Below are 57,671 nucleotides of genomic sequence, written 5' to 3'. Positions count from 1 at the left end.
GACAATGCAGGATATTACGAAACTTGAAAAACGGCTGTGGGAGGCGGCGGACCAGCTTCGCGCCAATTCCAAACTCACACAGACGGAATATTCCATGCCCGTCCTGGGGCTTATCTTCCTCCGGTACGCGTACAACCGTTTCCTGACGGCGCAGGAAGAAATAAAGAAGAACCTCCCGTCACGGGGAGGCAAGACGAGGGCTATTACAAAGGAAGATTATAAAGGAAAGGCGGCCCTCTATCTTCCCGAAAAATCACGTTACGACTACCTTCTCAATCTTCCGCAGGGTGATGATCCTTCTGCGGCCGTCAATGAGGCAATGGAAGCGATCGAAGCGGTGGACGAACAGCTCATGGGCATCCTGCCGAAAGACTACCAGATATTCGACAACGATTTATTAAACCGCCTTTTAAAGATATTCAACGATGAAGCGCTACGGAAGGCGTCCGGCGATGTGTTCGGGCGAATCTATGAATATTTTCTCATGAACTTCGCCATGGCGGGGGCAGGAGAGAAAGGCGAGTTTTTTACTCCCGTTTCACTGGTACAGACGATCGTCAATGTCATCGAACCGAACCACGGCATCGTCTTCGATCCCGCATGCGGTTCCGGGGGAATGTTCGTGCAGACCGGCCATTTTATGCACGTACGGGGAAAGAACCCGCAGCGGGTCCTCACCTTTTACGGGCAGGAAAAGACCGCGACAACGATACGCCTGGCGCGGATGAATCTCGCCGTGCACGGGCTGGAAGGGAAGATCGCCGAGGCAAATACCTTTTATCAGGACGAACACAACCTGTTAAAAAAGGCCGATTTCGTCATGGCGAACCCGCCGTTCAATGTCGACGGGGTTGACGCGGAAAAGGTGAAAGCGGACCCCAGGCTGCCGTTCGGGCTTCCGGGGGTGAACAAGAAAAAGCAGGTGTCGAACGGCAACTACCTCTGGATTTCATACTTTTACAGTTACATGAACGAAACGGGCCGCGCCGGATTCGTCATGTCGAGCCAGGCATCGAGCGCGGGCGGCGGCGAACGGGAAGTACGAAGAAAACTGATCGAGACCGGCGCGGTCGACGCGATGATCGCCATACGGTCAAATTTCTTCTATACCCTTTCCGTTCCCTGCGAACTCTGGTTTCTGAACAATGACAAGCCGGAAGCACGGAGGGACAGCGTGCTCATGATCGACGCACGAAACACATACCGGATGGTAAGCCGGAGGGTCTACGACTTTTCACCCGAACAGCTCAACAACATAACATCCATCGTATGGCTGTACAGGGGCGACACAAAAAAATACCTTTCGCTTATCGAAGCATACTTTAACAGCATGACGTCACACGCACAAGAAACAGAAACAGCTATTAAACAATATCACGATATCATCCGGGAAAAAGAAAATGAAACGGTACAGCGGCTGAAAAAAGAAACGGATGGATGCGCGAATGATATAAGGGCTTTTATTAAAAAAGCGGGGAAGCTCACAACACATGAAGAACAGAAAAAGGCTTATACCGGTTTTTTGCCGGTTACCGAAAGGCTTGCCGAAGCGAGGAAACTGCTCGAAGTATCATTCAAGGCTGCGATCGAAGGACCCGATCAAACCCGCAACAGTAAAAAGCGGAAGGCGGAACTCGAAGAAGCACACGGGAAGGCGCTCGACGCGATCAAGCAGACCCTGTATTTCCACAAGCAGACCGGCTGGCATATAAAGCGTTTTCCGGACGCATCGCTTGCCGATGTTCCGGGGCTTGTGAAGCTTGTGGATACAAAGGAAATAGCGGAAAACGATTACAGCCTGACGCCGGGGCGTTATGTGGGGGTGGCGCCCGAAGAAGAGGACGAGGACTTTGACTTCCACGAGACCATACAGGAGATTCACCGGGAACTGGAACAATTGAACGACGATGCGGTAACATTAGCGGAGATAATCCGGAGCAACTTCGAGGAGCTGGGGATTTAGCCATGACAAAGGAAGAACTTGAGTTTAAATGGATGTCGCCGGAAGAGTTCGGTAAAGTGAGCAAATCCAGAAATCCGATTATCGCATCGCTTTTGGCCAGAACCATTTATGTGGAGAAAATGGGAACGGGGATAAAGCGGATGAGGGACGCGATGAAAGAAGAAGGATTACCGGAACCGGTTTTTGATCAAAGCCCGCATTCATTTTATATTACGTTCAAGGATGATTTTTTTTCCGATATGTCGGAGAAAACGTCGGAGAAAACGTCGGAGAAAATAATTATTCTGTTAAAAGAGACACCATCATTAACAATAGAAGAATTATCATCGAGAATCGGCGTAACCACCCGTTCTATTGAAAGAAACGTAAAGAAATTGCAGGAAAAAGGGCTTCTTAAAAGAATCGGACCGGATAAGGGGGGGTATTGGGAAGTATTATGAAAGCAAAAAAAAAGTCCCCTCAGAGGCTATGTAACACACGGTCACTCAAGGCACGCGGCCTGCTTTCGCTCTCCCGGGACTTGTTGGTATAGTTATATGGCTTGTTTTTAAAAAAGGCAAGCTGTTTTATTGAATTAACAAAAGGAAAAGTAAGGAATTTTAGATGTGAATTGGGAAGAAGTTGAATTGGGAAATATTGCAGAAATTATTCTTGGAGGAACACCTTCAACACAAAATAAAGCATATTGGAATGGCTTAATTCCATGGATTTCCGTTACAGATTTTAAAGATAATAAGCATATAATATCAACTGAAAAAACTATTACAGATATTGGACTTAACAATTCTAACACAAAAATAGTGCCTTCAGGGAGTATTATAATATCTGCAAGAGGTACCGTCGGTAAAATTGTTGTTTGTAAAAAACAAATGGCATTTAATCAATCTTGCTATGCAATATTAAGTAAAAATAATTTATATTGCAGCCAAGATTTTTTATACTATATTTTAAAATCAGCTTCAAATAGACTTAAACAAAATACTCATGGAGCAGTTTTCGATACAATTATTAAAGTAAATCTTGAAAATTTAAAATTGAATCTCCCCACTCTCCCCATCCAGAAAAAAATCGCTTCAATCCTTTCCGCTTACGACGACCTTATCGAGAACAACATTCGGCGTATCGAACTTCTGGAAAAAGCGGCACGGGAGCTCTATAAGGAATGGTTTGTCCGGTTCAGGTTTCCGGGACACGAGAAGGCGAGGTTCAAGGACGGCCTGCCCGAGATGTGGGAGAGGAAGAAGCTGGGGGAGGTTGCTTCTATTATAATGGGACAAAGCCCGAAGTCAATGTATTACAATACAGAAGGTAAAGGGTTGCCATTCCACCAGGGAGTTACCAATTTTGGCAACCGATATGTAAAACATGAAAAATATTCAACTTCCGGAAATAGAATTACATATGATGGAGATATACTTTGTAGTGTAAGAGCACCTGTTGGCAGATTGAATATTGCTCCATCAAAATTAATATTAGGGAGAGGATTGGCAGGGATAAAAAGTAAAAAGAATAATCAATCGTTTTTATATTATCAATTACAGTCATATTTTTTTAAAGAAAATATTATAGGAACAGGAGCTATATTCGCAGCAGTTACGAAAGAACAGATGCATTTCATTGAGATAATTATGCCTACTGAATCTATTATCTCTGCATTTGAAAAGATAACAAATCCAATTGATAAACAGATAAGATACTTAACTGAACAAAACAAGCTGCTAAAACAATCACGCGATCTGTTGCTTCCACGGCTTATGAAGGGGGAGATTGAGGTATGATAAAAAAGTCTGAAAGCGATCACGGTTTTTCTATTTTGTGATAGCTATTTTATCAATTTTGGTTTATAAATATAGTGGAAAGCGGGTAAGCTTATGGCCACGGCAGAGCAATTGAAATCACTCATACAGTCTCATTTCGAACATGATATCGAGCGGTTTAACACTATTGCCCTGCAGGTCGCCGCACACGAGGCAAAGGTCGGGCACACGAATCTCGCTTTTGAAATACGCAATCTGGTCGACAAGTCACGGGAAGAAAAGGCAAGGGTTATCCCGTTCCAGGGAGAACTCAATGATCTGGTCATAGCCGGGACAACCCAGTTTCGCATACCGGATTTAATCATTACCGAAGCACTGAAAAACAGAATCAAAAGAGTGCTGACCGAATACAAAAAACAGGAAAAGCTAAAAAAACACGGCCTTTCACACAGGAGGAAAATACTTCTCTGCGGCCCGCCGGGCACGGGGAAAACCATGACCGCAAAGGTCATCGCCGGAGAACTGCAACTTACTGTTTTTATCATTCTCATGGATAAGCTTGTGACAAAATACATGGGCGAAACGAGCGCAAAATTACGGCAGGTTTTCAAATTTATCGAAAACAGAAAGGGCGTCTATATTTTCGATGAATTCGACGCGATCGGGGCTGAACGGGGAAGGGACAACGATGTCGGGGAGATGAGGCGTGTCCTCAACTCATTTCTGCAATTTATCGAACAGGACAATTCCGACAGCATCATCGTGGCCGCGACGAACAATGTCACGATTCTTGATAATGCATTGTTCAGAAGATTCGACGATGTCCTTCATTACGAATTACCGGGTGACAATGAAATAAAAGACCTTATTACGAACAGGTTGGGTAATTTTATTCTCAGCAATAAAAAAATTGAAAAAGCGGTACAGAGTGCACGTTCATTAAGCCATGCGGAAATATGCGGGGCATGTGACGATGCGATAAAAGAAGCAATTTTAAACGATAAAAATGATGTGAGTGAAAAAAACCTTATCTCTATGATTGAAGAGAGGAAAGATGCTTACGGGAAACGGAGTTAATACCGTCAAATGGCAAAAGAAAAATACCCTCATATATTTTTAACAAATAAAGGACAAACGATTGAGTATGTCTCACCTAAAACAGTCATACCAAAATTAAGAATACCTGTTAGAGATAGAATAATACATGCACAAAGAATCAAAGAAAAGCTCGATAAAGTTTGGAATTATTTCGATAAAAAAAAGGAACAGAGAAAAGCCATATCAATGCCTGATGTAAAGAGCGGCTGTTATATCGATGTTCTCGGTGCTACTGGTGCCGATTTGATTTATAAAAGCCTTGAGAATATAAAATACGGAATAAAACTGTGTAATGTAAAAGAAGAGAATATTGAACAAAACCAACCTGTAAGAGCGACAGTATTCATACCTGAAAATATGAGAGGTTATTTTCTTAAAAAAGTAAAGGAATATGCAGAAAAAACAACTAACAAAGGGAACCCAAAAAACAAAAATCTTGTTGAAAGTATCGAGGACATCAAATTAGCCGTTATCGAATCATTCTGGCAGCCTATCGAAGATATTTCATCTATTCCTTTTGACAGTAAAAAATGGTGTGAAATATGGCTTTCGAGTGACAGGGAAGAAGTATATAATCAATTTAAAATGTTTTGTGATGCAAATGATATAAAATACCAGGATGAAAGAATTGTATTTCCTGAAAAAACAGTATGTATTGCCTTTACAGATAACGCGATACTTAACCTGATTATTGAATCATTTCCCTATCTTGCAGAAATAAGAGCGGCAAAAGAAACGGCGGCATTCTGGATGGAACTTCCAAACATAGAACAGGCTGGATGGGTGGAGAATTTATTAAAAAGGTTAGCGATAGCTGAAAAATCAAAAACATCCATATGCATTCTGGATTCAGGAATAAATAAGGGACATAAACTCATAGAGCCTTTGCTGGATGAGAATGATATGGATTCATGGGATATAACATGGGGCAAAAATGATGATTCAGGCCATGGAACTCTTTTGGCCGGAATTTCGATTTACGGCAGTCTCGAGGAATGCTTGCAAACGAATATTCCTGTTACTATACATCATTCGATTGAAAGCGTAAAAGTGCTTCCGCCAAAAGGAAAGAATCCGAAACATCTCTATGGCGCAATCATAATCCAATCGATAAGTAAAGCAGAAATCAATAATCCAAATCGAAACAGAGTAACCTGTCTTGCTGTTACCGATAAATCAAATATCGATAGAGGGCGTCCGTCCTCATGGTCAGGCGCTATAGATAAACTATCATCAGGAGCAGATGATAATATAAAAAGGCTGATTATATTATGCGCAGGCAATGCTATGACAGAACAGAATATAGACTTTACATATAAATATCCAGATTCGAATATGACAGATTCGATCCATGACCCGGGCCAGTCATGGAATGCGATTACCGTTGGAGCCCATACAGAGAAAGTAAGGATAACGGATCCGGAATTAGAAGAATATACGCCAATTGCTAAAGAGGGAGAATTATCTCCATATAGTACAACTTCAGCTGTCTGGGATAAAAAATGGCCTGTAAAGCCGGATATTGTCATGGAAGGCGGTAATCTGGCACAGGGTAAAGACGGATTTATTTCCAGTTGTGATGATTTAAGTTGTCTTTCCACTTATTTTAAACCGATAGAAAGGCAATTCGGTATTATGAACCAGACAAGCTGTGCGGCCGCAAAGGCATCATGGTTTGCGGCTCAAATAATATCGAGATATCCTGAAGCATGGCCCGAAACAATACGGGCACTCATAGTTCACTCTGCAAACTGGTCGGATGCGATGAAAAAGCAATTTCTATCAAATGAAAATAAAACGGAATATACAAGGCTATTGAAAACGTGCGGGTACGGAATACCTTCTTTTGAGAAAGCAATTGAGTGTACAAGCAATTCACTCACAATGATAGTTCAAAACGAACTACAACCATTCGATAAAAAGAATAACAGCTACAAAACAAAAGATATGCATATCTATGAACTTCCATGGCCCAAAGAAGAATTAATAAGCCTGAAAGAAATCGAAGTGGAATTACGGATGACGTTATCCTATTTTATTGAACCGGGACCGGGTGAAATCGGATGGAAAGACAGGTACAGGTATGCTTCTCACGGACTACGATTCCGCTTGAATAAATCAACAGAAAAATTGAATGATTTTATTAAAAGGATTAATAAGCTTGCCAGAGAAGAAGATGAAGAAAATAAATATTCATCCTCCGATAAATGGTTATTTGGTGCAACAAACAGGGAAAAAGGTTCTATTCATTCGGATATATGGAAGGGAACTGCAATGGATTTGGCATCGTGTAATCTTATAGGGATTTATCCGGTTATCGGATGGTGGCGTGAAAGACAGTATTTACAAAAATGGAACAAAAAGGCGAGATATTCACTTGTCGTATCAATATATTCTCCGAAAGTGGACGTCGATATTTATACACCGGTTAAAATAAAGGTTGAGACACCAGTGGAAATAAAAATACCGAGGTAACCCATGCCCCACGAGTTCTCCGAAGACAGATTAGTCCAGAAAACAACGGCCGATTTTTTCAAGGATAACCTTTATTGGGATTCGATCTACGCGTACAACGATGAAGTTCTAGGAGAAAAAGGAACCCTGGGAAGGATGTCTGAAAAGGAAGTCATCCTCAAACGGTACGTGAAGCAGGCGCTTTCGAAAATAAATCCCGGCTTTCTGGATACCGTCTATGAGAGCGCGGTAAAGGAACTTTCCGAAATAAGCTATACACGATCCGTTATAATCCAGAACAGGGAAAAGTATGACCTCTGCATCAATGGAATTCTGGTAAATTATAAAAACGAAAAAAACGAAACAAAAAGCGTGAGGCTGAAACTATTCGATTTCGACAATCCGGAAAACAATAATTTCCTGGCGGTACGCGAGTTGTGGATACAGGGCCCCCTGTACAGGCGGAGGGCGGATATCGTCGGATTCGTGAACGGCATCCCGCTTCTTTTTATGGAATTGAAGGCGGCCCATAAAAACGTCAGGCGGGCGTATGACGAAAACCTCAGGGATTACATGGACACGATTCCCCATATATTTTACTACAACGCGATGATCATCCTGAGTAACGGGGATGAAGCAAAAACGGGAATCATATTAAGCAGCTATGAACAATATACGGACTGGAAGCGGTTGAAGGAAGAAGAACAGGGAAGCCTCGACTTCGAAATCATGCTTCAGGGTATGTGCAGCAAGGGGCGCTTCATGGACATTGTCGAAAACTTCATTCTCTTTGACGAAACGAGGGGACACTGCGTGAAGATACTCGCGAGAAATCACCAGTACCTTGGCGTAAACAGGGCGGTCGAAGCAATAAGGAAAAGGAAAACACTCGGCGGTAAACTGGGTGTGTTCTGGCACACACAGGGAAGCGGAAAATCGTATTCGATGGTTTTTCTCTGTAAAAAGACCCGTCGAAAGATGACGGGTAATTTCACCTTTCTCATCGTCACCGACAGGGAGGACCTTGAACGACAGATTTACCGGACATTCACGGGGGTGGGCCTTGTAAGAGAAGAAGGGTGCAGGGCTTCAAGCGGCGAGCATTTGAAGGAATTGTTCCGGGAAGACCACACGTTCCTCTTTACCATGATTCACAAATTCAACCGTGAGGTGCCGAAGAACGATCCGTATTCGGAACGAAGCGACATCATCGTTCTTTCCGATGAAAATCACAGGACACAGTACGGGACGTTCGCGCTGAACATGCGGAACGCGATTCCGAACGCCTCGTTTATCGGGTTTACCGGCACCCCCCTCTTCAAAGACGATGAAATAACCAAACGGGTATTCGGCGACTATGTTTCAACCTACGATTTCAAGCGGGCGGTCGACGACGGGGCGACGGTCCCCCTCTATTACGAAAGCAGGGGGGAAAAGCTCAAACTGTCAACGGAACGCATAAACGAAAAAATGGCGGAAGCGCTTGAAGGCGAAATACTCGATGTCGACCGGCAGGCATTGCTCGAAAAAGAACTGGCGCGGGAATACCATATCATGACGGCCGGGAAACGACTCGATGCGATCGCGAAGGATATTGTCGATCATTATACGGACCGGTGGGAAACCGGGAAGGCGATGGTGATTTGTCTCGATAAAATCACCACGGTGAGAATGTACCTGCTTGTCGGGAATTACTGGGAAAGGAAAATCGACGAAACATCCCGATTAATCGATACGGAAAAAGATCCGCAGGAAGTGCCTGCCCTTATAAGAAAAAAGGAATGGATGACGGAAACACAGATGGCGGTGATTCTGAGTGAAGAACAGGGTGAGGTGGACAAGTTCAGAAAATGGAATATCGATATAGAACCACACAGAAGGCTCATAAAAAACGGATTCGATACAACGGACGGTAAACGCATCGATGTCGAAACGGCTTTCAAGAAAGAAGATCACCCCTTCCGTATCGCCTTTGTATGCGCCATGTGGATGACCGGATTTGACGTCAAAAGCCTTTCGACCCTTTATCTGGACAAACCGCTGAAAGCACATACATTAATGCAGGCGATCGCACGGGCGAACAGGGTCAATGAAGGAAAAGAGAACGGACTTATCGTCGATTACTGCGGAATCCTCAAAAACTTGAGGAAAGCCCTTGCCGTCTACGGAAGCGGCAACGAAGCAAAACCTGGAGAAAGTCCGGCGAAACCTGACGGGGAACTGGTTTTATTACTCGCAAAGACGATTGAGGAAACGGTGTCATATCTTAAACGGTTCGGATTCAACCTCAACGATATGCTGACTTCGGACGGATTCGAAAAAATAAAAGCGATACGGGAGGCAAAGGAAGCCATTAATATCAACAATAAAACGAGAAAAGGATTCGAAGTACGGGCACGGGAGGTATTCAAAAAATTCAAGGCGGCAATACACCTGCGGAATGAAATCAAAAAGTACATACGGAAATACAAGGCAATCAACGTAATTTACAGGAAACTGCAGGAGGACCGTGAAAAAGCGGATATTTCATCGATTATAAGGAAGCTTCATGAAGTCGTGGAAAGGAATATCGAACCCCAAAATGCCTCGGAACAGCCCGACAGGATATTCGATATAAGCAAAATAAACTTCGAGCTGTTGAAACAGGAGTTCAAGCAATACCCTTCAAAACACACAATGGCACAGGAACTCATGGCGGCGATAGAGAAAAAAGTACATGCGATGATATGCCGGAATCCCCTGCGCATCAATTTCCAGGAACGTTATGCGGAAATTATTTATGAATACAACCGGGAAAAAGAAAGACAGACCATCGAACAGACATTCGAAGCATTAATCGGTTTTGTCAATGATCTTGATAACGAAGAAAAACGGACAATACGAGAGGGGCTTGACGAAGAGAACCTCGCCCTATTCGATCTATTAATAAAGCCCGGCCTTTCAAAAAAGACGATCGATAAACTCAAAGCGATTGCACAGTCATTGCTGGAAGCTTTGAAAGAGGAGAAATTAAAGATCGACCACTGGAGGGAGAAGGAATCGACGCGCGATGAAGTAAAGGTGTTTATAAAGGATTTTCTCTATGCGGAGGAAACGGGGCTTCCCGTCGATGATTATGAAGAGAAAGAGGTTTACCGTATCGCGGATAATGTTTATGAACATGTGTTCAGGCAGTATGCGTCAGCGACGGAGAGTGTGTACGGTGTAGCGTAATATACAGGAGGTTGAAATGGAGGATATTAAAATACCGGATCATGTAGAAAAAATATTCAAGGAAGAACCATTCATCTTGCATCTATATCCCGGTACAAAAACCAAAACATTCAAATCATTCCGTTCTTTTTACAGATTTTTGCAAAATGAATTGGGGTTTTGGATGAAATATAGAGGCGGAAGAATAAACAAGATAAAGAATAATTTTCAAGCACGTATACACGACTTAGAAAATATCGTCAACACAGAAAATAGAGAACATATTTTACAAATAATTAAAAATAAAATTTTCGAAATGAATAACGAAAATCCCGAACCGGCTTATGTATATTCCGAAACAGAATTCGGAAGTTTTATTATTGAAGTATGTGAGAGTAGAACAAACATAGATTTTATCTGGGAATATCTGTTTCAAAAACAGAAGCAATTCGACTCAAAATTCAATCAACAGCCATCAGCCGGATTTATGCATTACGCGATTCGGGGTTTTCAAATACTCAATAATGAAGCTGTCACGCATACTGATAATACAACAAGAGAATATGAACTAATAATCAAAGAAAATGAAAACAACAGAGATATACTTTCAAATGCAATAGTTGATATAAGAAACAAAAAGGAAGAAATTATTGGAGAATTCTCAACTAAAAGTAAAAATTTGTTAGCAAATGAAGAAAAAAGGTTCAATGAACAATACAAAACAGAAAAAGATAATTTTAAAGAATTGACAAAACAATATCAAGAAAAACTGAGAATAGACGGCCCGGCTTCCTATTGGGAAAAATTCAAAACAAGATATCGATGGGGCGGTGTTATATGGATCGGATTGAGTGTCTGTATGGTTATAGCTATTATCTTTATATCTTTTCATCTATTGGAGAATTTACCCGACCAGCTTTTTACCGGAACAAATATAACAAATTCCAATACGACATTGAGTGAAGAACAGGTTTCAAAAAGCATTTCAATTGAAAATATAATAAGATGGACGATCCTGCTTGCTTTGATTTTTTCCGCATTAATCTTTTTATTGAGATTATTTGTAAAATTAGCATTAAGCGCCTTCCATTTATCACGTGATGCAAATGAACGGCTGCAATTAACCCACCAGTATCTGGCTTTATTGAAAGAAGGTGTTCTTGAAGAAAAGCACAGGGAAATTATATTGCAGTCGCTATTCAGCAGGGCGGAGACCGGTTTATTGAAAGGAGACTCGTCGCCTTCGTTTCCTTCCGGGATTTTAAATCAAATTCTCGATTCAATCGGCGGCAAGCATTAGGTAATACAATAAAAAAACCGGCCCGAAGGCCGGCATCACGACAGCTGGTTAACAAACCGTTTCCATTCAAGGCTGTACGTATTGAAATTGATGAGATAACCGACGGGAAGCCCCGAAAGTTTCAAATAACTGAGAATTTGTGCTTCCATAACCTTCGAAAGCTGCGAAACTGCTTTAAGTTCGAGGATAATTGTATTGTCGACGACAAGGTCCGCGATATAAGCACCGACGTATTCATTTTTGTAGTTCAGCGAATAGATTTTCTGACGTTCGAACGGAACAGCGGCACGTGAAAGCTCGACACAGAACGCGCTTTCATAGACGGATTCCAGCAGACCAGGGCCAAAATGCGAGTGTATGGCGAAAGCCATTCGAATAATTAGATCCGATAGTTCTTTATAGATGAGTTTTGTCATAAGAGACGCCTCCTTAATGCTTTTTCGAGACCAATCAATCTAATTCCGGCCGCCTGTCAAGGTTTGCGGAGCAACACGGAGTGCCCGACCTTGACAGGCGGCCGGAATTAGATTACCATCGTGAGAAAGCATTAAGGAGGCGGCACGTATGGCAAATTTTAAAGCGTTATGGATGTCTTTTTCTACGGAGTACGCGGTAAAAAGCGGATTTCACGGATGAGAAATCAATATTCAGCGATATTCATATATAGTTAGTTTATATTACTTTTTATATTATATTAAAATATATATTTGATGTATAATGTATATTATGTCTACTGTTTTCATAATACTTATAACGTTTTACACTGTTACTATAAACGGAAATAGTTATAAGCACAATTGAACATATATGGGAAAAGCGATTACCGTAAAAACAACAATAAGCCAGCTTATCGATATTATAAAAAAAGAAATCGACAACAGCAAACAGCGTATGTTCAACACCTTTGAAAACGAAAGAACAATAACCTACTGGAATATCGGCAGACACATAAATCAGCACATGCTCAATTATACCGACAGGGCGGACTACGGAGAATACGTGTTTACCAGACTTGCTGAAGAAATCGATATGGGACGCAGCACATTGTATAAAATACTTCAGTTTTATGAAACATATCCGGAAATTGTCTCCGCGCGGAGACAATTGACATGGACCCATTACAGGATACTCCTTACGGTGAGGGATGAAAAAAAAAGAAAAGAATACGAGCGGAGAGTTCTTGAAGAAAAACTGAGTACAAGGGAACTGGAAGACCTCGTCAAAGAAGGAAAAGAGGAAAAAAACAGTAAAAACGGTAACATAGCGGAAAAACGAGGAATACCGTTTCTATACAGGTTAAAAAAAATAAACGATACATTATCCCTTGATCTGGGATTCAGAATATATAAAACGCATACCATGAACGGGTTCAACGAAGACGATATAATCGAAGTAAAAAAGGAAAATAACGTATACCGGTTTTATAAAAAGGAAAATATTAATCCCGGTATATTATTTACCTATCGGGGCAGCATCGAAGAAATAGTCGACGGCGACACCCTCTGGGTGAATATCGATTTGGGATTCGAAATAAGGACAAAACAAAAGCTAAGATTAAGAGGAATAAACGCGGCCGATGTAACGACAGGTGAAGGTAAAAAAGCACAACAATACATAATAAACCAACTTTACGAATGTACATATGTCATTGTAAAAACATACTATCGGGATAAATACAACAGATACCTCGCAGACATTTATTATATAAAGGAGGAAACCGATATCGATGAAATCGCAGAAAAAGGAAATTTCCTGAACAACGAATTATTAACAAAAGGATTGGCAAAAAAATATAAATCATAAAAAATATTTTATAAACCGTTAAGCTTTTAACGGCTTCACTAGCGTCGCCGCGCAATCCGCTCTTCCCCGCGAAATCCGTGGTTACATTATTTAAGAGCTGCCGTTACTTAATAATGACCGTTTATTCTAGATATCTTCGCATTCACTCCCCACGCTCCCCCCTCTCTTCCTTCCGTTCGAGCAGCGTCAGCCTGGGGTAAAACCCGAACTTCCGGTAAAAGGGAAGAACGCTTTCATGCCCGTATGCGACCATTATCCTTTTTCGTACGGCACCGCACGCATCCAGCCACGCGAGGGCGGACGAAACAAGCCGGGCACCGATGCCGCGGCCGCGCCACGGCTCTTTCAGAAACAGCGAATCGATTTCTCCAGCCCCGTCTTCGGAGGCGGTCGCCACACAATACCCCACGTCCTCACCTCCCGCGCTGACGATTTCGATCCGCAGCTCCGAAGGCTTACGCTTATAAAACGCCTCGCACCGGTCCCGAAAGGTACGTGTTCGAAAATAACCGCCGAAATAGACCGATTCCCCGGCATGGAGCCGGTTCAATTCCTTCCATAACGGCTCGATCCTTTTTATCTCATCGATGCCGATGATTTGAGAGGTAATCTCCTTACCGTTCATCGCAACACCCTTTCCCTATAACGGGCGCACCAACAAAAAAGGGAACCCTTGCCGGGTTCCCTCGATTATCCATAATTCGGTTCATCACTGCCGGCCGCACTTAGTACGGGGGCATGCCGCCGCCCATTCCCGGTGCGCCGCCCGGCGCATGGGGCGGTTCCTTTTCGGGAAGATCGGTGATGGTACATTCGGTCGTGAGAAGGAGTCCCGCTATCGATGCCGCATTCTGAAGTGCGCTTCTCGTGACCTTTACCGGATCGATGATGCCGGCCTTGATAAGGTCCGTCCATTCCATTTTCTGTGCGTCGAAACCGATTCCCTGTTTTTCCGTCTTCGCTTTCTCGGCGATGATCGAACCGTCAAGCCCGGCGTTGGTGGCGATCTGCCGGATCGGTTCTTCCAGAGCCCGTGTCACGATCTTGAAACCGACCTTTTCGTCTTCCGTCAGATCGCCGATATTTGCCTTTTCGAGGGCCTGGACCGCTTCGACAAGGGAAAGACCCCCGCCTGAAATAATCCCTTCCTCGACCGCGGCTCGAGTCGCCGAAAGAGCGTCTTCGACACGGTGCTTCTTTTCCTTGAGTTCGACTTCCGTTGCGGCGCCGACATTGATAACGGCAACCCCGCCGGCCAGCTTGGCGAGCCGTTCCTGAAGCTTTTCCTTGTCGTAGTCCGATGTCGTTTCCTCGATCTGCATCTTGATCTGGCCGATCCGCGCCTTGATGTCCTTTTCCGTGCCGCCGCCTTCGATAATCGTCGTGTTCTCCTTGTCGACCTTTATGGTCTTGGCGCGGCCGAGCTGCTTTATTTCCGTATTTTCGAGCTTGAGACCCAGTTCTTCGGAAATGACTTCACCGCCCGTAAGGATCGCGATATCTTCGAGCATCGCCTTTCTTCTGTCGCCGAATCCGGGGGCTTTCACGCCGCACGCATTCAGTGTACCGCGAAGGTTATTGACAACCAGGGTTGCCAGGGCTTCCCCGTCGATGTCTTCAGCGATAATAAGAATCGGCTTACCGCTTTGTGCGATCTTTTCGAGAAGGGGGAGCATGTCTTTCATGCTCGAAATCTTCTTGTCGTGAATGAGAATATACGGATTCTCCATTTCCGTCGTCATCGTTTCCCTGTTGGTAACGAAATATGGAGACAGATACCCGCGATCAAACTGCATACCTTCGACGACATCGAGATCCGTTTCAAGGCTTTTGGATTCCTCGACGGTAATTACCCCGTCTTTTCCGACCTTTTCCATCGAATCCGCGATAAGTTTTCCGATTTCCATATCGTTGTTTGCGGAAATGGCGGCGACCTGGGAAATGGTTTCCTTGTCGCTTACCTCTTTAGCCTTTTTCTTGATATCATCGACGGCGATATCAACGGCCCTGGTGATTCCGCGTTTCAAACCCATGGGATTGATGCCCGCGGCGACACTTTTAAGCCCCTCTTTGATAATCGAATAGGCCAAAACCGTCGCCGTCGTCGTACCGTCACCGGCGACATCATTCGTCTTTGTGGCGACTTCTTTAAGAAGCTGGGCCCCCATATTTTCAAAAGGATCTTCCAGTTCGATCTCTTTGGCAATGGTAACGCCGTCATTGGTGACAGTCGGGGCTCCGAATTTTTTATCGAGAACGACGTTCCTCCCCTTTGGTCCAAGGGTTACCTTGACCGCGTTGGACATTTTTTCCACGCCCGCAAGCAAAGCACGACGGGCGTCTTCGTCAAATTTTAACTGTTTAGCCATTTTTTCACCTCTCTCTCAAATATAATTATTCAATAACTGCCAAAATATCCGACATCTTTATAATCAGATGTTCAACGCCGTCAATTTTCAACTGTGTACCGGCGTATTTATCATACATGATCCTGTCCTTTTCTTTCACCTTGATCGATTCATCATCACCGACGGCAACCACGATACCTTCCTGGGTTTTTTCCTGTGCCGTTTGCGGAATAATAATCCCGCCTTTTGTTTTTTCTTCGCCCTCTTGAATTTTGACAAGGATACGCTCGCCAATAGGTCTGACTTTCATATACTCCTCCTCCTGTAAAAAGTAAGATATAATTTTTTATGGGTTTAGATATTGATGCGTTACGATACCGATTTTTTTTTATTTCGTCAAGAGTATTGGTAATTTTTTTTTATTCGAAAAAGCCGGCTTTGCAGTTTGTCGCGCAGAAGAAGTTTGATATGGTTTATTTATTTTTCCGACAGCATATTCATTTGAACCATAAAAGGACCGTCGGCGATGATGAATGATTTTTCTCGAAAAGAGAATGCACCTCCACTTGACTTTTATCATGATTCAGATAATAACATGAGGGATGGATCAGGATATTTCTCTCCTTATCGGAATGAGATGGAACAATTCCTCAACCGAAGTCATCTGCAGAGAAACGGAACGCTTTTTATCATGGCTTTCCCATACCGGATTCGGGAATGCCTCAAGCGTACACTGGAATATCCCCTGTCATCCCTTTCTCGAAATAAGAACCGGAAACCTCGAAGACCTTATCCGTGAAATTAAATCGAGGACAAGAAATAACGGTGATATTCCGATACCGATGGGATTCAGCGGCAATCTCCACCCCCTTCTTTCACTTGCCGAACTTGAAAAGGAATGCGAGTGGAGTATTGCCAATCCGTGGGAATCCGGAATACAGGACATTTTCGATATACTGCCTGACAGTATCATTCCCGCCCTTGCCGATGTCCAGCGGAAAGAGGCGGCCGATTGTTACAAAAAAGCCGGCTTCCGGACTATCGGTATACCCCTGCAACACCTATCATATCTGCCCCGCACCTTCCGTGACAGTACCACAAGAAACGAACCGATGCCCTTCACCTTTATTACACCGGCCCCGAATATGTTTCATGAATTAAAAAGGGGATTAAAAAAACAAATCGAAGAAGGGCGTTCGACATTTTTCTTCCTGTTTGACTGCTCCCTCATCGAAGAAACCGTGACAATCCCGTTTGACTACGAGCCATTTACAGAGGTAATAAACGAATTGCTCTCAAAACACAAGGCCGCATTCACGACGATCACCGCCCTGGACGATGAGGCGATAAGAAAAATGCATGATCCGGCTCCCTTCAAGGGATTCTCATTCATACCGGATTGCCCGCTTTGGCGGAAAAACGCACAAAGCGCACGGAATGACCGTCATCTCGAAATAAAAACGTCACGGACATACAAGGATATTCTAAGAGAGACGAGTCCCTTCAATCTCGACCATGTGTTGAAAAAACGGATTCAGCCTCACCAGAAATCAATGTTCCCTCCAAAAGAAAGGATAAATGAAGCGAACATGCAGGGCAATGCCGTCCTTTACGGAGAGGCCTTCAGTGTCGCGTTTCTCGAGGGCAGAATACATCATTTTATCATCAACAACAAAAAAATGAATGTCGGGGAGAAAAGCAGGTCATTCATTAATTATGATGATACCGATTATGATTTTCAAAATCTCAGTGCGTTTTCAATTCAGGGCGAACGATCGAGGGGATTACGGGAGTCGCAAAAGATATCAATCGAGGAAACCGGGAAACCGGGAATTCAGCTTACCGACTATTATTTCGTCGACGATTTTCAATACCTCCTCGTCACATCAAAAATAACCTATCCCCTGTTACGGCCCAAAAGCCTCATCGCACAGCTGTCTCCCTTCGAACTGCCGCTTCTCCGATTCACTAAAAACGAGACGATAACCATATATATACATTCGGCATTCTCCATTTCATCGTTTCCCGTACCGCATGAACAGAGAAAAATCATTACGGCCGGAGAACTCTTCGTCGTCGAGGCAAAGGATTACTGTATACTTATCGGATATCCCGAAAAAAAGGGATCGGGTCTCCAGTTTCTGGAATTCCGGGTGGATGATGAAAAAAAAGAGTATATCCTCAAAGCGAATCCATTCGGTACATACATCGCATCCCCCCCGGAATGGTATAACGGGATAACGGAAATTTACACCTTTTATATCGGTGTCGACACGGCTGTCCCGGACGTCCCGCCGGACTTTCCCGCAGGTGTACTGAATGAAATTCCCCGGGATACCGTTTATGTAGCAGCCGACAAACCGCACTGACGGTATATGGAACGTTATCACCCTCACCCGTCTTCCTCATCGGAAGCAAGACCCAAAGAACCGGCGGTATCCCGGTCGGAAATACTCAACGAACCGCCTGAACCGGATTCATCCCGATTTCGATCGGCCAGGGAAAGAGAGCCGGCCTCTCCCTTTCTTCGCAGCTCCCTGATTACGGCGATCGCACTTTTTGCGCAATGGCGGATAACCGGGTTCACAAACATGTCGTCTGCGAGAGGGGCAAGATGTTCTATCGCTTGCAATGTTCCGCATGTACCGAGTGCTTTAATAATGGAGGATTTCAAAACGATATTGTTTGTTTTCAACGCCCCGAGCAAAACCTCATGCGCCCTCGTATCTCCGCATTTCTCGAGTGCTCCCGCAATCGCGGCCTGTAATTCCGCATCCGTTGTACCCAGGAACAACCGGATGAGTTCGTTGACCGCGTCCGACCGTTTTATGCGTACAAGCGCCGAAACCGCCTTGATTTTCAGCGAGACAGGGCCCCCGCGCATCAGCGCGTAAAGCTCGGGAAGTCCCTCTTCACCAAGGCACTCGGCCGCTTTTAATTTTACTTCGGAATGCCTGTGAAAGAGAAGGTTGCGTAACAACTCCTTGAGTGAGGCGTCGACGGAAAAACGAGTACAGTAAATTTCCAGGTACCGCAAAACAACCTCCCATCGCGTCTCTATCCGGAGACAATACAAAAGCCGTTCCCTGACGGACCCGGAGTTTTTGAACCTGTCGTTTGCCTTCAATAACCCCTCGATATGCCCGACAAGCTGTGCTTTATCCATGGTTTTATCCAGAACGGACTTGTTCCTGACGGCGATGACAACATGTATCCCTTTCCTATCGATATTGACAATTCCCTGCTTATGGACGAGCCGGAACAGCGTAAACCTCGTCTCTTCATCCAGCCGGCTCATGATATCGATTTCATCGTCGCTTTCAATATGAAGGTGCGCATCGCATTGTTCGTCATGAGTAAGGATGTCCTCTATGCCGCCGATCCTTGCCATTCTGCCGACCGTATTTTCGTTTGTTATAAAAAAAACGGAAGGATAGGGTTCAGCAGGTCGTATATCGATGGAGACCGTATGTGGTTTCAATGATAAACGATGTCCGATCCGCACTTTGTCGGTTCCGATTTTCCCTTTTACGGAAGATGCCTTGAGGAATCCCGAAAAAACAAACGAAAGCCGGAAATGAGCGGCAATGTCGAAAAGGGTTATGGCTTCTTTTTTGAAAAACCGGTAAAGCGTAACGGCGCCGAAACACAAAAAAGCGGCCGCCCCTGGTAAAATAAATACAATGGCTTCCGGCATTATCCATTACCTTATGTTAAGGAATATCCGCTGTTACTCCCCGTCATTATCCTTGTCGTCGACCCGAATAATTTCGACTTTAACACGGGCTACGAGGGCCGCCAGCGCCCCGAGTGCCGCGAGCACCGGTGCCAGCAGAGTCACCGCCCCCCCGACCGCCACCCCGGCCGTCAAAGGAATTTCTATAAGTACCTCTCCCGTCTCTTTCCTTATAATCAGCTTTCTTATATTTCCCTCTTTGATGAGTTCCTTTACCCGCTCTATCAATTCACTCCCGGCTATCTCGATCTCTTTTTTCCAGTTTCTTTCCTTGTTTTCCGAATTATTTTCCATTCCCGCTCCTTTCTTATCCCACCTTACACCCTCCCATTTTTTACGTCAAGACCGTAAAGAAGGCGGAAAAAAATATACCCCCTTGCCGGCCTTTATCCTCTTTTATATTATTGATATATTATACTAACAAGCAAAGAATTGAGGATGGATATGACAAAAAGAAGACAAAGGGTTTTTATATGCATTGCCTGTATCGCTTTCTGTGCGACCTCGCAGCTTTCCGGTGAGGACTGGCCCAGGTGGCTTGGACCCGACGGAAACAGCATCACAAGCGATTCGGATTTCAATCCGAAAGCCCTCGGAGAAAAACCGGAGGTCCTGTGGGAGATTAACGTCGGGAACGGTTTTTCGCAACTATCAATAACAGACGGACGCGGCTATACATTGGGCAATAATAAACGAAAAGACACCGTCTACTGCATCGATGTGCAGACCGGCAAGACTGTCTGGGAATACACCTATGACGCATCTTCCGGCCAGTATCCGGGTCCCCGTTCGACACCGACCATCGACGGAGAACTCGTTTACACACTCGGCGAACAGGGCCATCTTTACTGTTTCAAGGCAAAAACAGGTGAGGTGGTCTGGGAAAAAAATCTTGTCGATGATTTTTCCGCCATCCCGCCGAGCTGGGGATTCGCGAGCTCGTGCGTGATCGACGGGAACAACCTCCTTATCAATGCCCTCTCGTACGGCCTGGCCCTCGACAAGAGAACGGGAAAAATAGTGTGGGCCAGTCCCAAAGGAGTATGCGGTTATTCAACGCCCGTTTTATACTCGTCCGGAAAAAAAAAGGGGACTCTTATATTCGGAGAAAAAGCCGTTTACGGCGTGGACAGAAAGATCGGGAAACTACTCTGGTCATATCCGTGGTCGACCTCATACAATGTCAACGCGGCCGACCCGCTCTATATCGACGGGAAGGTATTTATCGCCTCCGATTACGGAAACGGCTGTGCCCTGCTTTCAGTGACATCCTCAAAGCCGCAGCTTGTCTATAAAAACGATAAAATGAAAAGCCATTTCAACAGCTTCGTCTATCATGACGGTTATCTCTACGGAAATGACGGTTCACCCGGGAAAGGTACCTTTCGCTGTCTGGAGTTTTCATCGGGAAAGGAAATGTGGAGTAAAAACCTCGGTTTCGGTGCATTAATTGCGGCGAACGGTTATCTCGTCCTTTTTACCGAACGCGGGTATCTGCATATAGCGGAACTCACGCATACTTCATACAAGGAGGTCGCAAAGGCGCGGGTGCTGACTGGCACCTGCTGGACGCCGCCCGTTCTTGCTCACGGGAAGATGTATTGCAGAAACTCACGGGGAAATATCGTCTGTATCGATGTGAGAAAAGAGGATGCCTGAACGGAACAACCGGTTTATCAGCGGTATCAGCGCCTGCCTCACCCTCGCGGCCGGAAGTCTCATTATCGCGGCATGGCTTTCCTTTGAACCTGCTTTCGGGATAGTCAAACATGTTCCGGGCATGGACTCCGGCCCGACTGTCGCTGAAGCCGCGGATGAAACGGTCGATATCGGAAGCAATTTCAGAAAAACGGGCGAAGCGGTCTCGTTTCACCCGGGTTCCTGGCCGCGATTCCGGGGAGAAGACTTCGATAACATAAGCAAAGAGACAATACCGCTCGCTGATAAATGGCCGGAAAAAGGACCGCCGGTCCTCTGGTCCGTCTCTCTGGGTGAAGGACACAGCGGTCCGGCGGTCGGCGGGGGCCGCGTCTATATCCTCGATTATGATGAAGCATCGAGGTCCGACGCCCTGCGCTGTCTTTCCCTTGCCGACGGAAACGAATTATGGCGCCGGTGGTACAGGGTACTGGTCAAAAGGAATCATGGAATGTCCCGCACAATTCCGGCGATTGCCGACGGGGTTGTCGTGACCATAGGTCCCCGCTGTCACGTCATGTGCGTCGATGATGAAAGCGGAGATTTTCTCTGGGGCATCGACCTGGAAAAGGAGTACGGGACGGAAGTACCCATGTGGTATACGGCCCAATGCCCGCTTATCGATAACGGGGTCGCCGTTATCGCGCCCGGAGGGAAATCGCTCCTCATCGGGGTGGATTGCCGGACGGGAAACATCCTCTGGGAGACGCCTAATCCAGACGGATGGCATATGTCCCATTCTTCGATTATGCCGATGAGCATATCCGGGGTCGACATGTACCTTTATTCAAGTCCTGAAGGGTTGACGGCTGTCGGCGCCCGTGGAGAAGAGACGGGGAAGGTCCTCTGGCGGACAAAGGCCACAGAAAACGCGGTCATCGCCCCTTCCCCGGTCGTATTGCCCGGCGGACGTATTTTCGTTACGGCGGGATACGGTGCAGGTTCCATCCTGCTTGAAGTGACAAAAAAGGGGACTGGTTATGAAACCGAAGTACTCGAAAGCTATACCCCCCGCCAATACCTTGCTTCGGAACAGCAGACACCGATTTTCTTTCGGAATCATCTTTTCGGGATTCTTCCCAAAGACGCGGGAAACGACCGCACCCAGTTCGTCTGCTATGATCCGGAAGGGGGAATGGTCTTTAAAAGCGGGAGGGAACACCAGTTCGGTCTCGGTCCGTATATCATTGCGGACGGTAAGTTTTATATCCTTCGGGACGACGGGGTCCTCTTCATGATACGGGCGTTAACGGAAAGATACGAAGAACTCGACGCCGCGAAGCTTCTCGACGGCCGCGACGCATGGGGTCCCCTGGCGATAGCGGGGGGGCTGCTCCTCCTCCGCGATTCGAAAAGGCTCATCTGCATCGACGTACGCGAGTGAATATAACGAAGGGAAAATCATGGACCGGTCAAAGAAAAAATCCCAAACCCCGCTGCTCCCGTTGGCGATGATACTTATAACGGCCGCTTCCGTTTCCGGTTGTTTTAACGAAAAAGGGAACCCGTATGTCAATCCTTATCAATACGACATCGACAACCTCGCGCGGATCGATACGTCCCTTCTCCGTTATAAAGAAACAAACCGTATTCCCGTCCCCTTCGATCGTCCCACGGGGATCGCGGTGGACGGGAATAAGGTTCATGTCACCGGCGACCGGTCCCTCGTTACCATCACGAGTAATGGGGAGGTTTTGCGGCGCATCTCCCTCGACGGACGCCCGACGTGCATCGCGCAGGACGTCGAAGGGGTTATTTATATCGGTATCACCGAACATGTCTCCACATATTCTGCGGATGGAAGCCGTACCGGGGTCTGGGCGTCGCTCGGCAACAAGGCCGTCATCACTTCTATCGCCGCATCGCCGTTATATGTGTTCGTCGCCGATGCCGGAAACAGACATATCTGCCGTTATACGAAAGAGGGAAGACTCCTCGGCCATATCGGCGGATCGACCCCGTCTGAACCGGACGGCTTTCTCATTCCCAGCCCGTACTTCGATGTCGCGACCGCGGGAGACGGCCGGGAAATCTGGGCCGCGAATACGGGAAAGCACAGGATACAACGCTATAAGGCGGAGGGAAAACTCATCTCATCATGGGGTGTCCGTTCGACCGCGATCGAGGGCTTCTGCGGCTGCTGCAATCCCATTCACTTTACCCTGCTTGAAGACGGAAGTTTCGTAACCGCGGAAAAAGGCCTTCCCCGGGTTAAAGTCTATACGCCACAGGGGGATTTCAGGTGTGTCGTGGCCGGACATGAAGATTTTCCTATCGGCTCGACCGGATTCGACCTCGCATCCGGCGATAACGGCGACATTTTCGTCCTGGATCCCGCGGGAAAGGCCGTGCGGATCTACTCGGAAATAAAGCGGGAAGGCGGCAGTGAATGAATAAACGTTCGATGAACCGGAGGGAATTCCTCAAGACCATGGCGCGGTTCGGTGCAGCGGCATCGATCGCCGGGATCGGAACCTACGCCGCGACCTCATCACTCGGGGAAGGGATGGTATGGCAGATCGATCCGTTTATCTGCATACAGTGCGGACAATGCGCGACCAATTGTGTCCTCACCCCTTCAGCGGTAAAATGTTTTCACGCCTACAACGTCTGCGGGTACTGCGATCTGTGCAGCGGATATTTCATGCCCGACCCCCCCGCATTGTCGACCGGGGCCGAAAACAGACTCTGCCCCACCGGCGCGATCATCCGCACCTATGTGGAAGATCCCTATTACGAATACACGATCGACGAGGGCCTCTGTATCGGATGCGGCAAATGCGTCATGGGATGCTCCGCATTCGGAAACGGATCGCTGTTCCTCCAAATTCGTCACGACCGGTGCGTCAATTGCAACGAATGCTCCATCGCGCGGCGGTGTCCGTCGGGGGCCATACAACAGGTCCCCGCCTCGACGCCGTATCTGCTTAAAGGGACCTCAAATGAAGGATAAACCGGCATTTCAGACCGTTTTTATGCAGGCGCTTCTGGCCGTCCTGTGTTTTACCGCCTCCGTCCCCCTGCACGGGCAGGAACGGTTCCCTCAGCCGGAGTTTACATCGGACTATACCATTCCCACGCCGTTACAGCCTCATCCCAGGCAGACGGTCTTCGATTATATCGACACGGCGATCCTCATCGCGGCCCTTGCCTCAGCGAGTCTTTTCGCCCTCAAATTTCGCAGGCGCACCGGTCTTATCGTCATTGCCGTCTTTTCCGTTTTCTATTTTGGATTTTTCCGGCGGGGGTGCGTCTGCCCGATCGGCGCGATCCAGAATATGGCGATGGCGCTTTTCAACCCGCACTTCGCGGTCCCCATAACCGTCATTCTCTTTTTTACAGTTCCCCTGATCTTTGCCCTTTTTACCGGCAGGACATTCTGCTCGGGGGTCTGTCCCTTCGGGGCCCTGCAGGAACTGGTCATCGTCAAACCCCTCAGGCTTCCCCAATGGGTTTCCTCCGTGCTGGGAATTATCCCGCCCGCCTACCTGTGCCTTTCCGTTCTCCTCGCGGCCACGGGATCGGGCTTTATCATCTGCCGGTTCGATCCTTTTATCGGATTTTTCAGGTTCGGCGCCACATTTGAAATGTTCGTCGCGGGTCTTCTGTTTCTATTAGCCGGCACGGTTGTCGCCCGGCCCTACTGCCGTTTTGTCTGTCCCTATGGGGTCATTCTCGGCTGGCTTTCGCGGCTTTCATATCGGCACGTGAAAATCGCGCCGGAAGAATGTATCCGGTGCCGGTTATGTGAGGATGTGTGCCCCGTTGATGCGATCAGGCCGCCCGTCCCCGAGACCATGATCGAAGAGAGAAAAACGGGAATACGCCGTCTGGGGTTTGCCATCCTTTTTCTGCCCCTTATCGCTTTCGGGACGGGATTCGCCCTCTCGCTTCTCTCACCATACCTTGCCCTGCTTCATCCCGATGTCCGGCTCGCGCGCCAGATCCGGCTCGAGAATGCCGGAGAAGCCGAAGGAACCACACTCGAAAGCGACGCCTTCCGGATGAGGGACGTCCCTTTCGATGCCCTCTTCGAAAGGGAAAAGACCGTTCGCGGCCGGATGACTAAAGGCGCGTGGATTGCCGGAAGCGTTATCGGATTTCTTGCGGGACTCACCCTGATCGCCTCGTCGCGCTGGAAAAAACGGAGTGTCTTTGAAATCGACCGCCGCGCGTGCGTAAGCTGCGGCAGGTGTTTCGAAGTCTGTTCGAAGGAACAGGAAGAAAGACGCAAAACAACACTCAAGAAAAAGGAAAAGACCAATGAACGGGACTGATACGCGTGAAACCGGCAAACGCATGATCGTGTATGCCGTGCTGCGCGGGATTGCCGCGGCTGCCGCCCTCTTTTCCGCGGTGACGGGAGCGATCATCACCATCACCTTTTTCCAGCTTTCCTCACTCGATCCGGTCAACCTTCCCCAGCTTGCGTCCTTGTATGAAGCGTACAACGAGCATCCTGAAGATGAAGCGCTCAAAGACCGGTTGCGCTCGCTTGATCTTCTCGCAAGGCGCGCTTTCTTTACCGCGGGTTGGCAGATCCGGACCGGGGGTTACCTTTTCGCGGGCGGCGCCGGGCTCGCCGTCCTCTGTCTCCTCATCATGAGCCTCATTAAAAAGCCCGCCCCCCGTCCGGGCGGGGAACCATCTCCCGGAGGAGTTCTCCGTTCACGTCGCCTTATACGGGGTCTGACGGCAGGATTGGCCGGCGGTTTTTTCCTCTTTTCTCTCGCCGCCTCCTTTATAGCCTCAGACCGGCTCGAAAACCCCGCTGCCGGCATTTCCGGAACGAATCCGGAAGGTGCGGCGTCTTCCGGAGGCAAGGAAAGCCTCGCGGACGGGTGGACCTGTTTCCGCGGCGGAAGCGGTGCGGGTATCGCCCCCGAAGGAACATACCCGGTCGACTGGGACGGCGAATCAGGGAAAGGGATACGCTGGAAAAAAACGCTTCCGCTCGAGGGGTTCAACTCACCGGTCGTCTACGACAACAGGGTCTTTCTCTCGTCGGCATCGAAGGAGAGTCTTTTGGTTCTCTGCTTCGATGCCGGCGACGGCGGTCTGCTTTGGGAGAAGGAGGTAAAAGACGTTACCGGAAAACCGTCCGTCTTTCCCGAAGTTTCGGCGGACACAGGGTATGCGGCACCGGGACTAGCGACGGACGGCGAACGGGTCTTTGCGCTTTTCGCAACCGGCGACCTCGTATGCCTTTCCCTTGACGGCGAGGTGTTATGGAGCCGTCCGATGGGTGTCCCCGAAAATGCCTACGGTCACGCCTCGTCCCTCGTCACCAAAGGCGGCCGCCTTTTCGTTCAATACGACGGGGAAAACACAGCCGGCCTCTTCTGCTTTGACGCATCGAGCGGGGAAATCCTCTGGGAAACCCCGCGGGAAGTCCATGCGTCATGGTCTTCTCCTGTCATCGTCTCACACGGGGGCCGGGCTGAGATAATCCTTTCGGCGAATCCGATCGTCGCTTCATACGATCTTGTTACCGGTAAAGCGTTGTGGAGCGTCGAATGCATGGTGGGCGAAGTCGGACCGTCACCGGCGTACGCGGACGGCAAGGTGTTCGCCGCCAACCAGTTCGCGAGTCTCGTCGCCATCGATCCTGATAACGAGGAAATACTCTGGGAGTACTACGACGAACTGCCCGATGTCGCGAGTCCCTGTGCGGCCGGCGGGATTCTTTTTATGGCGACGAGTTACGGTATCGTCTGCGCCCTCGAAGCGGAAACGGGAGGTGTATTCTGGACGGCGGAATACGAGGAGGGATTTTATGCTTCACCAATCCTTGCGGACGGCAGGGTGTACGCCCTTGACAGAAAAGGGGTGATGCGTATTATCGAAGCCTCAGCCGAATACAACCTGATTGCCCAACCTGCGTTGGGGGATGATACGGTGAGTACTCCCGCATTTTACCGCTCCGGTATCTTTATCCGTTCGAAAAAATATCTCTTTTGCATCGGGGGTCTCGATGCGGAAGATTAAGCCCCCCTCGAACGAATCCCTCACCGCCGTCAATCCGGAGGACATCGACCGAATCATTGAAAATCACGGTACCACGAGGTCGGCTGTCATCCCGATCCTCAAAGCCGTTCAGGACCGCTACCAATATCTCCCCCCAAAGGCTTTGGAGTTGATCTGCGGAAAAACCGATATCACTCCGGCCCGGATCGCCGGGATCGCCACCTTTTATTCCTCCTTTCGTCTCAAACCCGCGGGAAAGCACCGGATCAACGTATGTATCGGGACGGCATGCCATATGAAAGGGGCCGAACAGGTGTACCGAGCGTTTAAAAACCACCTCCTCATTCCGGAAGAAGAAGATACGGACAGCAGGGGGCTTTTCACAGTTGAAAAAGCGGCATGTCTGGGATGCTGCATGCTCGCCCCCGCCGTTCGGATCGATACCATTACCTACGGATATCTCGAACCGCAAAAGGTCCCTGCCACCATCAATGATTTTCTTTTATCGCAGAAGGAGACGGGGAAACGGCCGGTGTCCGATCCGGAACCTTCGGAAATCCCCCATGGAGAAGCCCGTCTCTGTACCTGTTCGAGTTGCCGCGCGGCGGGTTCACATGAGGTGTACGGCGAGTTGCGCCGGCTGGTCGCCGAAGACGGTCTTCCCGTCAGGGTCATCGAGGTCGGGTGCACCGGTATTTCATATGAAGCGCCGCTTCTCGACATCACGACCGGAGATGGAAAAACCTTCCGTTACGGAAGGGTGGGCGTTCGGGATGTGGACCGGATTCTTCATACCCATTTTACGCCTGTCAAGGCATTCGGGCGAATCCGCGCCGCGGCCAGGCTTTTTCTCGAAGACATATACATCGACGGGCCGGAACCGGGTGTCATCCGTTATACGGCCGAACCGAGGTCCTTTTGTCCCGCCGGCTCGCACAGACAGGTCGCGATCGCCACGGAACACTCAGGCATTCTCCCCCCCCTCGATATTGTCCTCTATAAAAAATTTGACGGGTTTCGCGGTTTGAGCGCGTGCCTTTCCTCTAGCGATCCGGGGGGTGTTATCCGTCTTCTTGAAAAAAGCCGTCTTCGGGGACGGGGCGGTGCCGGTTATCCGACTGCACTGAAATGGGCAGCCGTCAGGGACCGGCAGGCGACGAAGAAATACGTGATATGTAACGGCGATGAAGGCGATCCCGGTGCGTTCATGGACAGAATGCTGATTGAATCGTTCCCGTTCAGAATCATAGAAGGCATGACGATCGCCGGACACACGGTGGGGGCCCGGGAAGGGTATATCTACATTCGTTCCGAGTATCCCCTTGCCGTCGAACGGATAAAAACGGCGGTCCGGATCTGTGAACGGGAGGGGTTTTCCGGCCGTCATATTCTGAAAAGCGGTTATTCGTTTCACATTACCGTTGTCGAGGGCGCCGGCGCTTTCGTGTGCGGTGAAGAAACGGCCCTGATCGCCGCGATCGAAGGCGGACGGGGGATGCCGCGTTTTCGGCCTCCCTATCCTTCCCATAAAGGGCTGTGGGGTCTGCCGACCCTCGTCAACAATGTCGAAACACTCTCACTCATTCCGTGGATTATCCGCAACGGCCCCGATAAGTTTGCCGCTCTCGGTAATGGAAACAGCAGGGGGACAAAAACATTCGCCCTTGCGGGGAAGATCGTTCACGGGGGACTTGTCGAGGTTCCGATGGGAATTACCCTGCGGGAGATTGTCGAAGACATCGGCGGGGGTATCCAGGGGGGAAAACGATTTAAGGCGATACAGATAGGCGGCCCCTCGGGCGGCGTCATTCCGGCCGCACTCGCGGAGTTGCCCGTCGATTACGAAGCCCTTCTCGGGGAGGAGGCGATCATGGGATCGGGCGGCATGGTGGTCCTGGATGAAACCGATTGCATGGTCGAAGTCGCCCGCTACTTCATGGATTTCACCCGCAGTGAATCCTGCGGAAAATGCACATACTGCCGGATCGGGAGCGGGGAAATGTACAACATCCTGAACCGGCTCACCACCGGGAAAGGGAAGCAAGGCGATATCGAACGTCTCGAACATCTCGGTGATATGATGAGGGAACGAAGTCTTTGCGGATTGGGGAAAACGGCCCCCAATCCCGTAATGTCGACCATCCGCCATTTCAGGCTCGAATACGAGGCGCATATCGACGGGACCTGTCCCTCGCAAAGCTGCAAAGCACTTATCGCCTATTCGATCACCGATTCCTGTATCGGGTGCACGAGGTGCGCCCAGGTATGTCCGTCGGGGGCGATACGGATGAGGCCTTACGAGCGTCACGAGATCGATATCGACCGCTGCATCCGTTGCGACGCCTGCCGGACAGTATGTCCGCAGAAAGCGGTTGTTATCGGGGGGATACGATAGTATGGTGTCATTGATAATAAACGGAATAAAAGTAGAGGTCAATCGCGGCGCGACCCTGCTGGATGCGGCTCGTATCGCCGGGATCGAAATCCCGACGCTCTGTTTTTTGGAGGGGAAGGCGCCGTTTACTTCATGCATGATCTGCCTCGTCGAAGATACGGGACGGGGCACCCTCGTTCCGGCATGTTCGACACCCGCCGAAGAAGGTATGGTGATCGAGACCGGCAATCGCCGCGTCCTTGATTCACGAAGGGAAACCCTCGGGCTGCTTATAAGCGAGCACGCGGGGGACTGCAGGGCGCCGTGCAGTCGTGCCTGTCCTTCGGGTCTTCCAATTCCGTCGGTATTGAGGATGATTCGGAAAGGGAATTTCAGGGATGCGGTGAACCTCATCACCCGCTATATCCCCTTTCCCGCCATTATCGGCCGTATTTGCCCGGCACCATGCGAAAAGGTGTGCCGATTGGGGCGGGTGGAACCCCCCATCGCCATTTCCCTGATCGAACGGTTTTGCGGCGATCTTGAAGGCCGGGTACTATCGCCGGCGCCCGTTTCCACTCCCCGCGACCGGCCGGAAAACCCGAAACGTATCGCCGTCATCGGCGCGGGTCCCGCCGGTCTCGCGGCCGCGTACCGGCTGCTTTCACTCGGCTACCGGCCCGATATCTTTGAAAAAGAGGACGGGCCGGGTGGCGGCCTCCACCGCATGGTATCGGACGGCCGTCTGCCGTTATCGGTCCTGTATGATGAAATCACGAAGAGGCTCGGCGATACTGCCGGATTTCACTATCATACGGCGATCGGGGTCGACCTGTCCCTTGACGAACTCAAGAAATCCTTTACCGCTGTATTATTTGCGACAGGGGAAGCGGCATCGTCTGATGCAAAGACGTTGATACCGCTCCGGCTTCACGGTCCGGATAAGGGCTTCGGAACCGATTTTCTTACGGGTGAGGAAGGCGTGTTCGCCTGCGGGGCTGCGGTACGGCCCATGCGGATGGCCGTCCGGGCCCTCGTTCACGGAAAAGAGGCCGCGGATACCGTTCACAGGGTTCTAACCGGTCAAAAGGCGCCTGTCAGCACCAAAGCGTATGACTGCAGGATGGGACATATCGGGAACAAGGAAATCAGTGCGATTCATTCGACGCTCCCGGCCGTTGAAAGAATCGACGTAAAAAAAGGATCTCAAAAGGAGTTCTCAAAAGAGGAAATAATCGGAGAAACCATGCATTGTCTCCACTGCGACTGTCATTCACCGGTCTCATGCCGTCTCAGAAAATACGCGACCGACTACGGCGTCATCCTACCGGAAGACGTCTCCTCTGGGCGCCGGCCGTGGACGAGGGATTCGAGTCATCCGGAAGTCGTCTTTGAACCGGGAAAATGCATCAAATGCGGCATATGCGTCCGTCTGACGGAAGATAACCGCCACATGCGCGGAATGAGTTTTTTGGGCCGCGGCCCGGAGACGGCCGTCGCACCGCCGTTCGAAATTCCGGTATCCGGGGCGCTGGGTACACTCGCGGTCATCTGCGCGCAATCGTGTCCCACCGGAGCGCTGGCATTAAAAGAAAGTGAGGATAACGACAATGATATATAGAAGAATAACCGTGTGTTCGCTTGTAATCATGTTCGTTGCCGCATTCTGTTTTTCGGAGGCGGCGGGATCCGCGTCCGTTTCCGGTGCGGTATGGCCCGTTTTTCGGGGAAACAGGGAACTTTCCGGCAGTACGAATACCGATGTACCGGAAAAACCGGTCCTTCTCTGGACGTACAAAACAGGGGATGCGATCCGGTCGTCGCCGGTCGGTAATGAAAAAGTATTGTACATCGGTTCGGATGACGGAGTACTTTACGCGCTCGCGCGCGCGAACGGGAAAAAAATCTGGTCGTTTTCGACCCGGGATGCGATCGAAGCTCCGCCCCTTCTTTTCGACAATATGGTTCTCGCGGGCACCCTGGGGGGAGTTTTTTACGCATGCAATGCCGAAACGGGAAAAGTCATCTGGTCGTTCGACGCCGGGTCGAGGATAACCGGATCGGCAAACTACACGATCGGAAAGCCGGGAAAAAGCAACCATGTCCTTTTCGGATGTTACGATGCCAACCTCTATTGTCTCGATGCCGGGACGGGACAGAAAGTCTGGAACTTCGAAACGGGGGGGTATATCAATGGCGCGCCCTCGGTCAGCGAAAACCGGATCATCTTCGGGGGGTGCGACGCCTTTCTCAGAATCATCGATACCGTCACCGGCAAACAGGAAAAGGAGATAAAAATCGGCTCATATATTCCGGGTTCCGTTGCCATTGACGAAAAGCATGCATTTGTCGCACACTACGGGGGGGCACTTGTTTGCGTGGATTACCGGTCCTCCTCGTTCGTATGGGAATACCTCAATAAAGACGAAGAAGCTTTTTTCACTTCTCCGGCATACGGAAACAACTGTGTCATTATCGGATCGCAGGACGGCGTCATCCACTGCGTTGACAAAGCAAAGGGAACGCTTCTCTGGACCTTTGACACGGGGACGGAGGTAAAGAGCAGCGCCGTCATTGCCGGCGAAAAGGCGGTTGTCTGTTCCATGGACGGCTTTATCTACCTGCTAAAGCGTTCATCCGGCCAAAAACTCTGGACATACGAGACGGGAAATGCCATTTCAGGTTCCCCGGCGGTTATCAACGGGATGCTGATTGTCGGCTGCGAAGACGGCCTGGTATACGCGTTCGGCGAGGGGGTGTGAACATGATGTTACGATGCGAAAGCCTGCGAAAAAGTTTCGCAGGCCCCGAGGGAGAGGAAGCGGTCACGGTCCTCAGGGGTATTTCATTTTCCGTAAACCGGCAGGAAACAGTGGCGATCGCCGGCCCTTCGGGGTCGGGAAAGAGCACACTGCTTCATATCATCGGAACACTCGATGTCCCCGATCAAGGCAGCGTGTTTCTCGACGATAACGATCTGTTCGGACTTTCGGAAAACGACCGGGCACGGCTGCGAAACTCGTCAATCGGATTCGTTTTTCAGTTTCATCACCTTCTTCCCCAGTGCAGCGTACTTGAAAATATCCTTCTCCCCACACTGCCCCGGTCCTCCGCACTCTCGAAAAAAGAAGCGGCCGAACGGGCGGATTACCTTCTCGAACGGACGGGCCTTTTCCCACGGAGAAACTACCGCCCACCGCGGCTTTCAGGCGGTGAATTGCAGCGGGCAAGTGTCGCGCGCGCCCTCATTAATAAGCCGCTTCTCCTTCTTGCGGACGAACCGACCGGTTCTTTAGATTCGGCGACGTCGGAAAAACTCACCCGGCTTCTTCTCGATCTCAACAGGGAAGAAGAAACGGCGCTGATCGTCGTCACGCATTCGCTTGAACTGGCGGCCTGCATGGAAAGGCGATATCATCTTAAAAACGGAAAACTGGAAAAGGACGGCCGATGAAACCGGGGATGCTTAGTTATATCGCACAAAGCATCATCGGTCACCGGCGTACCAACCTCGGTATTTTCGCGGGCGCGGTCTTTTCGACAGCGGTCCTCCTCGGGGCGATGATTGTCGGGGATTCGTTACGTTACAGTCTGAAAGAACATACGAAAACCCGTCTCGGGAAAACGGAATATATACTCATGCCCGGAAGCCGGTTCATCCGGACATCGTTAGCGGATGAATTGTCGAAGGAACTTCATACCCCCACGGCACCCGCCGTGCGTCTCTCCGGAATCGTCAGTTCGCCTGACGGCACCCTTCGGATGGGCGGCGTGCAGATTTTTGGAATTGACGACCGGTTCTGGCAATTCGGTACCGCTTCGTCCTACAATCCCGCTTTTTCCGAAAACGAAGCGGCGGTCAACCGGCTGTTCGTCGAAAAAACGGGCCTCACACCCGGCGATACATTTCTGCTGCGCTTCAGATACCGGGAATCGATCCCGTACAATGTCATCTTTTCCGAAAAAGAGGATAAATCGGTTTCACTCAAACTTTCCGTCAAGGATATCGTGCCGGACGATTCGATGGGACGCTTCGACCTTCGGATACATCAGGAGGCACCCCTTACCGTTTATCTTCCCCTGCGTCTTCTTTCCCGAACCGCCGGATTTCCCGGTAAAGCCAATCTTATCCTCATCGCACAGCGTCAAAACGGTATCCTGAAAGAGCAGAAACTCATACGGGCGCTTAAAAAGGTTTGGGGGCCGCAGGATGCGGGAATACGTTTCGAACGGATTCCGGGAACGGGCATCACCCGATTGACTTCGGAACGGCTTTTCCTTCCCCAAAATATTTCGGCCGCGGGGCTTTCGGCGGATAAAAGCGCCAGGGGTATGTTCACCTATTTCATCAATACGATCTCTCTCGGGGACCGCACGACTCCCTACAGTTTCGTGTCTGCACCGGGAGACACCTCCGTCCCCGTGGATATGGGTGACAGGGAAATTATAATATCCGATTGGCTTGCCCGCGACCTTCATGCAAAAAAGGGGGACACTATCGAGTTTTCCTATTTTATTCCCGCCTCGGGAGCCGTAAGGGATGGCCGGGAGGCCGAAGACGACGGCCGGGAAGCCGAAGACGACGGCCGGGAAACTTCGGATTCACTCATCGAGGTCTCCTCTTCATTTACCGTCCGCGATATTATCCCCCTTGAAAAAATAAAGGGTCTCGAATACTTCGTCCCGTATTTCCCCGGCCTTACCGATGCGGGAACGTGTGCGGACTGGAATCCGGGCATCGATATCGATCTATCACGCATCCGTGAAAAGGATGAGGCGTACTGGAACGAATACGGAGCCGCCCCGAAAGCCGTTGTCACCCTCGATCGTGCACAATCGATGTGGAGTAACACATTCGGAAATCTCACCGCAATCGGCTATACATCATCGAGGCCGCTTCAGGAACTCGAAGCCGCGGTAATGAAGCGACTCGATCCTTCGGAAGCGGGTTTTGCCTTTGTCCCCGTCATGGAAAAAGGCCTTGCGGCGGGCAGTGAATCGGTCGATTTCGGCGGTCTGTTTTTGGGATTGAGTTTTTTCATCATCCTCTCCACACTCCTCATCATCGGTCTGCTCTTTGTGTTCGAAGTCGAATACCGGTCCGGTGAACTCGGCCTGCTTAAAGCTCTTGGTTTCCGAAACGGGGAAATTTCTTTTCTTTTCCGCACCGAAGGACTCATTATCGGCGCGGCCGGTTCGATAACCGGTGGTCTTGTCGGTATTCTCTATGACAAACTGATTCTCTATGGACTGTCGACCATCTGGATCGGGGCCGTCGGAACAACATCCCTTCGCCTTTATGTCGATCCGGTCACATTCTCAATCGGTATTCTCCTGAGCACGGGATTATCCTTTCTCGTCATGACCGCGGCAACGGGAAAACTACTCAAAACACCGATCACCCGCCTTCAGCGGGAAGGGAAAACGTTTCACCTGCGATTTCTGAAAAACAGATACATCGGAAGCATCCTCATCATCATCCTCTGCATTGCCGGTATGACGGTGATCGTGGTTGGAACGGGTGGAAATCTTACCGGAACTCAGGCCCACTTTTTCATGCTTACCGGCGCCCTTACCCTCGCATTGCTTCTGGCCGTTTTCAACCTCATCCTTATTTTTTCAGGAAAAAGCGCGCGAAAGCATTCGCCGGGTATCGCGGGTATGGGATTTCAAAGCCTTTCACACAACAGAAAACGAAGCATCACCGTGGCCGGTATCCTCGCGTGCGGTATATTCATCATCGTCACGGTCGGCGCGAACCGTAAAGCGCCGCTTGCGACCCCCGCGCAGCGTTCCTCCGGAACCGGCGGATTTACCCTCATCGGAACATCCACCCTGCCGATTCATACCGATCTCAATACGGCATTCACCGGCTCATTCGATAACGGCATGGAAGGGACAATCCGTTTTGTCGCCATGAACGTGCATGAGGGCGATGATGCAAGCTGTCTCAATCTCAACAAGATAGCCGAACCGCAGATTATCGGTGTCGATCCGCGGGAATTTTCCCACCGCCATGCCTTTTCATTCGCTTCCGTGATGCCGGAGGTCTCAGACAAGAATCCATGGTTGATCCTCGAAGAAGAAGACGGCGATGCCGTCCCTGCGATCGCGGATCAAACGGTGATTACCTGGGGACTCGGTAAGGCAGTCGGCGATACGCTTACCTATCTCGATGAACGGGGATCGCCGGTTCATATCAGACTGATGGCGGGCCTCTCCAATTCGATATTCCAGGGAAATATTATTATTTCCTCGCGTCATTTCAACCTGCTGTTTCCTTCGGAAGACGGATACCGGCTTTTTCTTGCGGACAGCCCCCGGTCGGACAGCCCCCGGCTCGAGGAAATACTTGAAAACAGATTCAGGAGTTTCGGATTGGAAATGGAACCGACGATAGAACGGCTTGCCCGTTTCAATGTTGTGGAAAACACCTATTTATCCATGTTTTTGATGCTCGGCGGACTGGGACTACTCATCGGAACAATCGGATTCGGTGTTCTCCTTCTGCGAAATATGGCGGAAAGAAAAAAGGAAGGAGCGATTCTCACGGCGATCGGGCTTCCCCGCAGCACTATTTTTCTCATCGGTGTTTTCCCGAATTCGATCCTCCTCGCTGCCGGCATTCTCGCAGGCTGTCTCGCGTCATTTATCTCACTTTTACCGGTAATCGTATCGCAGGGCCAGACCGTCCCGTTTGATGTCGTCGGGATTATCACAACCGGTATCGTCGTTCACGGATGTATCTGGGTACTACTGGCAGCCCGTTACGCTGTTAAGGGAAAAATAATCGATGTATTGAGAAACGAGTGAGAAAAAGGGGAAATACTCCCGCCATCCGGTTAATCCGGCTAAAAACCCGGCAAATCCATATAAAAATTGGAAAAATAAATGGAAATAAATTATAATCCAAAAGGAAAGATTCGTGAGGAGGAAGCGGTTATTATACGAAAACTATACTATATGTCATGTGATCGTCGACCGATAGTCTTCACAAGAGAATAAACACTTATAACGAAGGGGGTACAGCATGTCATCTGCTCATCAACGCGGCAGAACGAAAATGGAATCGCTTGTCGAATTGAAAGAACGTGTCACAAAACTGCCCCGGGGGGGATACCTGGTACAATCCCCTATCGGGTATATCCAGTTCGGTTCTCCGCCGGAGACGATCAAGGACACCATGACGCTTCCCGATTCCGTCCCCAGAATTTTTGTCCTTCCCCGCATGCTTTTTCACCGGCAGAAAGGAATCAGTATCGCGGAACTGGAGTTTCCGGTCTATTACAACTTTTTCATTAAAAAGAAAAAGACCCTCATTATCGGAACACGCGAACAGATTTCGCGGCTGATACGTACCCTCCACGAGGCGGTCTTTGGTCCCAAGGATGTCAGTCTTTCAAAGGACGTTAACCCGTCGAGTCAGAATATCGTACTCCCGGACCTGAGAAAGGAAATGAATTACTTTCGGGGCAATTTCCACTTCAAGGATCTTGTCGGATTGGGATTTTTCAAAAACAATCGTTACGCCATCGACAACATCACGATTTTGGTCGACGACAATAAAGATTTCGACGTATTCTTCGATGATACCAAAATCGCACATATTCCCGGTATGATCGAATACAAGGCAAAGTTCAATATCGGAGAGCGTCTTCCCGAACCATATAATCCCCCGCTCTTCGGTGTCACCTGCCTGGGGCCCAGTCACGGTTTCGATCCCACGGAAAACACATCGGGCTACGTGATCTGGCTCAATCACAACGGGATTATGGTCGACCCGCCCGTCAATTCGACCGAATGGCTCGAGAATTCGAATGTCAATCCCAAACTCATCGACAGCATTATTCTCACCCACTGTCACGCGGACCATGACGCGGGGACCTTTCAGAAGATACTCGAAGAGGGCAAGATCACCGTGTATGCGACCCGTACGGTCATCAACAGCTTCCTGAGAAAATACGCGGCCCTCTCCGATGAACCGATTTCCTATTTGAGCAGGCTTTTCAGATATCATCCGATATATCTCGGCCAGCCGGTATTCATTCACGGCGGTGAGTTCAATTTCTTTTACACGCTGCATTCGATTCCCACCGTGGGCTTTACTCTTAAATTCCAGGATCAGACCTTTGTTTATTCGTCCGACCATCAGGGCGACCCCGACGTGCAAAAAAAGCTGTACGATCTCGGTGTTCTCCACGAGGACCGCTATGCGCAGCTTCGGGGTTTTCCGTGGGAAAGCAAGGTCATCTACCATGAATCGGGGATACCCCCCCTGCATACTCCTATCGCCTATCTCAATTCACTCACGGAAGATATACAGAAAAAGATCGTTGTCTATCATATTGCAAAGAAAGACTTCCCCCCGCAAACCGATCTTACCCTCGCCACCTTTGGTATCGAAAACACCCTCTATTTTGAAACGGAAGCCCCACGGTATGAAAAGATGTACCAGATACTCGGGCTGCTCAAACACCTCGATTTCTTCGACAGTCTGCCGGTTGAAAAAGTACAGGAGTTCGTGAGCATTATCCGGGAAGAACACTTCGATAAAGGACAGACGATCATACAACAGGGAACAAAAGGGGACAAATTTTACATCATTTCCTCCGGCAATGTCGCTATAAACTCGGATGAACTCGTCACGAACAAGGTCGCGAGTACATACGAATACTTTGGCGAGATCGCGTTGATGACGGAGAAACCGCGCGCCGCTGACGTTATCGCGGAAACGGACGTTACCGCCTATACGATAGAAAAAAACAAATTCCTGAGCTTCATCAGCGGAACCGAGTTCGAGCTGACCCTGCAGCGCCTTATCAAAAACAGGGAAAACGTCATCTGGAATGTCCTTGCCTCATGTCCGCTTTTCAACCGGCTGAGTTCATACCAGAAGACATGGCTCGAATCCATACTTGTCCTGATCGAGTACGAGGGCGCCGGCGTGCTGATTGAAGAAGGCAAACCGATCGAAAACATCTACATTATCAACAAGGGAGAGGTCATCGTCACCCAGAAAGGGAAATACATATCGACCCTCAAGCGAAGCAATTTTATCGGCGCCATGCATAAAATCCACCGCAGTGAGCCGGCGGAATATACTTTCCGGCACGAGGATTCCATATCCCTCCTTACATTAAAGAAGGAAGACGTGCTCGAATTCGTCAACAAGAATCCCGGTGTTGGAATGATGCATACGCTGGATTTTTGAGGTTTAAAAAAAACACATTATTTATTCGAGAGTCTTTTATTGCAATAGTCTTCCATGACATGTATAAATCTTCTAAGGATGTCTGATGCTGTGTATGCCTTTCTGTATTCCCGTGAAGTATTTATAAATTCAAAGAGCGGTGAATTATAAGATTTACCTACAATAGCACGTGAATCTTTTTCGGGAACAATATATCTTCTGAATGTTTTTTGACGGGATTTTTTCATAATGTTTATCAGGTATTCTTTTGGATGATCAAGTTGCTTCGGATTAAAAGGTATTTTATCCAAAGGCAATTTAAAAAACTTGGCAAATGAATGCCTGTCGGCCATTATCCAGCTTTCAACCTCACGTATGATAATACGTCAAATAAAATGCTCGTTACTTTTTAAAATATTAAGTTATTTTTGCAATAAAGGCGCACATTCGCACGAATCAAGGTCGATGATGACCAGGACGGAATTGTATTGAGATGCATTCTGAAAAAAAGATTTAATGTTCTTTTTGATATAGCCTTTACCTTTACCGCCGTAATATGTTCTAATAAAAAGTCAATGTACATTCCCATTCAACGTCTTCATCGTCATCCAGAACCGTTACACAGAGGCTGACATTTGTCTCTCGTTTTGCATGAAGACATCGTATCCGCGGGACTCCACCCCGTTCATTGACGGCAAATTGAAGCCCTCCTCCGGCTTTTGTAATATCACGAAGAAACCTGAAAATATCAAGAAGATTCGACTTACCTGATGCATTAGGCCCGACAATAAACATGCGGTTTTTAGTTCGATTTGTGCTTCCGGAAAGTTCTTCCAATTTTGTATTTGAAGCCTTTTAAGTATTAACATTCTTTCCTTATAAAAGATAAGACGCTAAATTATACACAAGTGCAAGCGACATTAGTAACATGCTTTATTTCTCGATTGCATTCGCAACATCACTTAATCAAGACTGTTTTATAAAAATTACTTCTTCTTACTATATAGAATTTCTTTTTAGCCCGGCCGGAACCACGCCCTCTTGACCATGAAATGTGTTTGACTTATATTGGGGATCGAAGGCATTTCATGAAAGCGAAACCGCTTGACATACTCATCATCGTTGCCGCTTCATGCGGGATAGTTTGGTATGCCGTTTCCGTTTATCGAACCCCTTCCGGGCCCGGTAATGTCGTGATCCGCACCTTTGACAGGGAATATATATACGGCCTCCAAAACAACGAGGTCGTCGATATCGAGGGCCCCATGGGAACGACAAGGGTGCTGATAGAAAACGGGGCGGTACGTGTTCTCTCCTCTCCCTGTCCCATGAAAATATGCATGAAAAAAGGGCCGATTTCACAGGCCGGGGAATGGATTGCCTGCCTTCCGAACGCGATCCTCATCCGAATAACAGGAGTCAACCATGAACGTCCGGAAATCGATTCGGTCTCATACTGATATGGTCGCCCTTCTTTCGGCCTGCTGTCTTTTTCTGACCACGCTCGAATACCTGATTCCAAAGCCGTTCCCCTTTTTGAAAATAGGTCTCGCGAACCTGCCGGTTCTCCTCGCGCTGCTGCTGCTGCCCCCCCTTCCCTACCTGTTGCTTCTCTGCATGAAAACCGGCATTCAGACCCTGGTCTCGGGCAATCTGTTTTCCTATGTCGCCCTCTTTTCCGCGGGCGGTACGTTCTCGAGCGGACTCGTCATGCTGTTATTCTACAGGTTCGGCAGACATTTCATCTCGTTTATCGGCGTGAGTGTCGCCGGAGCGCTCGCGAGTTCCGTGACCCAGCTTCTTTTGGCCGGTGTTTATCCGTTCGGCGATGCGGTGCGGCTGATTGCCCCCCCCTTTCTGGCGTTCGCTGTCGCCTCCGGACTTCTTATCGGTCTTTTTACGGAAGCATTCGCAAGACAGTCGACATGGATCGCGGGGCTTCAGAGAAAATGCGATCATAAAGGGACGGAGGCGGGATGAAATCGCCTTCTCCCCCGCGACCCGGTCTTTTCACGGCCCCCCCCGTGTATCAGGCGATCTGCGGCCTGCTTGTTCTCCCGGTGTTTCTCCTCCAGACCGATGTCGCAATCCGCTGCTTCCAGACGGCCGGTTTCGTTCTCATGGCAAAGGCTTCGGGGAGAAAGATCAACATGCTTTCTTCCCTTTTTCTTCTGGCCGGTATCCTGATTATGAATCTTTTATCCCCCCATGGAGAAGTGATCGCCAGAGTGTTCACGCTCCCGGTGACCCTCGGGGCGCTTCGCATGGGATTGCACAGGGCAACGACATTTATCGGCCTTATTTATCTCTCCAGATATACCATAAGCCCCGGCTTGCGGCTTCCCGGGAAAGCGGGCGGGGTGCTCGGAAAAACCTTTTGTTATTTCGAATATCTTCAGGAGGAAAACGCCCGATGCGATGAAAAAAACGTCTTCAGGCGCATCGACGCAGTGCTTTCCGCCGTCTCGTCTCGCATCGCGGAACAGGGTGACGCATACGAAACAGCCGGCGTCGCTTCATGTCATGTGACGGGGCTCCTCCTCATGTGTCTTTTCACGGGAATTAACTGGGGTGCGTTCATTTTTAGTCTATTGTATCGCCATTAGCATACGTATATGCATAATAAAACACATATATCGGAGTTTCGTCGCCGTCACTGTCGTATTGAATCTCCCTCACGATTTTTCCCGTCTCGTCGTAGCGGTACTCGAATAAGACGGAAATCGAATAGCCGTATTCGTAGTCTTTCTCTTCATACGCGACGACATGACCGTAATTATCGTAGCGACATATGTACTCGGCAATAAGATTTTCCTCACCGTCGAAATTTTTTTCCGTCTGCAGCTTGCCGTCCTCGCTGCGGTTTATGGTAAACACGCCGGTGAGGCAGCCGTCCGTATCGATGATTCGCTGTTCGACGAACCGTTTGTTCCGGTCATACCGGTATGTCGAAGAAACGATCAGGATATAAACGTTATTATTGCACGAATAGGTCTTCGATTCGGCAACTGAATCGCCTTTATATTCGTAGGTCGATCGTTGTACAGGAATATCGTTTTCGAGATAGACCTTTTCAATCAGCCGGCCCTTTTCATCATAGGTATTCTCCACCCCGCTGACGAGGTTCCTTTCACTTACACCGTATTCCACCGCCCGAACAAGCCGCCCCCCGCCGTCATATTCCGCTTTTCCGACAACGTCTCCTTCTTCATTTGAAACGACGCAACCGGTAATACCCGCAGGGAGCCTTTCGATCTTTTCAAAATCAAGCCCTTCTCCGGTATAACCGGATTCCGCCAGACAGAGAAAACATACAACGGTAATGGATACGCTGATTATCGTTTTTCCCATTTTATACGCTTTGCCTTATCGAAAGACGTGAAGCCCTCTTTAAGCCCCCCACGACGGTATCGCTTTCGAGAATACCCTGTTATGGGCACTTCCAAAAACCTGTCTTGCAGGTTTTTGGAACCGCAAAATATTTCCTTAAGCCCTCAAGGACACATAAAGGGAAAACTATCTTTTTTATTTTATAAAGAATTATAATAACCGCTGTGCTTTTTATCTAATTTCTATTGACGACATGGCACAACAGACACAGCATTAAAAGATAGTTTACAGAGGTACCCCTATTTGAAAAGTCCCCGTATCGTCATGATCAGGTCGTCCGGATCGACCGGTTTTTCGAGAAATTTATCGACAGGCAGATAATCTTCGTCCTCTTCGATATCGAACCTGAATTTCGTGCGCTGATTTACCGCTGTAATCAATATAATCGGTATATCCTTGAAAGACGAATCCGCTTTGAGTTTCTGGGCAAAGAAAAAACCATCGGTGTCCTTGTTCATCATGACGTCGAGAAGAATGAGATCCACCGCGTTCTCATTGATGAGTTCCCACGCAACATCGATTGTTGTTGCAGTCAGAACATTGTAATTGTTATGTTCAAGTATGATTTTTCTACTCTCGATAACATCCACATCGTCATCGACGACGAGTATTGTTTTCTTCATGGGTCCCTCCATATAATGGTAATTCTATCGATACTTTTGTTCCGACATTCAATTTACTTTTTACCGTAATGCCGCCACCATGGCTTTTTACAATCTGTTTGACAAGGGAAAGGCCGAGCCCGACACTGCCGTCGATGTTTTTTCTGGCATGTTTTCCCCTCTCGAAAATTTGAAAAACCTTTCTTATATCCTCTTCATCCATCCCGATCCCCGTATCCGAAACGGAAATTCTGATTCTCGATTTCTTTTCAAGCTTCTCGTAGCGTATCACGAGTGAACCGCTGTCCCTGTTGTATTTTATCCCGTTCATGATAAGGTTGTTCAATGCCCGCATAAGGAATGTTTTGTTACCGTTTACATAACACTTCGACAGATTGTTTTTTTCCAGCCGCATGGTAATGTTTCTGGTATCGGCAAAGGGTTTCAGCGTGGAGAAGGAATCTTTGATCACATCAATAATATCCGTCTTTTCCAGCTTGATACTGTGTTTGTGGTCGAGGAGTGTATAGTCGAGGATATCGTCGACGATCTGCATGAGATCGACCGCCTTTTTTCTCGCACGATTGACGATCGCCTTGATTTTTTCCATATCCGACACATATCCTTTTTCGATGACATCCAGCAGATTGATGAGACCGGAAAGGGGCGCCTTTATGTCGTGCGCCATAACGGCCAGCGGTTTTTTCAGTGCGGAGAGCTCCTTTTTTTTATTTTTCATTTCGTCGCTCATTACGGTCATACGATCGCGGCCCCTGCCGACTTGAGTTCATCATACACGGCTTTTACAAGGAGTGGAAGTCCCTTTTTTACCGGACTGCTTAACGATTCGGACATTTCCATCCGCTCGATCTCCATACAGTAGACGGCACAATCCGTATTCTCAAGCATTCCCAATTCATCCGCAATTGCAAGAAGTTCAACAGGATCGAAAACGTGAAGCGAGTACCCTTTCGTTTCTTTCAGACTCTCGACCTCATGCCTTTCAAACCGCCTGAAGTTGCCCGGTTTTTCTCCGCACATGCCCCCGTCGATAACGATAATCTTTTTTCTTCCTTCGCATACATGAAGCATACCGATCCCGAGTGTACCGCCCTCGATATACTCCACGTGCGGCGAGCGATACAGTTTTTTCAGTTCACTAAGAGCGTGGACTCCCACCCCCTCGTCCCCGAAAAGCGTATTGCCGACGCCGATGACCGCAATCTCTTTTCTCATCTCCCCGTCACTCTTTGAACCGTATGTTCAGGTAATGGGTGGAACACGAAATACACGGGTCATATGCCCGGACCAGCATTTCAAGGATGAACTGAAGTTCCTCCTTTCCCCGTTCCATATACTCCGGAACGACCTTTTCCATATCGAGTTGAATATTGTTATGATTGAGGTTCGTCGGAATAACACAATTGGCTTTCCTGAGTATTCCCTTATTGTCGTAGGTATAATCATGAAAGAGTATACCCCGGGGCACTTCGACGGCACCAACGCCCTGTCCCTCTTTTATCGTTATTTCAGGCTTCTCACGGGCCTGCGGATTTTCGATCAAACGGTTGACCAGCGTTATCGAGCGTTCGGCGGCAAACACGCACTCGACGAGTTGCGCGATCGTGTTCATGAACGGATTGTCGTTTTTTCCGTCGAGTCCGAGTTTTTTCCCGACTTCGAGTGCCATGGGCGAAAGCTGCCGGTAATTGTTGTTGTAACGGGCAAGAGCGCCGACCATAAAAGAACCTCGGTTGAACTTCCCGTATTTCGCCGTCGACTGCGGAACGACGAATTCGTTCACGACTTCACGGTAATCGTTGACGGGGATCGGCTTTTCAATATCCGTCGTCATAATCTCCCCGTCATAAAAGGCATATTCCGAATCACAGGTCAAAGCGAGATATTCGGTTTCCCGGCGAAAAGAGGGAAGCGCGTCCGAAATCGATACGACGAAATCAGCGAGCGCCTTCATGTCGGAGACGGCTTCCGTCAGCCTTTTTCTCAATTCCTCGAGTTGCTTTTGTGAAGGATTCATGGAAAAAGCGCCGATACGCGCGCGTATCGGGTGGGTGGTTCTGCCGCCGATAATATCGCACATTTCATTGGCAAGCCGATGCAGTTTCGTGACAAGAAGCACGACTTCCCTGTGCGTTTTGATAAGCGGGATCACGCTTGGTGCTTTGACAAAATCGGGAACCGCGAGATAACAGATATGAAGCAAATGGCTTTGCAGGGTTTCGCCGTGAAGAAGCAGTTCACGAAGGATCCGGGTGGTTTCCGAAATACGGATCCCCATGGCGGCCTCCGTCGCCTTGAGTGAGGCGAAGGTATGTCCGATCGAACATATACCGCAGATCCTCGAGGTAATCGAGGCGATTTCCGTATAATTTCTGCCCACCACCATCGCCTCGAAAAATCGGGGGGCTTCCGGGACCTGCCATTGGACCGTTTTTATCGTCCCCTCATCGATATCGACGACGATATTCCCGTGGCCTTCCACCCGGGTTATATGATGAACGCTGACATTCATTGTTTTCTTCGTCATTCCTTCACCTCCGGCTCTACTCCGAATAAATTCATCTTCCGGATGATTTCCGAAACAGTATAATTATATTTTTCAAGCACTTCATGCATCGCTTTCTTGTTGGGATTCGGTACCGATCCCCTGCAGGCATCGCAGGGGACGCCGTTTGACGGACATATGGCGCCGCATCCCGCACGCGCAATCGGGCCGAGACAAACCATGCCCTCATCGAACAGGCAGACGTTTTCCCTGATTTTACACTCGACGCACACCGGATAATCCGGGATACGGGGCATTTTCCCGAGACAGAGTTCCTTCACGATTCTGAGCACCTCGTCCCTGTTGACGGGACACCCGGGTATCGCCAGATCGACGGGGACAACCTCCGAAACGCCTTTGGTGGGTTCCGTTTCGAGATGAGGAAGCGAAGCGTCGCTGCCGTAAACTTCCTGTTTCACGACGTCGAGACTCTCCCGGTTGTTTTTCAATCGATTGATGCCGCCGGTTACCGCGCACTGGCCGTATGCGACTAAAAGTTTGGAACGTTTTCTAATGTCACGTACGCGTTCTTCATCCTGTTTTCTCGTAATCGAACCCTCGATAAACGCGATATCATACGAATCCGATGTGCCCGTCATGACTTCCCTGAACTCCACGACATCGACAAGTTCGACGAGTCCGATAATGTCTTCTTCCAGATTTGCTATTTGAAGCTGGCACCCTTCACAACAGGCAAAATCGAAAAATGCCACGCGAGGTTTATTCTTCACTATATTGCCTCCTTTAACAGCTTTATATCGTCATAATAAAAGACGGGCCCGTCCTGACATACATAGAGATTGTTGATCTGGCAGTGGCCGCATTTGCCGACGCCGCATTTCATGTTCCGTTCGAGTGAGACGATAATCCGTTTGTCTGAAATCTCCATATCATGAAGCGACATTATAACAAACTTGTACATCACGGGAGGACCAACAATGATCGCGTAGGTATCGGTGGGATCGATCGCCTTCAAGTTCGGGAAAAGGGTCGTTATGACCCCGACATGACCGTCCCAGGTTCCATCCTCGCATTTGTCGACCGTTTCCATGAAGGTGATATCCTCTCTCGTGCTCCATGCGGCGAGTTCATCCGTAAAAAGCCGCTGGCCCGGGTCGCGGCATCCGAAGAGAATGGTAATGTCCTTGTAAGCGCCCCTGTTGTTCAGTGCATAGAGAATCGCCGAACGGGCGGGTACAAGCCCGATACCACCGGTGACAAAGAGAAGGCTGCTGCCTTTGAGATCTTCCATCGGGAAACTCGTACCGAAAGGTCCCCGGATACCGACAACATCGCCCGGCGAAAGCGAATGGATTGCCGCCGTCACCTGTCCGACTTTCCGGATCACCATTTCAAATGTATGGTCATCCGTCGGCGGAGAAGAAATAGAAAACGGTGCCTCGCCGATTCCTGGAATGGACAATTCGACAAACTGCCCGTAACGGTGGCCGAGCGGCCTGTTTTTCAGTTTAAAGGTGAAAAACGAATCGACATCGGTCATCTCGCGCTTGTCGATAAGGGTCGCCACCTCCGGAAGAAAAAGCGATGACGAACCGGTTTCATTCACGCCTGTGTTTATGGCCATGACATCCTCCTATTGATTATCCTGAATATAGGTGAGTACTTTGACGGGTCCCGCAATCGACGACGTACACGCATGTGCACACCGCCCGCATCCCACACATCCATAGTAATTGTACTTCAGGGGCAGATTGACTCCCTTCCGGAATATTCTGTGCCGGAACCGGGCGGCTTTTGTCTTTCTGAAATTATGCCCGCCGGCGCATGTCGCGAAATTCTCGAGCATACAGCCGTCCCATACCCTGATCCGTTTTCCGTTTTTCAGATCCAGATCGACTTCATCCAGAACATCAAAACAATAACAGGTGGGACACACAAGCACACATGAGCCGCATGAATAACATTTTTCTCCGAACACCTCCCAGACGGGATGACCGTGGTTTTTTACGAGAAAATCCGGTGACATCTCGATCGGGACCGGAATTTTTTGATCGTCCTTGATTCTTTTTTTCGCATTTTCGAGTTCTTCGAGTGAATAGGTGAAAGGTTTCTGAACGGCGGAAGAAAGGTAGGCCCTTCCCTTCTCAGTCACAATCTCGACCGTATAATTGCCGTCTCCCATATCGGCAAGCATAAGGTCCGCCGCCTTGTACGGCTGCACACCCTTTACGACAGAGCCGGCAAATCTGTATTTGAATGCCTGTGTCGGATACATACCGATAAGCAGTGAATTTTCGCGTTTTTTTAGGTAGTTCTCGTCCCGGTTTCCTTCCGAAAAGGCCCTGTCCATAAGTGATATGGCGGCAAGGTCATAATAATGGATGCCGATGATGGTAAGCGGTTCGTTTGCATTCTCCGTAATATACGAATCGGCCTTTTTGGTAATAAAGCGGAGAAGCACTTCCCGCGGGGGCTGAAAATACTTTTTTGGCGGTAGAATCGTGACGTCATAATCAAGGCAAAGCCGGCTTGACGATTCGAGTCTGTCGAAAACATACGAAGATCCCTTGCCGACAACTCCGATGACTTTGGAATCTCCTTCCTGAATCTTTTTCTCAACAAAATCAAGAAAATCCTTTTTTGAAATCGTCACATTATCCATACCACTCTCCTGTCATATATAATTTGATTTCGGGGAATCATACCTAAAGGGTAATGCAAATGATCGATGTGCAATTATTAGTAAAAAAAGGAAAAAAAGGCAAGGGGGAGAACCATGTATTCATCCTTTTTTATTCGGCATTCCGGCGTAGGTAAAAAACGGTATAATTCAATTCATCATGGGCGTTTCCTTGACAATAAGCCCGATTCATTTATACTTGTTCACAGGATGAAAACAGGATATCCCGTTCCCGACGGTGAAGCCGATGCTTCACTGACAATAAAGAATTCCCGCTTTATCGGTCATGCAGGAAAAACGGAAACAACCGGCGATGCAAAAGCATATATCAACCGGATCAAGGAACGGTACCCCGGTGCCACCCATGTCGTCTACGCCTATTGCATCGGGTTCGGGGCGTCTTTGGTTCACGGTATGAGTGACGCCGGAGAACCGTCGGGCACGGCGGGACGCCCCGTTCTTGAAGTGCTTAAAGGAAGCGCGATCGGGGACATCACGCTGGCCGTTGTCAGGTTTTTCGGAGGTACAAAACTCGGAACGGGGGGGCTTGTCAGGGCGTATACCGATACGGCAAAAGCGACACTGGCGGCATTATCGGTAAAAACGAAACACAAACTTATCGGTATTGAACTTTCTTCACCATACGAGTACGTCGACCGGCTCAAGACGATCATGGATTACAATCATGCAATAATAAAGGAAAAAAACTTCTCGGAACGGGCTGTTTTCCGTATCCTCATCCCGGAAGAAAACAGAAAAGGATTCCTCGACGACGTACTGAACGCTTCGGGGGCGCGAATAGCATACCGGCTGCTTTAATGCGAATCCATTTATTCTCTTGTTTTTCTTGTGGCAACATCGACCCAGACGGCAAACACAAGAACAAGGCCTTTGATAACGTACTGGGCAAAGGAAGGAATGTTGAGTAGCACCATACCGTTATCAAGGCTCGCCATTACCAGGGAACCGATCAGGGCCCCGAGTATCGTTCCTTCACCGCCCATGAGACTAGTCCCGCCGATAACACAGGCGGCGATCGCATAAAGCTCGTATGTTTCACCGCCGCCGGGCGCACCCGTGCCCACACGGGCTGCAAGGACGACACCCGCGACACCGATAAGAGCCCCCATCAGGATGAATACCTTCATGATATTTGTTTTGATGTTTATCCCTGAAAGCCGGGCCGCTTCCATGTTTCCCCCGATTGCGTACGCATAGCGGCCGAGCCGGGTGTTTCCCGATAGATAGGCAAAGAGAAAGGCGACAATCGCCATAACAAGCACCGGTACCTGCACACCGTAATATGAATTGATGAACAGGACGTAAGCGGCGACCAAACCGGAAAAAAAACATATTTTCGCGATATCGGAGACGAGAGGCCCGGCATCGAGGCCGTATTTTTTCCGTTTGTTTCGCTGCCGGAGGATGGCAAAGGCAATAAAGCAGATGACGAAAAAGGCCAGCACAAGACCGATCTCCTTCGGAAGATAGCCGTTATAGATATCGCCGAGAGATTTTTCAAGGGGCGAAATCGATTTACCGCCCGTCACGGCGATCATGAGTCCCCGAAAAATAAGAAGTCCCCCGAGGGTGACAATAAACGCGGGCACCTTCAAATACGCGACGATGACCCCGTTCCACAAACCGATAAGGGAACCGGTGATAAGGGAGATAACGAGCGCAAAGACAGTCGAAAGAACACCCAGCACGGCAAGCGGAATGGCGGGGAAAAGCATGGTGAAGAAAGGAGCGATCATCTGGTGGAAAATATATACCTGAAAATAAGCGACAACCGTCGCGATAAAACCGGTTGCCGAACCGACGGAGAGATCGATATTTCCGGTGACAATGATCAATACCATACCGATGGCAAGGAATGAAATGATCGTCATCTGCCGGAACAGATTTGAAATATTCCTGGGAGAAACGAAGGTCCCGCCGGAAAGCACGCCAAAGAGTATCCATAGAAAAAGAAGGGCAAAAATCATCGTATATGTTTTCAGGTTCCGCTTGAGCTGCTTCCACACAAAATCGACGACCCGTAAAAAAATTCTTTTAATGCCGCTTTTTATCCGTTCGAGTATTGTAATGGGTTTTGTTGAAAATCGATTATCGGAGTTTATATTGTCTGACAAATCACACCTCTTTGAATTATATTTAATGTAATGAAACAGGCAACGACACCTGTCATAGACAATCCTCATCCACTGAGTTTTCACAGCCCGCCGCCAGACGCATGATTTTTTCCTGGGTCGCCTCCTCACGGGCAAGAATTCCTGTCGAGCGGCCGTTATGCATGACAATGATCGTATCGCTCAATGCCAGGATTTCAGGTAATTCCGATGAAACCATAATAATCGCGACTCCCGAGGCGGCCAGGCTGTTCATAAGTTTATAGATTTCATATTTCGCCCCCACATCGATTCCCCTGGTCGGTTCATCGAGAATAAGGATAAGGGGATCTGAAATAAGCCATTTTGCGATGACCACTTTCTGCTGATTACCTCCGCTGAGTGACGCCACTTCCGCGGTGATGGAGTTGTATTTGATCGACAATTTTCTGCTGATAGCCTGACAGGCGGTGATTTCTTCGTGCTTGTTTATCGAAAAAACGGTGGAAAAAGCGGATATATTTGGAAGCGAAAGATTTTCGAGGATCGATTGATTTAAAACAAGTCCCTGTTCTTTTCTGTTCTCCGGAACAAAACTTATTCCATTGTTCATCGAATACCTTGCCGAACGGATTTTATACGGTCTGCCTTCGAGTAAAAGACTGCCGGATATATTGATCCCATACTCCCCGAACAGGGTCATGACCAATTCGGTCCTCCCGGAACCCATAAGTCCCGCGATCCCAAGGATTTCACCCCTGTGAAGCGAAAAGCTTACATCCTGTATAACAGGCCTGTCCGGTTTGTTGGGATCGAATGCGGTAAGGCCGTCAACCTCGAATACGACCTCTTCTTTTTTATGGACCTGCTTGGGAAAACGTTCTTTTAACTCTCTTCCCACCATCATTGTTATAATACGGGGCATTGATGTATCGGTAATCTTTACCGTATCAATGGTTTTTCCGTCCCGCAGCACGGTAATTGTGTCCGCGATCGCGAAAAACTCCTCGATTTTATGCGAAATATAGATACAGGTGACCCCGTTTTTTTTCAGGGTCTTCAGAATACTCAAAAGCGATTCGATTTCGTTTTCGGTCAGCGCGGAAGTCGGCTCATCGAGTATAAGAAGCTTCGCGTTTTCGGAGAGGGCCTTGACAATCTCTACAAGCTGCTGCTGCCCGACCCCGAGAACGCCGACGGGCAGAAACAACGGCAGAGAAAGACCGTATCGGTCCATTAATGAGAGGGTTCTGGAATACAGGTCGTGCCAATTGATGACGCCGCCCGTTACCGGTTCCCGGCCCAGAAAAATATTTTCACCGACCGTCATCTGGGGAATAAGCGCCAGTTCCTGATACACGATCGCGATTCCTTTTTCAATCGCCTTGCGTATGGAAGAACCGGTAAACTTGAGCTCTTCTCCATTAAAAAAAACGTGACCCTCGTATGAAAGATACGGATAGACACCGGTGATAATCTTCATGAGGGTCGATTTTCCCGCGCCGTTTTCACCGCATATACCGTGTATTTCTCCCCGCCTGACTTTGAAGGTGACTTCTGAAAGAGCCCGTATTCCGGGAAAATCCTTGGTCACGGAATCGAACTCTAAAATAAAATCATTATCCACCCTGTCGTTCCTTTTTATCGATTATCCTTTTGCATATCCATCGATTGAAAATTAAATCCGCCTGCTTTCCTTTGGAACAGGAAAGCAGGCGGCAAATTCCGGAAGATAAAAAATAATTATGGTTTCGGAGGTCTTTCGTCTTCCGGTATATCCTTGTATACTTCTTCCCATTTCTGGAAACCGCTTTTGATTACCACATCATAGAGGTTGTCTTTTGTCACCTGAACGACCTCAAGGAATTTACAGGGCACGTTGCCGGTCAAGCTGTCGTTTCCGGTGAGTTCCTGTAAGGAGCGGCCTTCAAGATCCGGTTTTTCCTTTTTGGCAAGCTTCAAGGCGATATCGACCGCCATGGGACTCAGGAGATTGATGTCCTTGAAGACGGTGACCGTGAGTTTTCCTTCGACGATCGCCTTGCATGCCGGTCCGGTCGCATCCTGTCCCGAAAGAGGCACCTTGCCCGCGAGTCCCTGACTTTCAAGAGCCTGGATCGCGCCTAACGCCGTTCCGTCGTTCGAGGAAACGATCGCATCGATATCGTTCTTCTGTTTGGTGAGAATGTTTTCGATAATACCGACGGCTTTCTCCTGGCTCCATCCCTCGACCCACTGGTCGGCGACGATTTCGATGTCACCCTTGTCGATGTACGGCTTTAAGACGTCCATATGTCCCATACGCACAAGCGTCGCGTTATTGTCCGTGGGACTTCCGCCCAGAAGGACGAATTTGCCTTTATCGACGACGCTCAGCACACCAAGGGCCTGTTGCCGCCCGACTTCGACATTGTCAAAAGTGATATAAGCGGCAAGCTTATTCGTTGGGATGAGACGGTCATAGGCGATACAGGGGACCCCGTCCTTCGCGGCCTGGTCAACGGCGGTCACGCAGCTCGCACCGTCGTACGCCACAATAATGATGACATCGGCTCCCTGTGTTACCATGTTTTCAATCTGGTCATTCTGCCGCTTCGCATCCTTTTCCGCAGACGCCCAGATGACTTCGGCGCCCTTGGCTTCCGCCAGTTCCTTTATCTTATCTCTCTCGCGCGGCCATCGTTCAATATCAAAACTGGCAAATGAAAGCCCTATTTTGATCTTGCCGGTATCCTGGCGTTCGCACCCGAAGGGGAGTAGAAAAATCAAGGTGAGCAAGCCGAACAGAAATAACGTAAAGACTTTTTTCATAAACGCATCTCCTTTACTTTGTTAGATTACCCGATTTTAAATCAAAGCATGTACATGGTCAAGCAAGGAAATATACAATAAAAAAAAATATCACCTTTATTAATGATTATTCGGGCTAAATTCCATAAGGCCGTATAGAAATAAAAGCCCGTCACCGCCGGATGATAAACGGTTCACTGCAGGGACGTATTGCCTTAGGTCAGATCGACTATTCGGGATTAAGTGTATTACAAACACAATCCAGAAGCATTTTTCTATCATTTTCCTGTCATTTTCCTGTAAGGCGGATATAAAAGACTTGAGGTCCGTATATCGAAGCGTTCGCCAGACAGGCGGTAGTTGGCCGAGAAATGCAACACGCTCGCGGAATGAAAAAGGCGTCGCCGAGAGAAAAAGAAGGTCCGCGCGACCGGCGTACCGGTTATAATTCCCTCAGTGCGATCGCCGGATCGATACGGGACCCCCTTATCGCGGGAATGACAGACGCACCCGTTCCGATAGCCGCGGCAAGTATCGCAGAGCCCGCCAGCAACAATCCATTGAAACGGATTTCTCCCTGAATGATCAACCGGTTAACGAAATGGCTGATAGAAAAGCCAAAGAGGCTTCCCAGCACTCCGGCGATAAACCCAAGGATCACCGCTTCGATTAATATAATCCTTATGATATGCGATTTCCTGAAACCAAGGGCACGAAAAATCCCGATGTCCCTTTTACGTTCGTTAACCGAAGCGGACATTGTGATAAAGACAACGAGAACACCGACCAGGAGGATAACGATACCGAGGATAAAGCCGAACAATGAAAGCCGCCGGAGGGCATGCATACGCTGTTCCACGACCTGCTTGATCGGGGTAGCCCTGCCGTTCTGAAGAACCCCGTTTATCTGATCGGCGAGTTCTTCTACGGGACAACCCGCGCATAATGCCGCCACTTCGACAATCGAGATTTTTCCCTTCTTCCCGAGAAAATCCTGGGCGGCGGCAAGATTCATAAAGATGATCGAATCGTCCTGCGAACCCGTTTCCATGATAACTCCCTTTACGGACAATGTTTTCCGCTTTCCATCCCGGGAAATGTCAAAGGAATCACCCGCCTTTATCTTGAATTGTAAAGCGATATTGTGCCCGATAATCACATCATCGTCTTTCAACCCCCTGATTCCGGTTTTCACTATGGTCCTGTGGGGATCGATCGGACTCGGTTCCCTTGTTCGTTCCAGTTCAATAGTGGTCCCTGGTGTGAATGACCACCATTTTTTAAGCCGGATTTCGGTCACAAGATCCGCGCCGACCAGCGGAATAATTTCTCCCCTGAAATCGGCGGCCCCAAGGATTTTTGGAGACACAATCGAAAGGTTTTCCCTGTTTTTAATTTTCCATATATCCTCTATCTCTTTTTCATGAATTTCCCGAACATCATACCTGGCGCCGGGAATGGCGATTCCACCGTACGACATGGACAATGTATTGGACTTCGGTGTAATCATGATATTGGCGCCAAACTCGTCGATTTTTTTCTCGATATCGGCCTGTGATGCTTCCGTAATGGTATAAATCATTACAATAGTCGCTATCCCGATCATCATTCCGATAACGAGGAATACCGTCTTTGATTTACGCCGCCTCAGATTGTTAAAAGCTATATCATACAATTTCATTTCAAAATCCCTGCCGTTTCCTTGATCTCTCCATCGTTAAGGAACACCCTCTTCGACGCATATGCCGCGATACCCGATTCATGAGTAACCATGACAATCGTGTTACCCGTTTCATTGAGATACTGTAGAAGCCGCATTACCTCTTCACTGTTTTTGGAATCCAGATTCCCCGTCAGCTCGTCCGCGAGAAGAATGGAAGGATTGTTCACGAGTGCGCGGGCGATTGCCACCCTTTGAATTTCTCCGCCGGAAAGCTCCGCCGGGATATTGTTCATCTTCTTTTGCAGACCGACGCGGCGCAACATATTGGAGGCCAGTTCCATCTGCTCTTTATTTCTTTTTCTTGTAATCGAGAGGGGCAGCATTACATTTTCCAGTGCACTCAGATAGGGTATTAACTGGAACGCCTGAAAAATAAATCCGATATATGACGACCTGAAATCCGCCCTTTTTTCCGTCGAAAGACCGTATACATCGACATTGTCGATAGTGACACTGCCTATACTCGGCGTACTCAATACACCGAGTGTATAAAGAAAGGTCGTTTTACCACAACCGGAAGGACCGCATACGGCGACAAAATCACCTTTTTCGATTGAGATACTCACATCGTCGAGCGCCCTGACCTTCTCATCACCGCCAAAATAGTATTTTGAGACCGATGTCAACCGTATAAACGACATTGCATCCTCCGCTAGAACATATAGCTTTTTTCATCGAGATCGGCGGTGAGTACGATCAATTCTGATTCACGTTGTTCGACAGGCAGGAAACTCGGCCAGCACCCCCCATAGATATTCTCCGTCCCTATCGCCTTTATCGGATACCTGTTTCCGCAATTCCTGCAAACCGCCCGATCGCCCTGCTGCGAATATCCCCGTTTTGCCCTGTAGCAGACATCACACGCATCGAAAGCCACATGGGGTTGCCCTTCGCCGTCCAACACACCGAAGAATTTTACCTTGACTGCATCATCGGAATTATAGGTAAAATAGGTGAATTTTGTCAAGAGATCGGAAATTTTAATTCGTACGACATCCTCCTCCGTACCGCCGCTTCCCGATGTATTCGAAACGCCCGACGCAGTATCATTTCCCGGTTGACGCCGGATATCTCGAGGAGATAATTCCGTTTGTTCTGTCGACCGGCCCTCCACGGATGATTGAGAAAAGAACCTGCCCGCATTAGCGAATCCCCAAACCAATAAAATCACGAAAAGTGAAATACTACCGATTATAATGAATCGTTTCTCCCTTCCGGATTTTATTTTTGCCGCATTAATCATTTTCTTTTTACGATTACCCATATGGTTTCCTCCTTTTGTTTTGGGAGCATGAAAATATATAACCCCCTAACAACCGAAAACCATTAAAGTTACATATATTATCATATTTTTCTATTACTAATTTTTATTTCATGATTGTTTTGATTATATTCATCGAGATAAAGAAAGACAAGGATTACCATTTCAAAAAGATACATATTATTAATCCGGTTTGGCCCATTCCGGTTCGGTTTTTTGCGTTAGACGGTTTTTCTCCATGGTGCCTGAACGGATGAGTGATTTCCACTGCTTTTCTGACGGGAGTGTGTTGCGACCGGCCCACAATTCGTAGTACGAATAGGTAAATCCGATACAGATACGTCTCCCCCCGTCGGGATCATAGACGGTGACAAGAAGCCGCTGCGGCAGACCGGGACTGACGGCAAGAACATAGCCGCCGTCCGGCGAATAAAAGAGCGGCGATAATCCCGTCATATCATACACGCGGCACCCCCCCGATACGGAGGCAGCGTCAAGGAAAAAATTATCCGGGAAACAGCAGCGGGCAAATATTTCAGGTATTTCAAAAATGTGATTATAATCGTACTGATCGATCGGTTTTCCCGATTTTTCATTTTTCACCATAACATATATCCATTCGACTTCCTGAAAAAAACCGGCGAGCGATTCCGCCATACCCGTAGCGGAGAGGAGCCGTCCCGCCGGATGCGTGATAAGGGTGTTATAAAAAAGAAGCAGATTGTAAAAAAATCCTTCGTGAGGTTCTATATATCCGCGGGGGACAGGGAGGGGATCTCTTCTGTATTCATAACTCATGGGGGAATAGTCGTTTGAGATATACTCGTTTTCTTCCGTCACCGATAGGGAGACCGGTTTTACCGACGCAGCGAGTGAGCCGCAAAAAGTCAGCAGGTTTTTTTTCCCGAACCCCTCGCTGTCAAACCAGAAAAGTCCGGCCGGGTTCGGGGTCATGAACGGACTGCTTGAAGAAAAAAGGAGTGCGTCCCCGTAATTCCGGAACCAGCTGCCGGCACTCCGGCTGTTTATATATCGGGTTAATTTCTCAAGATTATTTCCGTTTGTATAAGCGGTTTCCGTATCACGGACAAGGAGACCGGCCGCAATCCCGGAACCGAATGAAGCGGCGAGATCAACACCCTTTGCATGGTTCCCGTCCGCAGCAGACGTGGGTGAAAAAAGGGTGAAGACCGTCTCTGCTATCGAACGGGGACTGCCGAAGAGCGTGACGGGAAGGGACGGAGCTTCATCGGGGGAAGATTCCGGTTCCCTATCAACGAGTTCGGTATGGGCGTCCGGCGTAATGCTTTCTGAGGCTTTTTCCATTACATGATGTACGATATAGTCTCGTGAGATGCCTTCAAAAATCTTTTTCCGATCGAGGGTTTCACAAAGACCGGCTAACTCGAGTATCGTGGGACCGGCGGACGCCCCTTTCAGAAAGGTGATCGCACTGCCGAAGAAGGAATAATCAGTGTATACGGTATTATCTTGTGAGAGAAGCATGGTAAAAAGCAGCGCCGTCTGTGTCTGAAAGGGATCACTCAGATCAAAGGAAAGTGCCCTGCACCAGGAAAGCGCTTTCGCATAGCCTTGCATTTCTTTTGGGAGGTGTTCATACCGACGACTGTCGAAATCAGAATAATCGATCGCTTTTCCCAACAGCGGAGATACGAGCGTACCCGCAACTCTTTGCGTACCCGCAAC

48 protein-coding genes are annotated in these 57,671 nt (G+C 48.7%); 25 read left to right on the top strand and 23 right to left on the bottom strand.

What is annotated here, in order from left to right:
* Positions 1–4 precede the first annotated feature (4 nt).
* The 7 genes from JW881_15320 to JW881_15290 all read left to right on the top strand — a co-directional run bounded on the left by JW881_15320 (position 5) and on the right by JW881_15290 (position 11,764).
* A complete protein-coding gene (locus JW881_15320) occupies positions 5–1,963 on the top strand; it encodes an N-6 DNA methylase (protein MBN1698886.1) in 1,959 nt (652 codons plus the stop codon).
* Positions 1,964–1,965: 2 nt separating this feature from the next.
* Positions 1,966–2,403 (top strand): HTH domain-containing protein, encoded by a 438-nt coding sequence (locus JW881_15315; protein ID MBN1698885.1) that lies wholly within the window; start codon positions 1,966–1,968, stop codon positions 2,401–2,403.
* A 165-nt stretch (positions 2,404–2,568) separates the two neighbouring features.
* Positions 2,569–3,741: a restriction endonuclease subunit S gene (locus JW881_15310; protein MBN1698884.1), complete on the top strand. Its 1,173-nt coding sequence runs from the start codon at positions 2,569–2,571 to the stop codon at positions 3,739–3,741.
* A gap of 93 nt (positions 3,742–3,834) precedes the next feature.
* Positions 3,835–4,797, top strand: a complete 963-nt coding sequence (locus JW881_15305) for an ATP-binding protein (GenBank protein MBN1698883.1) — start codon at positions 3,835–3,837, stop codon at positions 4,795–4,797.
* A gap of 9 nt (positions 4,798–4,806) precedes the next feature.
* Positions 4,807–7,293: a S8 family peptidase gene (locus JW881_15300; protein ID MBN1698882.1), complete on the top strand. Its 2,487-nt coding sequence runs from the start codon at positions 4,807–4,809 to the stop codon at positions 7,291–7,293.
* Between the two features lie 3 nt (positions 7,294–7,296).
* Positions 7,297–10,485: a type I restriction endonuclease subunit R gene (locus JW881_15295; GenBank protein ID MBN1698881.1), complete on the top strand. Its 3,189-nt coding sequence runs from the start codon at positions 7,297–7,299 to the stop codon at positions 10,483–10,485.
* Between the two features lie 16 nt (positions 10,486–10,501).
* A complete protein-coding gene (locus tag JW881_15290) occupies positions 10,502–11,764 on the top strand; it encodes a hypothetical protein (protein MBN1698880.1) in 1,263 nt (420 codons plus the stop codon).
* 35 nt (positions 11,765–11,799) lie between these two features.
* Here JW881_15290 and JW881_15285 read toward each other — a convergent pair whose 3' ends face one another.
* Positions 11,800–12,180: a GxxExxY protein gene (locus tag JW881_15285; GenBank protein ID MBN1698879.1), complete on the bottom strand. Its 381-nt coding sequence runs from the start codon at positions 12,178–12,180 to the stop codon at positions 11,800–11,802.
* A 391-nt stretch (positions 12,181–12,571) separates the two neighbouring features.
* On the opposite strand from JW881_15285, the gene JW881_15280 reads away from it, so the two are divergent.
* Positions 12,572–13,567: a thermonuclease family protein gene (locus tag JW881_15280; protein ID MBN1698878.1), complete on the top strand. Its 996-nt coding sequence runs from the start codon at positions 12,572–12,574 to the stop codon at positions 13,565–13,567.
* A 142-nt stretch (positions 13,568–13,709) separates the two neighbouring features.
* Here the strand turns inward: JW881_15280 and JW881_15275 are convergent, their stop codons facing one another.
* The 3 genes from JW881_15275 to JW881_15265 form a co-directional block, all read right to left on the bottom strand.
* Complete coding sequence (locus JW881_15275; protein ID MBN1698877.1) at positions 13,710–14,192, bottom strand: GNAT family N-acetyltransferase; 483 nt, start codon at positions 14,190–14,192, stop codon at positions 13,710–13,712.
* A gap of 100 nt (positions 14,193–14,292) precedes the next feature.
* Positions 14,293–15,936, bottom strand: coding sequence for a chaperonin GroEL (groL, locus tag JW881_15270; protein ID MBN1698876.1), 1,644 nt, complete (start codon positions 15,934–15,936; stop codon positions 14,293–14,295).
* 25 nt (positions 15,937–15,961) lie between these two features.
* Entirely contained in the window at positions 15,962–16,225 is a 264-nt protein-coding gene (locus JW881_15265; GenBank protein ID MBN1698875.1) for a co-chaperone GroES, read from the bottom strand.
* A 292-nt stretch (positions 16,226–16,517) separates the two neighbouring features.
* On the opposite strand from JW881_15265, the gene JW881_15260 reads away from it, so the two are divergent.
* Positions 16,518–18,284, top strand: a complete 1,767-nt coding sequence (locus JW881_15260) for a hypothetical protein (protein MBN1698874.1) — start codon at positions 16,518–16,520, stop codon at positions 18,282–18,284.
* A gap of 23 nt (positions 18,285–18,307) precedes the next feature.
* On the opposite strand, the gene JW881_15255 is transcribed toward JW881_15260, so the two are convergent.
* Together JW881_15255 and JW881_15250 are read right to left on the bottom strand one after the other, a co-directional pair.
* Positions 18,308–19,612, bottom strand: coding sequence for a HEAT repeat domain-containing protein (locus JW881_15255; GenBank protein ID MBN1698873.1), 1,305 nt, complete (start codon positions 19,610–19,612; stop codon positions 18,308–18,310).
* A 33-nt stretch (positions 19,613–19,645) separates the two neighbouring features.
* Positions 19,646–19,945, bottom strand: a complete 300-nt coding sequence (locus tag JW881_15250) for a DUF4342 domain-containing protein (protein ID MBN1698872.1) — start codon at positions 19,943–19,945, stop codon at positions 19,646–19,648.
* Between the two features lie 150 nt (positions 19,946–20,095).
* On the opposite strand from JW881_15250, the gene JW881_15245 reads away from it, so the two are divergent.
* The 12 genes from JW881_15245 to JW881_15190 all read left to right on the top strand — a co-directional run bounded on the left by JW881_15245 (position 20,096) and on the right by JW881_15190 (position 38,901).
* Positions 20,096–21,310 (top strand): PQQ-like beta-propeller repeat protein, encoded by a 1,215-nt coding sequence (locus JW881_15245; protein ID MBN1698871.1) that lies wholly within the window; start codon positions 20,096–20,098, stop codon positions 21,308–21,310.
* Positions 21,303–22,733: a PQQ-binding-like beta-propeller repeat protein gene (locus tag JW881_15240; protein MBN1698870.1), complete on the top strand. Its 1,431-nt coding sequence runs from the start codon at positions 21,303–21,305 to the stop codon at positions 22,731–22,733. The genes JW881_15245 and JW881_15240 overlap by 8 nt, the downstream gene beginning before the upstream one ends.
* 19 nt (positions 22,734–22,752) lie before the next feature.
* Positions 22,753–23,742: an NHL repeat-containing protein gene (locus JW881_15235; protein MBN1698869.1), complete on the top strand. Its 990-nt coding sequence runs from the start codon at positions 22,753–22,755 to the stop codon at positions 23,740–23,742.
* Positions 23,739–24,302 (top strand): hypothetical protein, encoded by a 564-nt coding sequence (locus JW881_15230; protein ID MBN1698868.1) that lies wholly within the window; start codon positions 23,739–23,741, stop codon positions 24,300–24,302. Before JW881_15235 ends, JW881_15230 begins: the two co-directional genes overlap by 4 nt.
* Positions 24,292–25,626, top strand: coding sequence for a 4Fe-4S dicluster domain-containing protein (locus JW881_15225; GenBank protein MBN1698867.1), 1,335 nt, complete (start codon positions 24,292–24,294; stop codon positions 25,624–25,626). Before JW881_15230 ends, JW881_15225 begins: the two co-directional genes overlap by 11 nt.
* Positions 25,613–27,337: a PQQ-like beta-propeller repeat protein gene (locus JW881_15220; GenBank protein MBN1698866.1), complete on the top strand. Its 1,725-nt coding sequence runs from the start codon at positions 25,613–25,615 to the stop codon at positions 27,335–27,337. Before JW881_15225 ends, JW881_15220 begins: the two co-directional genes overlap by 14 nt.
* Positions 27,324–29,711, top strand: a complete 2,388-nt coding sequence (locus JW881_15215) for an NAD(P)H-dependent oxidoreductase subunit E (protein MBN1698865.1) — start codon at positions 27,324–27,326, stop codon at positions 29,709–29,711. Before JW881_15220 ends, JW881_15215 begins: the two co-directional genes overlap by 14 nt.
* Before the next feature lies 1 nt (position 29,712).
* Positions 29,713–31,311 carry a (2Fe-2S)-binding protein gene (locus JW881_15210; protein MBN1698864.1) on the top strand — a complete coding sequence of 533 codons (1,599 nt, stop codon included), beginning with the start codon at positions 29,713–29,715 and terminating at the stop codon, positions 31,309–31,311.
* Positions 31,301–32,452, top strand: a complete 1,152-nt coding sequence (locus tag JW881_15205) for a PQQ-binding-like beta-propeller repeat protein (protein MBN1698863.1) — start codon at positions 31,301–31,303, stop codon at positions 32,450–32,452. The genes JW881_15210 and JW881_15205 overlap by 11 nt, the downstream gene beginning before the upstream one ends.
* A gap of 2 nt (positions 32,453–32,454) precedes the next feature.
* Positions 32,455–33,144: an ABC transporter ATP-binding protein gene (locus JW881_15200; GenBank protein ID MBN1698862.1), complete on the top strand. Its 690-nt coding sequence runs from the start codon at positions 32,455–32,457 to the stop codon at positions 33,142–33,144.
* Positions 33,141–36,503 (top strand): ABC transporter permease, encoded by a 3,363-nt coding sequence (locus JW881_15195; GenBank protein ID MBN1698861.1) that lies wholly within the window; start codon positions 33,141–33,143, stop codon positions 36,501–36,503. The genes JW881_15200 and JW881_15195 overlap by 4 nt, the downstream gene beginning before the upstream one ends.
* Before the next feature lie 217 nt (positions 36,504–36,720).
* Positions 36,721–38,901 carry a cAMP/cGMP-dependent 3',5'-cyclic-AMP/GMP phosphodiesterase gene (locus JW881_15190; protein MBN1698860.1) on the top strand — a complete coding sequence of 727 codons (2,181 nt, stop codon included), beginning with the start codon at positions 36,721–36,723 and terminating at the stop codon, positions 38,899–38,901.
* A gap of 17 nt (positions 38,902–38,918) precedes the next feature.
* Here JW881_15190 and JW881_15185 read toward each other — a convergent pair whose 3' ends face one another.
* A complete protein-coding gene (locus JW881_15185; GenBank protein MBN1698859.1) occupies positions 38,919–39,233 on the bottom strand; it encodes a hypothetical protein in 315 nt (104 codons plus the stop codon).
* Positions 39,234–39,441: 208 nt separating this feature from the next.
* Positions 39,442–39,717 (bottom strand): ATP-binding protein, encoded by a 276-nt coding sequence (locus JW881_15180; GenBank protein ID MBN1698858.1) that lies wholly within the window; start codon positions 39,715–39,717, stop codon positions 39,442–39,444.
* Between the two features lie 251 nt (positions 39,718–39,968).
* Between JW881_15180 and JW881_15175 the strand changes: the two genes are divergently transcribed.
* Genes JW881_15175 through JW881_15165 form a run of 3 tightly spaced genes read left to right on the top strand, consistent with a single transcriptional unit; the run spans position 39,969 to position 41,486 of the window.
* The gene (locus JW881_15175; GenBank protein MBN1698857.1) at positions 39,969–40,340 is read left to right on the top strand and encodes a NusG domain II-containing protein; all 372 of its coding nucleotides are present in this window, start codon (positions 39,969–39,971) and stop codon (positions 40,338–40,340) included.
* Positions 40,306–40,860: a Gx transporter family protein gene (locus JW881_15170; GenBank protein ID MBN1698856.1), complete on the top strand. Its 555-nt coding sequence runs from the start codon at positions 40,306–40,308 to the stop codon at positions 40,858–40,860. Before JW881_15175 ends, JW881_15170 begins: the two co-directional genes overlap by 35 nt.
* Complete coding sequence (locus JW881_15165) at positions 40,857–41,486, top strand: hypothetical protein (protein MBN1698855.1); 630 nt, start codon at positions 40,857–40,859, stop codon at positions 41,484–41,486. Before JW881_15170 ends, JW881_15165 begins: the two co-directional genes overlap by 4 nt.
* On the opposite strand, the gene JW881_15160 is transcribed toward JW881_15165, so the two are convergent.
* From JW881_15160 to JW881_15125, 8 genes are all read right to left on the bottom strand, one after another.
* On the bottom strand, positions 41,464–42,231 hold the full coding sequence (locus tag JW881_15160; GenBank protein ID MBN1698854.1) for a hypothetical protein: 768 nt from the start codon (positions 42,229–42,231) through the stop codon (positions 41,464–41,466). The genes JW881_15165 and JW881_15160 overlap by 23 nt on opposite strands.
* Before the next feature lie 278 nt (positions 42,232–42,509).
* Positions 42,510–42,893, bottom strand: a complete 384-nt coding sequence (locus JW881_15155; GenBank protein MBN1698853.1) for a response regulator — start codon at positions 42,891–42,893, stop codon at positions 42,510–42,512.
* Positions 42,865–43,611, bottom strand: a complete 747-nt coding sequence (locus JW881_15150; GenBank protein ID MBN1698852.1) for a HAMP domain-containing histidine kinase — start codon at positions 43,609–43,611, stop codon at positions 42,865–42,867. The genes JW881_15155 and JW881_15150 overlap by 29 nt, the downstream gene beginning before the upstream one ends.
* Before the next feature lie 17 nt (positions 43,612–43,628).
* The gene (locus tag JW881_15145) at positions 43,629–44,108 is read right to left on the bottom strand and encodes a hydrogenase maturation protease (protein ID MBN1698851.1); all 480 of its coding nucleotides are present in this window, start codon (positions 44,106–44,108) and stop codon (positions 43,629–43,631) included.
* Positions 44,109–44,115: 7 nt separating this feature from the next.
* Positions 44,116–45,420, bottom strand: coding sequence for a Ni/Fe hydrogenase subunit alpha (locus tag JW881_15140; protein ID MBN1698850.1), 1,305 nt, complete (start codon positions 45,418–45,420; stop codon positions 44,116–44,118).
* Complete coding sequence (locus tag JW881_15135) at positions 45,417–46,169, bottom strand: hypothetical protein (protein MBN1698849.1); 753 nt, start codon at positions 46,167–46,169, stop codon at positions 45,417–45,419. The genes JW881_15140 and JW881_15135 overlap by 4 nt, the downstream gene beginning before the upstream one ends.
* A complete protein-coding gene (locus JW881_15130) occupies positions 46,169–47,023 on the bottom strand; it encodes an FAD/NAD(P)-binding protein (GenBank protein MBN1698848.1) in 855 nt (284 codons plus the stop codon). Before JW881_15130 ends, JW881_15135 begins: the two co-directional genes overlap by 1 nt.
* 9 nt (positions 47,024–47,032) lie before the next feature.
* Positions 47,033–48,061 carry a 4Fe-4S dicluster domain-containing protein gene (locus tag JW881_15125; protein ID MBN1698847.1) on the bottom strand — a complete coding sequence of 343 codons (1,029 nt, stop codon included), beginning with the start codon at positions 48,059–48,061 and terminating at the stop codon, positions 47,033–47,035.
* A gap of 228 nt (positions 48,062–48,289) precedes the next feature.
* Here JW881_15125 and JW881_15120 point away from each other — a divergent pair, with 228 nt between their 5' ends.
* Positions 48,290–48,898, top strand: coding sequence for a YigZ family protein (locus JW881_15120; protein MBN1698846.1), 609 nt, complete (start codon positions 48,290–48,292; stop codon positions 48,896–48,898).
* An 11-nt stretch (positions 48,899–48,909) separates the two neighbouring features.
* On the opposite strand, the gene JW881_15115 is transcribed toward JW881_15120, so the two are convergent.
* The 7 genes from JW881_15115 to JW881_15085 form a co-directional block, all read right to left on the bottom strand.
* Entirely contained in the window at positions 48,910–50,067 is a 1,158-nt protein-coding gene (locus JW881_15115) for a sugar ABC transporter permease (protein MBN1698845.1), read from the bottom strand.
* A 199-nt stretch (positions 50,068–50,266) separates the two neighbouring features.
* Positions 50,267–51,817 (bottom strand): ATP-binding cassette domain-containing protein, encoded by a 1,551-nt coding sequence (locus JW881_15110; protein MBN1698844.1) that lies wholly within the window; start codon positions 51,815–51,817, stop codon positions 50,267–50,269.
* 116 nt (positions 51,818–51,933) lie between these two features.
* The gene (locus tag JW881_15105) at positions 51,934–53,001 is read right to left on the bottom strand and encodes a substrate-binding domain-containing protein (GenBank protein MBN1698843.1); all 1,068 of its coding nucleotides are present in this window, start codon (positions 52,999–53,001) and stop codon (positions 51,934–51,936) included.
* A gap of 421 nt (positions 53,002–53,422) precedes the next feature.
* A complete protein-coding gene (locus JW881_15100; GenBank protein ID MBN1698842.1) occupies positions 53,423–54,661 on the bottom strand; it encodes an ABC transporter permease in 1,239 nt (412 codons plus the stop codon).
* On the bottom strand, positions 54,658–55,344 hold the full coding sequence (locus tag JW881_15095; GenBank protein ID MBN1698841.1) for an ABC transporter ATP-binding protein: 687 nt from the start codon (positions 55,342–55,344) through the stop codon (positions 54,658–54,660). Before JW881_15095 ends, JW881_15100 begins: the two co-directional genes overlap by 4 nt.
* A gap of 11 nt (positions 55,345–55,355) precedes the next feature.
* Complete coding sequence (locus JW881_15090) at positions 55,356–55,967, bottom strand: DUF2318 domain-containing protein (GenBank protein ID MBN1698840.1); 612 nt, start codon at positions 55,965–55,967, stop codon at positions 55,356–55,358.
* 180 nt (positions 55,968–56,147) lie between these two features.
* Positions 56,148–57,671, bottom strand: a 1,524-nt coding sequence (locus tag JW881_15085) for a DUF3160 domain-containing protein (GenBank protein MBN1698839.1), incomplete at its 5' end; no start/stop codon positions are given.

Source organism: Spirochaetales bacterium (genome assembly GCA_016930085.1).
Taxonomy (GTDB): Bacteria; Spirochaetota; Spirochaetia; order SZUA-6; family JAFGRV01; genus JAFGHO01.
The sequence above is the reverse complement of the archived record's forward strand: the minus strand, read 5'-3'. Positions and strand labels throughout refer to the sequence as shown.

Excerpts from the sequence above, each read along its gene's own strand:
- JW881_15320 (MBN1698886.1), top strand. The coding sequence starts at position 5 with ATGCAGGATATTACGAAACTTGAAAAACGGCTGTGGGAGGCGGCGGAC.
- JW881_15315 (MBN1698885.1), top strand. The coding sequence starts at position 1,966 with ATGACAAAGGAAGAACTTGAGTTTAAATGGATGTCGCCGGAAGAGTTC.
- JW881_15305 (MBN1698883.1), top strand. The coding sequence starts at position 3,835 with ATGGCCACGGCAGAGCAATTGAAATCACTCATACAGTCTCATTTCGAA.
- JW881_15300 (MBN1698882.1), top strand. The coding sequence starts at position 4,807 with ATGGCAAAAGAAAAATACCCTCATATATTTTTAACAAATAAAGGACAA.
- JW881_15295 (MBN1698881.1), top strand. The coding sequence starts at position 7,297 with ATGCCCCACGAGTTCTCCGAAGACAGATTAGTCCAGAAAACAACGGCC.
- JW881_15290 (MBN1698880.1), top strand. The coding sequence starts at position 10,502 with ATGGAGGATATTAAAATACCGGATCATGTAGAAAAAATATTCAAGGAA.
- JW881_15285 (MBN1698879.1), bottom strand. The coding sequence starts at position 12,180 with ATGACAAAACTCATCTATAAAGAACTATCGGATCTAATTATTCGAATG.
- JW881_15280 (MBN1698878.1), top strand. The coding sequence starts at position 12,572 with ATGGGAAAAGCGATTACCGTAAAAACAACAATAAGCCAGCTTATCGAT.
- JW881_15275 (MBN1698877.1), bottom strand. The coding sequence starts at position 14,192 with ATGAACGGTAAGGAGATTACCTCTCAAATCATCGGCATCGATGAGATA.
- groL (MBN1698876.1), bottom strand. The coding sequence starts at position 15,936 with ATGGCTAAACAGTTAAAATTTGACGAAGACGCCCGTCGTGCTTTGCTT.
- JW881_15265 (MBN1698875.1), bottom strand. The coding sequence starts at position 16,225 with ATGAAAGTCAGACCTATTGGCGAGCGTATCCTTGTCAAAATTCAAGAG.
- JW881_15260 (MBN1698874.1), top strand. The coding sequence starts at position 16,518 with ATGGATCAGGATATTTCTCTCCTTATCGGAATGAGATGGAACAATTCC.
- JW881_15255 (MBN1698873.1), bottom strand. The coding sequence starts at position 19,612 with ATGCCGGAAGCCATTGTATTTATTTTACCAGGGGCGGCCGCTTTTTTG.
- JW881_15250 (MBN1698872.1), bottom strand. The coding sequence starts at position 19,945 with ATGGAAAATAATTCGGAAAACAAGGAAAGAAACTGGAAAAAAGAGATC.
- JW881_15245 (MBN1698871.1), top strand. The coding sequence starts at position 20,096 with ATGACAAAAAGAAGACAAAGGGTTTTTATATGCATTGCCTGTATCGCT.
- JW881_15240 (MBN1698870.1), top strand. The coding sequence starts at position 21,303 with ATGCCTGAACGGAACAACCGGTTTATCAGCGGTATCAGCGCCTGCCTC.
- JW881_15235 (MBN1698869.1), top strand. The coding sequence starts at position 22,753 with ATGGACCGGTCAAAGAAAAAATCCCAAACCCCGCTGCTCCCGTTGGCG.
- JW881_15230 (MBN1698868.1), top strand. The coding sequence starts at position 23,739 with ATGAATAAACGTTCGATGAACCGGAGGGAATTCCTCAAGACCATGGCG.
- JW881_15225 (MBN1698867.1), top strand. The coding sequence starts at position 24,292 with ATGAAGGATAAACCGGCATTTCAGACCGTTTTTATGCAGGCGCTTCTG.
- JW881_15220 (MBN1698866.1), top strand. The coding sequence starts at position 25,613 with ATGAACGGGACTGATACGCGTGAAACCGGCAAACGCATGATCGTGTAT.
- JW881_15215 (MBN1698865.1), top strand. The coding sequence starts at position 27,324 with ATGCGGAAGATTAAGCCCCCCTCGAACGAATCCCTCACCGCCGTCAAT.
- JW881_15210 (MBN1698864.1), top strand. The coding sequence starts at position 29,713 with ATGGTGTCATTGATAATAAACGGAATAAAAGTAGAGGTCAATCGCGGC.
- JW881_15205 (MBN1698863.1), top strand. The coding sequence starts at position 31,301 with ATGATATATAGAAGAATAACCGTGTGTTCGCTTGTAATCATGTTCGTT.
- JW881_15200 (MBN1698862.1), top strand. The coding sequence starts at position 32,455 with ATGATGTTACGATGCGAAAGCCTGCGAAAAAGTTTCGCAGGCCCCGAG.
- JW881_15195 (MBN1698861.1), top strand. The coding sequence starts at position 33,141 with ATGAAACCGGGGATGCTTAGTTATATCGCACAAAGCATCATCGGTCAC.
- JW881_15190 (MBN1698860.1), top strand. The coding sequence starts at position 36,721 with ATGTCATCTGCTCATCAACGCGGCAGAACGAAAATGGAATCGCTTGTC.
- JW881_15185 (MBN1698859.1), bottom strand. The coding sequence starts at position 39,233 with ATGGCCGACAGGCATTCATTTGCCAAGTTTTTTAAATTGCCTTTGGAT.
- JW881_15175 (MBN1698857.1), top strand. The coding sequence starts at position 39,969 with ATGAAAGCGAAACCGCTTGACATACTCATCATCGTTGCCGCTTCATGC.
- JW881_15170 (MBN1698856.1), top strand. The coding sequence starts at position 40,306 with ATGAACGTCCGGAAATCGATTCGGTCTCATACTGATATGGTCGCCCTT.
- JW881_15165 (MBN1698855.1), top strand. The coding sequence starts at position 40,857 with ATGAAATCGCCTTCTCCCCCGCGACCCGGTCTTTTCACGGCCCCCCCC.
- JW881_15160 (MBN1698854.1), bottom strand. The coding sequence starts at position 42,231 with ATGGGAAAAACGATAATCAGCGTATCCATTACCGTTGTATGTTTTCTC.
- JW881_15155 (MBN1698853.1), bottom strand. The coding sequence starts at position 42,893 with ATGAAGAAAACAATACTCGTCGTCGATGACGATGTGGATGTTATCGAG.
- JW881_15150 (MBN1698852.1), bottom strand. The coding sequence starts at position 43,611 with ATGAAAAATAAAAAAAAGGAGCTCTCCGCACTGAAAAAACCGCTGGCC.
- JW881_15145 (MBN1698851.1), bottom strand. The coding sequence starts at position 44,108 with ATGAGAAAAGAGATTGCGGTCATCGGCGTCGGCAATACGCTTTTCGGG.
- JW881_15140 (MBN1698850.1), bottom strand. The coding sequence starts at position 45,420 with ATGACGAAGAAAACAATGAATGTCAGCGTTCATCATATAACCCGGGTG.
- JW881_15130 (MBN1698848.1), bottom strand. The coding sequence starts at position 47,023 with ATGGCCATAAACACAGGCGTGAATGAAACCGGTTCGTCATCGCTTTTT.
- JW881_15125 (MBN1698847.1), bottom strand. The coding sequence starts at position 48,061 with ATGGATAATGTGACGATTTCAAAAAAGGATTTTCTTGATTTTGTTGAG.
- JW881_15120 (MBN1698846.1), top strand. The coding sequence starts at position 48,290 with ATGAAAACAGGATATCCCGTTCCCGACGGTGAAGCCGATGCTTCACTG.
- JW881_15115 (MBN1698845.1), bottom strand. The coding sequence starts at position 50,067 with ATGATTTTTGCCCTTCTTTTTCTATGGATACTCTTTGGCGTGCTTTCC.
- JW881_15105 (MBN1698843.1), bottom strand. The coding sequence starts at position 53,001 with ATGAAAAAAGTCTTTACGTTATTTCTGTTCGGCTTGCTCACCTTGATT.
- JW881_15100 (MBN1698842.1), bottom strand. The coding sequence starts at position 54,661 with ATGAAATTGTATGATATAGCTTTTAACAATCTGAGGCGGCGTAAATCA.
- JW881_15095 (MBN1698841.1), bottom strand. The coding sequence starts at position 55,344 with ATGTCGTTTATACGGTTGACATCGGTCTCAAAATACTATTTTGGCGGT.
- JW881_15090 (MBN1698840.1), bottom strand. The coding sequence starts at position 55,967 with ATGGGTAATCGTAAAAAGAAAATGATTAATGCGGCAAAAATAAAATCC.